The 53,502-nt window shown below is 45.4% G+C and carries 50 protein-coding genes and 1 pseudogene (1 of these 51 running past the window's edge); 41 read left to right on the forward strand and 10 right to left on the reverse strand.

Annotated features, from left to right (window positions below; genetic code table 11):
- The 3 genes from E5329_RS01645 to E5329_RS01655 form a co-directional block, all read left to right on the forward strand.
- A protein-coding gene (locus E5329_RS01645; RefSeq protein WP_135987840.1) for a DUF2225 domain-containing protein crosses the window boundary here: on the forward strand, positions 1 to 883 show its 3' portion. 2 nt of this gene lie to the left of the window's left edge; only the last 883 of its 885 coding nucleotides appear in the window; only part of the start codon is in view: it crosses the left edge, with 1 base visible at position 1; the stop codon is at positions 881 to 883.
- A gap of 101 nt (positions 884 to 984) precedes the next feature.
- The gene (locus E5329_RS01650; RefSeq protein ID WP_135987841.1) at positions 985 to 1,905 is read left to right on the forward strand and encodes a hypothetical protein; all 921 of its coding nucleotides are present in this window, start codon (positions 985 to 987) and stop codon (positions 1,903 to 1,905) included.
- 291 nt (positions 1,906 to 2,196) lie between these two features.
- A complete protein-coding gene (locus E5329_RS01655; RefSeq protein WP_135987842.1) occupies positions 2,197 to 2,745 on the forward strand; it encodes a biotin transporter BioY in 549 nt (182 codons plus the stop codon).
- A gap of 191 nt (positions 2,746 to 2,936) precedes the next feature.
- Here E5329_RS01655 and E5329_RS01660 read toward each other — a convergent pair whose 3' ends face one another.
- Positions 2,937 to 4,160: an argininosuccinate synthase gene (locus tag E5329_RS01660; protein ID WP_135987843.1), complete on the reverse strand. Its 1,224-nt coding sequence runs from the start codon at positions 4,158 to 4,160 to the stop codon at positions 2,937 to 2,939.
- 297 nt (positions 4,161 to 4,457) lie between these two features.
- Here E5329_RS01660 and argC point away from each other — a divergent pair, with 297 nt between their 5' ends.
- The 13 genes from argC to E5329_RS01725 all read left to right on the forward strand — a co-directional run bounded on the left by argC (position 4,458) and on the right by E5329_RS01725 (position 19,081).
- The gene (gene argC / locus E5329_RS01665; RefSeq protein ID WP_135987844.1) at positions 4,458 to 5,525 is read left to right on the forward strand and encodes an N-acetyl-gamma-glutamyl-phosphate reductase; all 1,068 of its coding nucleotides are present in this window, start codon (positions 4,458 to 4,460) and stop codon (positions 5,523 to 5,525) included.
- Positions 5,526 to 5,630: 105 nt separating this feature from the next.
- Positions 5,631 to 6,095: a GNAT family N-acetyltransferase gene (locus E5329_RS01670; protein ID WP_275442915.1), complete on the forward strand. Its 465-nt coding sequence runs from the start codon at positions 5,631 to 5,633 to the stop codon at positions 6,093 to 6,095.
- A gap of 151 nt (positions 6,096 to 6,246) precedes the next feature.
- The gene (argJ, locus tag E5329_RS01675) at positions 6,247 to 7,470 is read left to right on the forward strand and encodes a bifunctional glutamate N-acetyltransferase/amino-acid acetyltransferase ArgJ (protein WP_135987845.1); all 1,224 of its coding nucleotides are present in this window, start codon (positions 6,247 to 6,249) and stop codon (positions 7,468 to 7,470) included.
- Between the two features lie 10 nt (positions 7,471 to 7,480).
- Positions 7,481 to 8,209: a hypothetical protein gene (locus E5329_RS01680; protein WP_135987846.1), complete on the forward strand. Its 729-nt coding sequence runs from the start codon at positions 7,481 to 7,483 to the stop codon at positions 8,207 to 8,209.
- Between the two features lie 76 nt (positions 8,210 to 8,285).
- Complete coding sequence (argB, locus tag E5329_RS01685) at positions 8,286 to 9,194, forward strand: acetylglutamate kinase (RefSeq protein WP_135987847.1); 909 nt, start codon at positions 8,286 to 8,288, stop codon at positions 9,192 to 9,194.
- 101 nt (positions 9,195 to 9,295) lie between these two features.
- Positions 9,296 to 10,501 (forward strand): aspartate aminotransferase family protein, encoded by a 1,206-nt coding sequence (locus E5329_RS01690; RefSeq protein ID WP_135987848.1) that lies wholly within the window; start codon positions 9,296 to 9,298, stop codon positions 10,499 to 10,501.
- 174 nt (positions 10,502 to 10,675) lie between these two features.
- Positions 10,676 to 12,052, forward strand: a complete 1,377-nt coding sequence (locus E5329_RS01695) for a hemerythrin domain-containing protein (protein WP_135987849.1) — start codon at positions 10,676 to 10,678, stop codon at positions 12,050 to 12,052.
- 101 nt (positions 12,053 to 12,153) lie between these two features.
- Positions 12,154 to 12,591 (forward strand): DMT family transporter, encoded by a 438-nt coding sequence (locus tag E5329_RS01700; protein ID WP_135987850.1) that lies wholly within the window; start codon positions 12,154 to 12,156, stop codon positions 12,589 to 12,591.
- A 158-nt stretch (positions 12,592 to 12,749) separates the two neighbouring features.
- Complete coding sequence (locus E5329_RS01705) at positions 12,750 to 13,337, forward strand: helix-hairpin-helix domain-containing protein (protein ID WP_168356478.1); 588 nt, start codon at positions 12,750 to 12,752, stop codon at positions 13,335 to 13,337.
- Between the two features lie 10 nt (positions 13,338 to 13,347).
- A complete protein-coding gene (locus E5329_RS01710) occupies positions 13,348 to 14,037 on the forward strand; it encodes a response regulator transcription factor (RefSeq protein WP_135987852.1) in 690 nt (229 codons plus the stop codon).
- A 15-nt stretch (positions 14,038 to 14,052) separates the two neighbouring features.
- Positions 14,053 to 15,468, forward strand: coding sequence for a sensor histidine kinase (locus E5329_RS01715; RefSeq protein ID WP_135987853.1), 1,416 nt, complete (start codon positions 14,053 to 14,055; stop codon positions 15,466 to 15,468).
- Between the two features lie 9 nt (positions 15,469 to 15,477).
- The gene (locus E5329_RS01720) at positions 15,478 to 16,470 is read left to right on the forward strand and encodes a GerMN domain-containing protein (RefSeq protein WP_135987854.1); all 993 of its coding nucleotides are present in this window, start codon (positions 15,478 to 15,480) and stop codon (positions 16,468 to 16,470) included.
- Positions 16,463 to 19,081, forward strand: a complete 2,619-nt coding sequence (locus E5329_RS01725; protein WP_135987855.1) for a ComEC/Rec2 family competence protein — start codon at positions 16,463 to 16,465, stop codon at positions 19,079 to 19,081. The genes E5329_RS01720 and E5329_RS01725 overlap by 8 nt, the downstream gene beginning before the upstream one ends.
- A gap of 150 nt (positions 19,082 to 19,231) precedes the next feature.
- On the opposite strand, the gene E5329_RS01730 is transcribed toward E5329_RS01725, so the two are convergent.
- Positions 19,232 to 19,435: a hypothetical protein gene (locus tag E5329_RS01730; RefSeq protein WP_135987856.1), complete on the reverse strand. Its 204-nt coding sequence runs from the start codon at positions 19,433 to 19,435 to the stop codon at positions 19,232 to 19,234.
- Positions 19,436 to 19,636: 201 nt separating this feature from the next.
- Here E5329_RS01730 and ahpC point away from each other — a divergent pair, with 201 nt between their 5' ends.
- Genes ahpC through holA form a run of 3 tightly spaced genes read left to right on the forward strand, consistent with a single transcriptional unit; the run spans position 19,637 to position 21,884 of the window.
- Entirely contained in the window at positions 19,637 to 20,203 is a 567-nt protein-coding gene (ahpC, locus tag E5329_RS01735; protein WP_135987857.1) for an alkyl hydroperoxide reductase subunit C, read from the forward strand.
- A gap of 11 nt (positions 20,204 to 20,214) precedes the next feature.
- Positions 20,215 to 20,880, forward strand: coding sequence for a thioredoxin family protein (locus E5329_RS01740; protein ID WP_168356479.1), 666 nt, complete (start codon positions 20,215 to 20,217; stop codon positions 20,878 to 20,880).
- A 20-nt stretch (positions 20,881 to 20,900) separates the two neighbouring features.
- Complete coding sequence (holA, locus tag E5329_RS01745; RefSeq protein WP_135987859.1) at positions 20,901 to 21,884, forward strand: DNA polymerase III subunit delta; 984 nt, start codon at positions 20,901 to 20,903, stop codon at positions 21,882 to 21,884.
- A 69-nt stretch (positions 21,885 to 21,953) separates the two neighbouring features.
- Here holA and rpsT read toward each other — a convergent pair whose 3' ends face one another.
- The gene (gene rpsT / locus E5329_RS01750; RefSeq protein WP_135987860.1) at positions 21,954 to 22,232 is read right to left on the reverse strand and encodes a 30S ribosomal protein S20; all 279 of its coding nucleotides are present in this window, start codon (positions 22,230 to 22,232) and stop codon (positions 21,954 to 21,956) included.
- A 236-nt stretch (positions 22,233 to 22,468) separates the two neighbouring features.
- On the opposite strand from rpsT, the gene gpr reads away from it, so the two are divergent.
- From gpr to asd, 8 genes are all read left to right on the forward strand, one after another.
- Positions 22,469 to 23,419 carry a GPR endopeptidase gene (gpr, locus tag E5329_RS01755; protein WP_135987861.1) on the forward strand — a complete coding sequence of 317 codons (951 nt, stop codon included), beginning with the start codon at positions 22,469 to 22,471 and terminating at the stop codon, positions 23,417 to 23,419.
- A 74-nt stretch (positions 23,420 to 23,493) separates the two neighbouring features.
- On the forward strand, positions 23,494 to 24,804 hold the full coding sequence (locus tag E5329_RS01760; RefSeq protein ID WP_135987862.1) for a stage II sporulation protein P: 1,311 nt from the start codon (positions 23,494 to 23,496) through the stop codon (positions 24,802 to 24,804).
- 31 nt (positions 24,805 to 24,835) lie between these two features.
- Positions 24,836 to 25,744, forward strand: a complete 909-nt coding sequence (locus E5329_RS01765; RefSeq protein WP_168356480.1) for a CorA family divalent cation transporter — start codon at positions 24,836 to 24,838, stop codon at positions 25,742 to 25,744.
- 164 nt (positions 25,745 to 25,908) lie between these two features.
- Positions 25,909 to 27,723, forward strand: a complete 1,815-nt coding sequence (gene lepA, locus E5329_RS01770) for a translation elongation factor 4 (protein ID WP_135987898.1) — start codon at positions 25,909 to 25,911, stop codon at positions 27,721 to 27,723.
- A gap of 148 nt (positions 27,724 to 27,871) precedes the next feature.
- Complete coding sequence (gene hemW / locus E5329_RS01775; RefSeq protein ID WP_135987864.1) at positions 27,872 to 29,146, forward strand: radical SAM family heme chaperone HemW; 1,275 nt, start codon at positions 27,872 to 27,874, stop codon at positions 29,144 to 29,146.
- A 97-nt stretch (positions 29,147 to 29,243) separates the two neighbouring features.
- The gene (locus E5329_RS01780; RefSeq protein ID WP_135987865.1) at positions 29,244 to 29,909 is read left to right on the forward strand and encodes an epoxyqueuosine reductase QueH; all 666 of its coding nucleotides are present in this window, start codon (positions 29,244 to 29,246) and stop codon (positions 29,907 to 29,909) included.
- 64 nt (positions 29,910 to 29,973) lie between these two features.
- A complete protein-coding gene (gene argH / locus E5329_RS01785) occupies positions 29,974 to 31,398 on the forward strand; it encodes an argininosuccinate lyase (RefSeq protein WP_135987866.1) in 1,425 nt (474 codons plus the stop codon).
- Positions 31,399 to 31,602: 204 nt separating this feature from the next.
- Positions 31,603 to 32,688, forward strand: coding sequence for an aspartate-semialdehyde dehydrogenase (gene asd, locus E5329_RS01790; RefSeq protein ID WP_135987867.1), 1,086 nt, complete (start codon positions 31,603 to 31,605; stop codon positions 32,686 to 32,688).
- A gap of 142 nt (positions 32,689 to 32,830) precedes the next feature.
- On the opposite strand, the gene E5329_RS01795 is transcribed toward asd, so the two are convergent.
- Entirely contained in the window at positions 32,831 to 33,142 is a 312-nt protein-coding gene (locus tag E5329_RS01795; protein WP_135987868.1) for a PadR family transcriptional regulator, read from the reverse strand.
- Between the two features lie 39 nt (positions 33,143 to 33,181).
- Positions 33,182 to 34,012: an HAAS signaling domain-containing protein gene (locus E5329_RS01800; RefSeq protein ID WP_135987869.1), complete on the reverse strand. Its 831-nt coding sequence runs from the start codon at positions 34,010 to 34,012 to the stop codon at positions 33,182 to 33,184.
- Between the two features lie 274 nt (positions 34,013 to 34,286).
- Between E5329_RS01800 and E5329_RS01805 the strand changes: the two genes are divergently transcribed.
- The 10 genes from E5329_RS01805 (at position 34,287) to E5329_RS01850 (ending at position 47,624) form a co-directional block, all read left to right on the forward strand.
- A complete protein-coding gene (locus E5329_RS01805; RefSeq protein ID WP_135987870.1) occupies positions 34,287 to 36,119 on the forward strand; it encodes an NAD(P)-binding protein in 1,833 nt (610 codons plus the stop codon).
- A complete protein-coding gene (locus tag E5329_RS01810) occupies positions 36,113 to 37,849 on the forward strand; it encodes a [FeFe] hydrogenase, group A (RefSeq protein WP_135987871.1) in 1,737 nt (578 codons plus the stop codon). Before E5329_RS01805 ends, E5329_RS01810 begins: the two co-directional genes overlap by 7 nt.
- Positions 37,850 to 37,933: 84 nt before the next feature.
- Positions 37,934 to 38,605 (forward strand): hydrogenase nickel incorporation protein HypB, encoded by a 672-nt coding sequence (gene hypB / locus E5329_RS01815; protein WP_135987872.1) that lies wholly within the window; start codon positions 37,934 to 37,936, stop codon positions 38,603 to 38,605.
- A gap of 286 nt (positions 38,606 to 38,891) precedes the next feature.
- Positions 38,892 to 40,253, forward strand: a complete 1,362-nt coding sequence (locus tag E5329_RS01820) for an ATP-binding protein (protein WP_135987873.1) — start codon at positions 38,892 to 38,894, stop codon at positions 40,251 to 40,253.
- A 69-nt stretch (positions 40,254 to 40,322) separates the two neighbouring features.
- Positions 40,323 to 42,491, forward strand: a complete 2,169-nt coding sequence (locus tag E5329_RS01825) for a DNA topoisomerase (protein WP_135987874.1) — start codon at positions 40,323 to 40,325, stop codon at positions 42,489 to 42,491.
- Between the two features lie 97 nt (positions 42,492 to 42,588).
- Entirely contained in the window at positions 42,589 to 43,251 is a 663-nt protein-coding gene (locus E5329_RS01830; RefSeq protein ID WP_135987875.1) for an LbetaH domain-containing protein, read from the forward strand.
- A 27-nt stretch (positions 43,252 to 43,278) separates the two neighbouring features.
- Positions 43,279 to 43,980: an ABC transporter ATP-binding protein gene (locus E5329_RS01835; protein WP_135987876.1), complete on the forward strand. Its 702-nt coding sequence runs from the start codon at positions 43,279 to 43,281 to the stop codon at positions 43,978 to 43,980.
- Complete coding sequence (locus E5329_RS01840) at positions 43,977 to 45,563, forward strand: putative ABC exporter domain-containing protein (RefSeq protein ID WP_135987877.1); 1,587 nt, start codon at positions 43,977 to 43,979, stop codon at positions 45,561 to 45,563. Before E5329_RS01835 ends, E5329_RS01840 begins: the two co-directional genes overlap by 4 nt.
- Before the next feature lie 257 nt (positions 45,564 to 45,820).
- Positions 45,821 to 46,513: an iron-sulfur cluster assembly scaffold protein gene (locus E5329_RS01845; protein ID WP_135987878.1), complete on the forward strand. Its 693-nt coding sequence runs from the start codon at positions 45,821 to 45,823 to the stop codon at positions 46,511 to 46,513.
- A 100-nt stretch (positions 46,514 to 46,613) separates the two neighbouring features.
- Positions 46,614 to 47,624, forward strand: coding sequence for a GGGtGRT protein (locus E5329_RS01850; RefSeq protein WP_135987879.1), 1,011 nt, complete (start codon positions 46,614 to 46,616; stop codon positions 47,622 to 47,624).
- Between the two features lie 188 nt (positions 47,625 to 47,812).
- Here the strand turns inward: E5329_RS01850 and E5329_RS01855 are convergent, their stop codons facing one another.
- The 5 genes from E5329_RS01855 to E5329_RS01875 all read right to left on the reverse strand — a co-directional run bounded on the left by E5329_RS01855 (position 47,813) and on the right by E5329_RS01875 (position 51,529).
- A complete protein-coding gene (locus E5329_RS01855) occupies positions 47,813 to 48,409 on the reverse strand; it encodes a hypothetical protein (RefSeq protein WP_135987880.1) in 597 nt (198 codons plus the stop codon).
- 74 nt (positions 48,410 to 48,483) lie between these two features.
- Positions 48,484 to 48,798 (reverse strand): hypothetical protein, encoded by a 315-nt coding sequence (locus E5329_RS01860; protein WP_135987881.1) that lies wholly within the window; start codon positions 48,796 to 48,798, stop codon positions 48,484 to 48,486.
- Positions 48,795 to 49,310 carry a hypothetical protein gene (locus E5329_RS01865; RefSeq protein ID WP_135987882.1) on the reverse strand — a complete coding sequence of 172 codons (516 nt, stop codon included), beginning with the start codon at positions 49,308 to 49,310 and terminating at the stop codon, positions 48,795 to 48,797. Before E5329_RS01865 ends, E5329_RS01860 begins: the two co-directional genes overlap by 4 nt.
- A 155-nt stretch (positions 49,311 to 49,465) precedes the next feature.
- Entirely contained in the window at positions 49,466 to 50,668 is a 1,203-nt protein-coding gene (locus E5329_RS01870) for a tyrosine-type recombinase/integrase (protein ID WP_135987883.1), read from the reverse strand.
- Positions 50,669 to 50,704: 36 nt separating this feature from the next.
- Entirely contained in the window at positions 50,705 to 51,529 is an 825-nt protein-coding gene (locus E5329_RS01875; protein ID WP_135987884.1) for a hypothetical protein, read from the reverse strand.
- Positions 51,530 to 51,662: 133 nt separating this feature from the next.
- Here E5329_RS01875 and E5329_RS01880 point away from each other — a divergent pair, with 133 nt between their 5' ends.
- The 4 genes and pseudogenes from E5329_RS01880 to E5329_RS01895 form a co-directional block, all read left to right on the forward strand.
- Positions 51,663 to 51,842, forward strand: a complete 180-nt coding sequence (locus E5329_RS01880) for a hypothetical protein (protein ID WP_135987885.1) — start codon at positions 51,663 to 51,665, stop codon at positions 51,840 to 51,842.
- Positions 51,843 to 51,854: 12 nt separating this feature from the next.
- Positions 51,855 to 52,079 carry a hypothetical protein gene (locus E5329_RS01885; protein ID WP_135987886.1) on the forward strand — a complete coding sequence of 75 codons (225 nt, stop codon included), beginning with the start codon at positions 51,855 to 51,857 and terminating at the stop codon, positions 52,077 to 52,079.
- Positions 52,076 to 52,270 (forward strand): hypothetical protein, encoded by a 195-nt coding sequence (locus E5329_RS01890; RefSeq protein ID WP_135987887.1) that lies wholly within the window; start codon positions 52,076 to 52,078, stop codon positions 52,268 to 52,270. Before E5329_RS01885 ends, E5329_RS01890 begins: the two co-directional genes overlap by 4 nt.
- Positions 52,267 to 53,502 (forward strand): annotated as a pseudogene (locus E5329_RS01895) (hypothetical protein); the annotation flags it as partial. The gene E5329_RS01890 and the pseudogene E5329_RS01895, both read left to right, overlap by 4 nt.

Raw genomic sequence — 53,502 nt, forward strand, 5'->3', positions numbered from 1 at the left:
GAGTTTGTTTTCAGGATTGGATAAATCCGGTTTGAAATCCGCAGAAACTATGGAAACCTTGGAAAATACCCAGAAAGAGAAAGAGGATCAGAATATAATGGAAAAACAAAAAGAGTTGGAGAAGCAGCAGGCGGCCCAGACACAGAGGGCGATTCCTCCCGAAAAAGATTTTTTGCTGCCCAAAACCACGCACTGCATGGCATGCGATCAGGATTTTAAGGTCAAAACTGTAAAAAGCGGAAAAGCCAGACGGCTGCAGCCGGATCGTGATTTGCGTCCAAGGTTCCAGTATATTGATACCCTGAAATATGATGTGGCTTCCTGCCCGTTTTGCGGTTATACGGCGATGACGAGGGATTTTGACAAAGTTACCTCGACGCAGATTAAATTGATTAAAGAGCAGATTTCTGCAAAATTTCAGCCTTCTAAAGAGCCGGAGGAAGATAGTTATTCCTACGATAAGGCCATTGAACGCTACAAGCTGGCTCTGCTGAATGCGGCAGTAAAAAGGGGGAAAGAAAGTGAGAAAGCGTATATATGCCTGAAGATTTCATGGCTGATCAGAGGAAAGGCAGATACTTTGCCGGGAAGTACGCAGGAAGAGCTGGCGGTGAAGGAGAAACTTAAGAAAGAAGAAGATACCTTTTATCTGCAGGCGTATGAAGGGTTCAGCAAGGCCATTTCCCAGGAAATGTTTCCGATTTACGGAATGGATGAGAGTACCATGGATTATCTTTTGGCCTATATGTCCTTTTATTTTAAAAAATACGAAATGGCGTCTAAATTTCTGGGAGGCGTGTTGACGTCCGCCACTGCAAGCCCTCGTCTGAAGGATATGGCGCTGGATTTGAAACAGGACATTGTGGCCCAGATGAAACGGTAACGCCGGAGTTTCTGCTTCCGGCAGAGTAAGGGAAGCAGACCGCCGTCTGGTTGCAAATGGAAACAGGAATATTATTGTGCAGTAGTTAAGGAGGCAGAAAAATGAAGAGATCGCAAAGAGTTGCAGAAGCAGGAATTGTAATTATGGCAGTTGCAATGATTTTTCTGACAGGCTGTACGACAGAGAAAGAAAGAGAAGCTGCCCGGCAGTATCGGGAAGAAGCAGAAGCATATATGGAGGAGGAAAAGTATGAACAGGCCCAGGAGGCCATGAAACAGGCTTTGGAACAGACTCCTGAGGATGAAGAGCTTCTGGCAGCGTCTGAGGAAATGAATCAGAAGATAAACCAGAGGATAGATGAAATCAATGCTTACAATGCAACGATGGAAGCGGCAAGGCAGGCCATAGAAGCGGATGACGCCGCTGCGCTGGACGCCTTGCAGGAAAGCGATGCAGGAAAGGCATTGGTAAAGGCGGCGCAGGAAACAGGAAGCTATATTTATATGCCGGAAGGAGGAACCAGCGGAAAGGGAATCGGATTCTATACCTTTAACGACTGTGACTGCGATCAATGGTACTATGGAGATTATCAGGAGGGCAGCAGGGAAGGTAACGGGATTTGGTATTATGTCAGCAGCCATACGGAGGATAAAAGTCTCTATAAGGAGGTCTATCAGGGGTCCTGGAGCGGGGACGCTCCCAATGGAACCGGGCATCAGGTGATTGCTCTGGGAGATACAGTAGATACGGATCAGGATTTCAATGTGGAAAATGGTTTGTTTTACGGAACCTACGACATTAAGGACTCCTTGGAGGACGGGACGGAAGTCACCGGACAATATGAACTGCAGAAGGGGAAATATGTAACGATTTCCGACGAAGAGCTGGAAAAGAACAATTTTGTGGTGCCCGCAGAGCCCCATCTTGCTATTGCATTTCTCTATAATGAGGCCGGGGAAATCAAAAGCTGCACCATGGTGTACGCTGAAGACGCCACCAGAGGCGTGAAGCATTTTTATTGATTAATCACAAAAGGGCCGTTTCATTAAGAGTTTGAATGCAGGAGATGCTGTTTTCTGAAAAAGGAAGACTGATATTCTGCAGGATATGTTCTTAATGGGGCGGTCTTTTCTGCGCTGCATGCAGCAAAAGGGAACATAAAAGTAAGGATTGCCGAGGGATATTGTTAATTTCAAAATAAATGTTAACTAATAATAATTAGTGGTTGACAATTGAGGGTTTTGTTTGTATACTCTTGTTGAACGAAGGATATTATGATGCGTCCAAAAGAAGGACAAGAAGGAGGAGAAGAAATGACAGAAACAAAAAGTTTATCCATTCAGACAATTGCAACCATAGGAGTTATCACTGCGGTGACCTGTGTTTTGGCTCCTTTTTCCATTCCCATTGGCCCTGTGCCTATATCTCTGACAAATCTGGTGATTTATTTCGGGCTTTATATTTTGGGATGGAAAAAGGGAACCATTAGTTATTGTGTTTATCTTCTCATCGGACTGGTGGGAGTTCCGGTGTTTTCTGCGTTTACAGCAGGACCCCAGAAGCTTCTGGGTCCCACTGGCGGATATTTGATTGGATTTATTCCTATGGCAGTGATTGCGGGGCTGTTCATTGAAACATCCGGGCGGAAAGTGGCGTTAAGCCTGACTGGCATGATTCTCGGCACGGTTGTATGTTATGGCTTTGGCACGGCATGGCTTGCGTTTTCCGCTCATATGGATTTTCGTGCTGCCCTGGCGGCAGGGGTAATTCCTTTTCTTCTGGGAGATTTGATTAAGATGGTTCTGGGCGCAGTCATAGGACCGCAGATTTACAATGCCTTGCAGCGGGCAAATTTAGTGTAAAAGATTTGCCGTTGATGGTGCTTGCTTTGTCTGGATTTATGATTCTGTAATACAGGAAAAGATGATACAAGGACTGGGGCTGTTGGAAAATGAAATTCAGGCACAATATATGGTTTTGCTTTTAGAAGCTTCATGTCATATATTGTCAAAAAGTTCATTTTCCAACAGCCCCAGTCCTTCTTGTATGCCGATTAGTTCTGTTCTTGTTCAAGTTCTGCCATCTTCATAGCGCGCACCTTCAGCGGAAGCCCGAATAAAGTGATAAAGCCTTCTGCATCATGGTGGTCATACAAATCGCCGGTGGTAAAGCTTGCCAGAGATTCACTGTACAGAGAATAAGGAGAAGTGGTTCCGGCTTTGATGATATTGCCTTTGTAAAGCTTGAATTTGACTTCTCCGGTTACATATTTCTGGGTGGAGGTTACAAAAGCCTGCACTGCTTCCCGCAGCGGGGTGAACCATTTTCCTTCATAGACAATCTGAGCCATCCGATTGCCCAGGTCCTTTTTCACTTCCATGGTAGCCCGATCCAGAACCAGCTCTTCCAACTGCTGCTGGGCCTCCATCAGAATGGTTCCGCCGGGAGTTTCATAAACCCCGCGGGACTTCATGCCTACCACACGGTTTTCTACAATGTCAATAATGCCGATGCCGTGTTTTCCGCCCAAACGATTTAATTCGCGGATAATATCGGCAACCTTCATGGATTTGCCGTTGAGGGTTTTGGGAATGCCGGCTTCAAAGGTCATGGTAACATATTCCCCTTCATCCGGAGCTTGTTCCGGAGATACCCCGAGAACCAGAAGGTGATCATAATTTGGCTCTAAAGCAGGATCTTCCAGTTCCAGTCCTTCATGGCTGATATGCCACAGGTTCCGGTCGCGGCTGTAGCTGCTGTCCGCAGAGAACGGGAGGTCGATGCCATGTTCTTTGCAGTATGCAATTTCTTCTTCCCTGGACTGCATATTCCACTTATCGCTTCTCCAGGCAGCAATAATTTTTAAATCAGGGGCCAGAGCCTTGATGCCCAGTTCGAAACGGATCTGGTCGTTTCCTTTGCCGGTTGCTCCATGGCAGATAGCGGAAGCCCCTTCCTTTCTTGCAATTTCCACCAGGCGTTTGGCAATGCCGGGGCGGGCCATAGAAGTTCCCAGAAGGTATTTGTTCTCATAGACAGCGCCGGCCTGCACACAGGGAATGATGTATTCTTCTGCAAATTCATCGGTGATGTCTTCAATATATAATTTGGAAGCGCCGGATAATTTGGCACGTTCCTCAAGTCCGTCCAGTTCTTCTTCCTGTCCGCAGTCGATGCAGCAGCAAATAACTTCATAATCATAATTTTCCTTTAACCATGGAATGATGGCGGTGGTGTCCAGACCGCCGGAATAGGCTAAGATGACTTTTTCTTTCATTACATTTCCTCCGTTGTTTTACAGTGTTTTTCAATGCTCACATCATTATAGCCTACTGTGCCGAAAAAGACAAGTGAAAAAATATACATAATAAAGTAATAAAAATGCAAATATACATACAAAAACGCTAAACAGAACATGAGATTCCAGGAAAAACAAAATCCAGGCTTGAATAAAAATTAAAAATAATGTATAATTATTCAATCGAAAATGAATAAAAAAAGACTTTACGAAACAGAAGAGATGTATTAATATGTTTAGGAATGTAATTATCTGAATAAGAAAGCGAGGAAGATTATGATAAAAGCGGGAATTATTGGAGCTACCGGATATGCAGGAGCGGAATTGGTGCGGATTCTGCTGGGGCATAGGGAAGCGGAAATCGTATGGTACGGTTCCAGAAGCTATATTGATGAGAAGTATGCGAAGGTTTACGGCAACATGTTCCGGCTTGTGGAGGATGTCTGCCGGGATGACAGGATAGAGGAACTGGCCAGGGAAGCGGATGTGATTTTTACAGCCACGCCCCAGGGATTTCTGGCGGGAGTGCTGACCGAGGATATTTTAAAGAATACAAAGGTTATAGATTTGAGTGCGGATTACCGTTTGAAAGATGTAAAAGTCTATGAAGATTGGTATAAAATAGAACATAAAAGCCCTCAGTTTCTTGAAGAAGCGGTGTATGGCCTGTGCGAGGTAAACAGAGAGCAAGTCAGGCATGCAAGGCTGGTGGCGAATCCGGGCTGCTACACCACATGCTCGATTCTGACGGCTTTCCCCCTGGTAAAAGAAGGGCTGATTGATCCAGATACTCTGATTGTAGACGCCAAGTCGGGAACCTCAGGCGCCGGGCGGGGGGCGAAACTTCCCAACCTGTTTTGCGAGGTTAATGAAAATATAAAGGCTTATGGGGTGTCCGTCCACCGTCATACGCCGGAAATTGAAGAACAGTTAGGCTATGGGGCCGGGCGGCAGGTGACCATTAATTTTACCCCTCATTTAGTGCCTATGAACCGGGGGATTCTGGCCACAGAATATGCGTCTTTACAGAAAGTAAAGCAGCCGGACGGAACGCTGGCAATCCCCACAGAAGAACAGGTGCAGGCTGTGTATGAGAAATATTATGGAAAGGAATATTTTATTCGCCTGTTAGGGCCGGGCGGCTGCCCTGAGACGAAATGGGTGGAAGGAAGCAATTTTGTGGATATCGGATTTCAGATTGACAAACGCACTGGCAGGATTATTATGATGGGGGCTATTGACAATCTTGTGAAAGGCGCAGCGGGGCAGGCAGTGCAGAATATGAACCTGATGTTTGGATTTAAAGAGCAGGAAGGTCTTGCCCTTGCGCCTGTGTTCCCTTAAGGCGCGTTTGCAAAATGCTGTTCTTGCATTGGGAGGGAACCTTTGCCTTGTTTCAGGCGGAATGAGAGTTGGCATGAGAATCATTACAGAATAGGAAAATCAGAAATGGAAAATTACAGTCAGGAAATAAGTATTCGCCCAATGGAAGAGGCGGATTATGAAAAAGTATTCGAGTTATGGAAAACCATCAAAGGCTTCGGAATCCGCAGCATGGATGATTCCCGGGAAGGCGTGCTCCGGTTTATCCGCCGCAATCCCGGTATCAGCGTGGTGGCGGAAGCAAAAGGCCGGATCGTAGGCGCGATTCTCTGCGGCCATGACGGCAGGCGGGGCTGTTTTTACCATGTGTGCGTCCATGAGGATTTCCGGCAGCGGGGCATTGGGAAAAGTATGGCGGTATTTGCCATGAAAGCCCTGCAGGAGGAACATATCAATAAGGTATGTCTGATTGCCTTTAAGAAAAATGAGGTGGGGAATTCTTTCTGGAAAAGCGTGGGATGGACCTTCCGGGAGGATTTGAATTATTATGATTTTGTGCTGAATGATGAGAATATTACCACATTTCAGTAAAACCCCTGAATCTAAGGTCCGGCAGGCTGCAAAGTGATTCTGCCAAAAGCTGCAATAGCCATTTTTGCATTTTATGGTGAAAGCATCAGGCAGCAATTGCAATCATACCGGAGAAGATACAGGAAGCAAGGACAGGGCAGGAGGAAAAGCGATGGAGATTATTACAGGCGGAATAACCGCAGCAAAAGGATTTCAGGCGGCAGCAACAGCGGCCGGGATTAAATATCAGAACAGGATGGACATGGCTATGATTGTAAGCCAGGTTCCGGCGGCGTCAGCAGGAACCTTTACCACCAATGTGGTGCAGGCGGCTCCGGTGAAATGGGACAGGAAACTGGTAACAGAAGAAAGCCATGCAAGGGCGGTTGTGGTGAATGCCGGAATTGCAAATGCATGTACTGGGGCAGAAGGAATGGAGTACTGCCAAAAGACGGCAGAAGCAGTGGAGCATACCCTTAAGATTCCCGCAAATCAGGTATTGGTAGCTTCCACCGGAGTAATCGGCATGCAGCTTCCCATGGAAAAGCTGACTTTAGGAATTGAGGCTATGGCCCCGCAATTAGAAGATTCTCTGGAAAGCGGGCATCAGGCGGCGTGTGCCATTATGACTACAGATACGAAGGCCAAGGAAGCGGCTGTTACTTTTCAGGTAGAGGGTAAAACAGTGACCGTAGGCGGCATGTGCAAGGGCTCCGGTATGATTCATCCCAATATGTGCACGATGCTGGGATTTCTTACAACGGATCTTGCCATTTCCAAGGAATTGCTGCAGGAAGCGCTGCGGGAGGATATCATAGATACCTATAACATGGTTTCCGTGGACGGGGACACCTCCACCAATGATACCGTGCTGCTCCTTGCCAACGGAATGGCTGGGAATCCTGAGATTATCCAAAAAGACGAGAACTACCGGAAATTTACGGAGGCCTTACATTATGTCAATACCGCTTTGGCAAAAATGATGGCGGGGGATGGAGAAGGCGCTACGGCTCTGTTTGAGACCAGGGTGATTCATGCAGATTCCAAGGAACATGCAAGGACTCTGGCGAAATCCGTGATTTGTTCTTCTTTGACCAAGGCGGCAATCTTCGGACATGACGCCAATTGGGGAAGAATTCTCTGTGCCCTTGGCTACTCCGGCGTGAAATTTGACCCGGAGGCCATTGAGTTGTTTTTCCAGAGTAAATCCGGCAGGATTCAGATTTATAAGGATGGAACAGCCACAGATTACAGCGAAGAAGAAGCTACCAGGATTCTCTCGGAACCGGAAGTGACCGTTTTGGTGGATATGAAGATGGGGGATGCAAAGGCAGTAGCCTGGGGCTGTGATTTAACTTATGATTATGTGAAAATCAATGCGGATTACCGTTCTTGAGGGAGCCGGCATGAAGATACGAAGCGTCATCTTCCGCCTGCTGGGGGCAGTTTTGTGCATTCTAATTATTTTTTTTATCGTACTTCCAATGGTGGAAGAAGGGTATCAGCGGTATTACGGAGTCGGCAGCATTTATTTGATTACTGGAACAGGGATTCCCATTTTATTGTCCCTGGGATTATTTATGGCAGTTCTCTGGCTGTTTAGCAAGGATGGTCTGAAAGGCTATTTTGAGGAAGAAAATGGAGAGGGAATCAGGGCTGGTTTCTCCAGAAAGAAAAAATGCGCGGTTGGGCTAGTGTCTCTTTTTCTTACCGTAGTGGGAATTTTTGGGAGCATGTGCTGGCGTCAGCGGTTTACATTGGACGGAGTGGATTACCGCTGTTTTTTCTATCAAAAAGGATATGCTTGGCAGGATGTGGAATGTTTTACTTTGAGGGCAGATTTTCAGGGCGTTCTGATGTTTGAATTTAAGATGGAGGACGGCGCAAAACGTTCTTTTAATGGAGGATGGCTGTGGTGCACAGAATATTTCAGCGACGGATTTGAGCGTAAGTTCCCTGAGGATGTGTATGATTATGCCCGGTGGCTTGGCCGGGAGCTGGGCAGCCGGAACATTCCCCTTGAGGCAGAAGGCGGCTGGGAGAAACTGGAAGAAAAGCTGGAATATGAATCCTGGAAGAGACTGGCAGAAGATGTTCGCCGATGTTATGAGGACGCTGCAGCGCTGGGCGGGTAAAATACGCCTTGGGATGGAGCTTGCAGAATGTGACACGGATGAGTGACGATACATAAAACAGAAAAGAGGAAGAAAAATGGAAGAGAAAAATATGCAGGAAATCCTGCAGAAAGCAGAAGTATTGATCGAGGCCCTGCCTTATATTCAGCGGTTTAACCGCAAAATTATCGTGGTAAAGTACGGCGGAAGCGCCATGGTGGATGAGGAACTGAAAAAAAGCGTGATTCAGGACGTGACGTTGCTAAAGCTGGTGGGATTTAAGCCCATTATTGTTCATGGCGGCGGCAAGGAAATCAGTAAATGGGTGGAGAAATCTGGTATGAAGCCGGAATTTGTCAACGGACTTCGGAAAACAGATGCGGCAACCATGGAAATTGCGGAGATGGTTCTTGGAAAAGTAAACAAATCCCTGGTACAGATGGTACAGGAGCTTGGGGTGAACGCCATTGGAATCAGCGGCAAGGACGGGGGACTTTTGAAGGTGGATAAGAAATATTCTGACGGTCAGGACATTGGATTTGTAGGGGATGTGAAAGAAGTCAATCCCAAGGTTCTATTTGATTTGCTGGAGAAGGATTTTCTGCCGATTGTGTGTCCCATCGGCCTGGGAGATGAATTTGACGCATACAATATCAATGCCGATGATGCGGCATGCGCCATTGCAAGGGCAGTCAATGCGGAAAAGCTGGCATTTCTCACAGATATTGAGGGCGTGTACAAGGACCCGTCAGACAAATCCACATTGATTTCGGAATTGTCTGTTTCGGAAGCCCATGAGCTTATCGGCGACGGATTTATCGGCGGCGGGATGCTGCCGAAGCTGAACAACTGCATTGACGCCATCGAAAATGGAGTGTCGAGAGTGCATATTTTGGATGGTCGGATTCCTCATTGCCTGCTGCTGGAAATCTTTACCAATCGGGGAATCGGAACTGCTATTTTAGGAGACGGCGAGGAACGGTTTTATTGTAAAAGCCAGAACTGAACTGGCAGGAAGCCTGCGGGAAATTGTAAAAGCCAGAACTGAACTGGCAGGAAGCCTGCGGGAAAAGGCTTCCTGCAATAGGAGATAAAGGAGAATTGTATATGGAAACAAAGAAATGGATGGAACAGGCAGAGGAGAATATTTTACATACATACAACCGTTTTCCGATTGTACTGGATCATGGAGAGGGCGTATACCTCTATGATATGCAAGGAAAAAACTATCTGGACTTTGCAGCGGGAATCGGCGTGCAGGCGCTGGGATATGGGAACAAGGAATATAACGATGCTTTAAAAACTCAGATAGACAAGCTGCTTCACACCTCCAACCTGTATTATAATCAGCCCACCATAGAAGCGGCGGAAAAACTCTGCAGAGCTTCCGGCCTGGATCGGGCATTTTTTACTAACAGTGGTACGGAAGCCATAGAAGGGGCGATAAAAGCTGCGAAAAAATATGCATATGCCAAAGATGGAACCACAGATCATGAAATAATCGCCATGGAGCATTCCTTCCATGGAAGGAGCCTGGGGGCCTTGGCTGTAACAGGAAACCCTCATTACCGGGAACCCTTTGAGCCGCTGCCAGGAATCGTGAAATTTGCAGAATACAATCATCTGGATAGCGTTGCTTCTCTGGTGAATGAAAAAACCTGTGCCATTCTGCTGGAAACCATTCAGGGAGAAGGCGGCATTTATCCTGCAAAAAAAGAATTTCTTATGGGGATAAAAAAGATTTGCCGGGAGCATGATATTCTTCTGATTCTGGATGAAATACAATGCGGCATGGGAAGGACGGGAACCATGTTTGCATGGCAGGAATACGGGATAAAGCCGGATATCATGGCATGCGCCAAAGCCCTTGGCTGCGGCGTTCCAGTGGGGGCTTTTGCGCTGACAGAACATGTGGCGGAATCTTCCTTAAAGCCCGGTGACCATGGAACTACTTACGGGGGAAATCCTTTTGTTGGCGCAGCGGTCAGCAAGGTGCTGGATATTTTTGAGGAGAAGAAGATTCTGGAGCATGTGCAGGAAGTTTCCGTGTATCTGAAGGAGCGGCTGGAAGAATTGAAGACAGAATACTCCTTCCTTACGGCAAGACGGGGCCGGGGGCTCATGCAGGGGCTGGAACTGGAATCCGCCGTGCCTGCAGGAGAGGTAAGCGCAAAGGCATTGGAGCAGGGGCTTATTCTGATTACTGCAGGACATAATGTACTGCGGTTTCTTCCCCCTCTTATCATTGAGCGGGAGCATGTGGATGAAATGACTGCAATCCTGCGGAATGTGCTGCAGGAATGTCAGCCGTAGAAGCTTCTCCTGGATGCGCGGTTTCATCTTTGTGAAATATCCTGATTTTTTGACGCAAAAGAAGCATTATGAGAAAAATTGTAGGAGAAATTGCCAAAAAAATGAGAAAAAGATAATGACAAATCGAAAAAAATCTTATATTATAATATTGTATCATTGCACAAGGAGGATATCATGGGAAATCAATTAGTGTGGCAGGATCGATTTAATATAGGAGTAGATGTAATTGACAAAGAACATAAGAAGCTTTTCAGTATTCTGAATAAGCTCTTTGCAAGCAAACGGCAGGATGAGAAGAGCAGATGGGCCTGTCAGGAAGGAATTAAATATTTCAGAGAGCATGCCATGAAGCATTTCGCAGAGGAAGAGGTCTATATGGCGTCTATCAGTTATTCCGGTTTTGAAACCCACAGACTGGTTCATGACAATTTCCGAAAGAATACCCTTCCCTCTTTGGAGAAGGAGTTGAATCAGTCCAATTATTCAGAGGAAGCCATCGACCATTTTCTGGGCGTCTGTGCCGGTTGGCTGATTGGACACACCCTGACAGAGGATCGTGCGATTACAGGGCGAGTTGAGAGCCGGTGGAGGGAGTTGCTTCCGGAAGAAGAGCAGGCAGAGATGCGGAGAATGATTCTTCAGCTTCTGGAGGATATGTTCCAGCTAAAGGCCCGGTTAGTCAGTGAGTGTTACGGCGGAGAACAGTTTGGAAAAGGGATTTACTATCGTCTTGTTTATGGTGCAAGCAAAGAGGAACAATGGGAGATTATGCTGGTTTTTGAAGAAAAACTGCTGATTCAGACCATAGGGAGCATGTTGGGGGCAGAATCTGAGGAAATGAGCGTTTTGGTGATGAATGCTGCCAGGTATACTGCACGTCAGTTTATAGAACGGATTCGGGAGCAGTTTCTGCCCTCTGATTTGTACGAGATAAAAGAAGAGAATCTCCTCAGTCACGAGCAGTTTGAGAAACGGTTTATGAGGGAGAAGCCTCAGTTCAGTCTGCTGTTTGACACAGGGAAAGGATATTTTGCTTTCTGTGCCATTGCGCCCCATTTAATTCAGGATGGGATGGGAGCGTCTTTGACGAATGTGGCGTCTATCCATGCAGGGAATGCAATGTCTGAGGTGGAAAAGTACCTGGACAGGAACAGTGAAAAGCAGAGGCAGATCAGCAGAAAGAAGAAATTGCTTGTGGTGGATGATTCTGAATTGATGCTGCAGGCAATGCGAGAACTTCTGGGAGAGGATTATGAGATTTCAGAGACCAATTCGGGGTTAGGCGCAATTCGCTGCATTACTTTAAACCGACCGGATTTGGTTCTTCTGGATTATGAAATGCCGGTTTGCGACGGCAGGCAGGTATTGGAGATGATCCGTTCTGAGAAGGAGCTTGCCGATATTCCGGTAATGTTTTTGACAGGCAGAGTAGATAAAGAGAGCGTTTCGAAGGTTATATCCTTAAAGCCGGCAGGATATCTGTTAAAATCGCTGCCTCCTGAGAAAATCAGAAAAGAGATTGACGATTATTTTAAAAAGAAAAGCAGGTAAGCAAACGGCAGAAAAGGGCAGCAGGTTTTCCTGTCTGTCCGGTATAAAAATTCCAATTATGGTATATCCTACATAAAAACAAAGCAGTCAGGAGGATTATCATGATTGGGATTTTTATTGCCCTTTTATCAGGGGCGCTGATGAGTGTTCAGGGAGTGTTTAATACAGAGGTAACTAAAGGAACCAGTATGTGGGTCAGCAATAGCTGGGTGCAGTTTTCCGCACTGGTGATTTGCCTGGTGGGATGGTTTTTTACTGACCGGACAAGTTTTGCAGGCATTCTTCAGATACAGCCCAAATATATGCTGTTGGGAGGCGTGATTGGCGCGTTTATCACTTATACGGTAATCAAAAGTATGGATGCCCTGGGGCCGGCCCAGGCAGTGATGCTGATTGTGATTGCCCAGTTAATTGTGGCGTATCTGATTGAGATGTTCGGTTTGTTCGGTATGGAGAAGCAGCCCTTTGAATGGCGTAAGGTATTGGGAATGGCAATCTGCATTGGAGGGATTATCCTTTTTAAATGGGAGTCCCGATAAAAAATTCTCAATATTTTTGAAATACTCTTGTAATATTTCGGGAAGTTCGTTACAATAGAAAAGATTCGTGAATAAGATTTTTCTCTTCTTGCGGGATTGGTTTTGTGAGATACAGATTGCAAGAGATGCAAAGGCATACAGTGAGAAGGGAGAAAAGTATGACAAAGAAAATCATCTTTTTTATGATGGCGGCGCTGCTGCTTGCAGGAGGCTGCGGAACGAATGAACCAGACAATATTCTGCTGGAGGAACCGGCGCAGGAGTTTTTGGATCGGGCGCCAGATTTGCCAGAGGAAGATCAGGAGCAGTCTGAGGGGCAAGAAAGCCGCACGATCTATGTTCAGGTGAGCGGTTCGGTGGCAGAGCCCGGTGTGTATGAGCTGGCTGAGGGCAGCCGGATCTTTCAGGCAGTGGAGCTTGCAGGCGGCGTTTTGGAAGACGCAGACCCAGGAAGGATCAATCAGGCAGAAGTCGTGCAGGACGGCCAGATGATTTATATTCCGGCTTATGGGGAGGAAGGACCTTCCCCGGGTGGAGTACAGCAGGAGGATGGCAGAATTAATCTGAACACTGCCACAGAAGCAGAGCTTATGACGCTTCCGGGAATTGGAGCGTCCAGGGCAGGAAGCATTCTGGGATTTCGGGAAGCCAACGGCGGTTTTTCCCAGGTAGAAGATTTGATGAAGGTAGAAGGAATCAAAGACGGTGTATTTTCAAAAATAAAGGACAGCGTTAAGGTTGATTGAGGTGCAGATTATGGCAAAGAAAGTTCTTGTAGTGGATGATGAAAAATTAATCGTAAAGGGAATCCGTTTCAGTCTGGAGCAGGACGGCATGGAGGTGGACTGCGCTTATGACGGAGAAGAGGCGTTACAGCTTGCAACGGAGAATACGTATGATATGATACTGTTGGATCTTATGCTTCCCAAAATGGACGGTTTTGAAGTATGTCAGCATATACGGGAATTTTCTTCCGTGCCTATTGTGATGCTTACGGCTAAGGGGGATGATATGGATAAGATTCTGGGACTGGAATATGGGGCGGATGATTACATAACCAAGCCCTTTAATATCCTGGAGGTGAAAGCGAGGATTAAGGCTATTATGCGCAGAACTTCGCCGAAACAGCCGAAAAAAGAGAAGTCCAAAGTGGTGGAAAATGGAGATTTGAAGCTGGATCAGGAAAGCCGTCGCTTGTTTATTCTGGGAAGGGAAATCAATGTAACTGCCAGGGAATTTGATTTGCTGGAGCTTCTGGTATTGAATCCCAATAAGGTATACAGCCGTGAAAACCTGCTGAATCTGGTGTGGGGACATGAATATCCGGGGGATGTGCGTACCGTGGATGTCCATGTGCGGCGTTTGCGGGAGAAAATTGAAGCCAATCCCAGCGAGCCTAAATATGTGCACACAAAATGGGGCGTCGGCTACTATTATCAGGGATAGGCGTAAGGGACGGAAATGAAAAAGTTGAAATTTTTACACAGCCTGAAATTCCGGCTGTTTTTGTTGATGGCGTTAATTGGAATCCTGCCGAATGTTGTGCTGCGGGTGGGAATTCTTGCCAGTTATGAGAGCCGGGCGGTATCTAACCGGAGCATTGACATTGCAGGGCAGGCAAAGATGTTGGGGAATCAGGTGATTACATACAATTACATCCAGGACCCCTCTGAGGAAATGATCAATGTTCAACTGGAGATGCTGTCCAATATTTACGACGGCAGGATTATGATTATCAACAGCAGCTTTCAGATTGTGAAGGATACCTATGGGTTGGATACCGGGAAGACTATTATTTCTGAAGAGGTAGTGAAAAGCTTTCAGGGAGAGGAAATCACCAAATATGATTCCAGGAACCGTTATATTGAACTGGCCATTCCATTGCGGAAAGCAGACTCAGACCAGAACCAGGGAGTTATGCTGGTCAGCGTTTCCACGGACAGCATTATGCTGAATTACGAGTATCTGAAAGACAACGCCCTGATTGTGGAACTGGCTATTCTGGCAGTAGTGTTGGGATTTGCCTTATTCTGGGCCAACCGGCTGGTTCGTCCTTTGGGAAAGCTGACCAAATATTTAGAGGAGGTTCAGGCGGAAGATGAGGAGCAGCTGATGATTTCTGATTATACGGAAACAGAGGCTATTTCGGAAGCTTTTAATGAGATTTGGGGCAAAATGCGTGTGATTGATGATTCCAGGCAGGAATTTGTATCCAATGTGTCCCACGAATTGAAAACGCCCCTTACTTCCATGAAGGTTCTGGCAGACTCCCTGCTGGCTCAGGGGGATGTCCCGGCGGAACTGTACAAAGAATTTATGGGAGATATAGCAGAGGAGATTGAACGGGAAAATAAGATTATCAATGATCTTCTGTCGCTGGTGAAAATGGATAAATCTGCCGGAACCTTGAATGTTTCTGTGGTAAATGTCAATGAGCTTCTGGAAATGATTATGAAGCGGCTAAGACCGATTGCAGAGCGGCAGAATATTGAACTGGTGTTAGAGAGTTTCCGTCCTGTCAGTGCGGAGGTGGATGAAGTGAAGCTTTCCCTCGCCCTTTCCAATCTGGTGGAAAACGCCATCAAATACAATAAGCCGGAGGGATGGGTACATGTATCCTTAAATGCAGACCACAAATATTTCTTTGTGCGGGTGGAAGATTCCGGAATTGGAATACCGGAAGAATCGCTGGAGCATATTTATGAGCGTTTTTACCGGGCCGATAAGTCCCATTCCAGAGAAATCGGAGGAACCGGCCTTGGCCTGGCCATTACAAGAGGCGCCGTTTTGATGCACCGGGGCGCCATCAAAGCCCACAGCAAGGAGGGAGAAGGGACCATATTCACTGTCCGCATCCCTCTGATGTATATTGTATAGGAGGATGGAATGAGAAGAAAAAAACAAAGTCTGTATCTGTTGCTTCTGGTTCTTTCCATTGCAGGGCTTGCAGGGTGTGAAAGGGGTCAGGAGGATTCTTCGGAATACAAGATTTTCTATGTAAATAAAGAGAATACAAAAACAGTTGCAAAAGGCTATGAGCCTATGGCGAAAGATGACAGGGGAATGATTCAGGAGTTTTTGGGCAGGCTTGTGGGAGAGGAACAGCAGGAGGATTACCGGCAGGCGGTGCCCAAGGATGTGAAACTGAAATCCTGGAAGCTGGAAAACGCCCAGCTTTATCTGTATTTTGGCAGCAGTTATATGGAAATGGACAATGTAAGCGAAGTGTTGTGCCGCGCTGCCATTGTAAGGACGCTGACCCAGGTAAAAGGGGTGGATTGCGTGTCGTTTTATGTAGAGGATTCTCCGCTGATGGATTCCAGCGGGAGTCTGATTGGCCTTATGACGGCGGAAACCTTTATTGAGAATCCCGGAGAACAGATCAATACCATCCAGACGGCCAGCATTACCCTTTACTTTTCGAATGAAGCGGGAACAGGGCTGATTCCGGAAGTACAGGAGGTACATTACAGCAGTAATATTTCTATGGAAAAACTGGTAATGGAGCAGCTTTTAAAAGGGCCTGAGGGCAGCCAAATGCGGTCTGCCGTTCCTGAGGGAACCAAGTTGGTAAACGTATCGGTGCTGGACGGGGTAGGATTTGTAAATCTAAATGAAGGGTTTCTCAGTCAGAATTATGAGATTGCGGAGCCTTTGGTGATCTATTCCATTGTAAATTCCCTGGCGGAGCTGCCAAATATTAATAAAGTGCAGATTTCTGTCAACGGAGACACTAATCTGACTTACCGGGAGAAAATGGACTTAAACACCATGTATGAAAGAAATTTGGATTATCTGGATGAAAGCGCCCGCTCCCAGGAAGCCCAGATAGAAGAAGGAGCGGAAAAAGTAGTGATAGAGGAGGAAACAGGTGACTAATCGTATGATTTGCTGCCTGGCAATTTCTCTTCTGATGGGAATTCTCTTTGGAAAGGAAGAAAATCTCCTGTTTGCGGCATGTTTTCTGTTATTTATCCTTGTTCTGGGCATTGCAGCAGGCAGAGACAGGAAGAAAGCATGGGAAAAACGCAGCCTTTCAGCAGAAGATACCGGCAGTCTTAGGAAGGCTGCCTGCTGTACAGCAGAAGATACCGGCAGTCTTAGGAAGGCTGCCTGCTGCACAGTAGAAGATACCGGCAGTCCCGGGGAATCTGCCGGCCGGCAGGAGTTTCGGTCAGCCGTATACTGGAAGCGGGGACTTTACGGGACAATTGTGTTTCGCAGCCTGTTTTGCCTGTTGGCATTCTGTGCCGGTTCTTCTCAGATTCAGGCGCAGCAGCAGGTGCGGGACAGTCTGGAAGCGGTACTGGAAGAAGGAGATCAAATAACCCTTTGGGGAGAGGTTCAAAAGAAAGAAGAGAAGGAAGAGCAGTATTTATATTATCTGACAGATACCCAAGTGGCGGCAGAGGGAAGCCTTTTCCCTTGTTATGGGATTCTTGTCTACAGTTCTAATCGGCATATCCGGCCGGGAAATATTCTGAAGGTTACCGGCAGCTATGCGCCATTTCAAATATCCCGCAATGAAGGGAATTTCGATGAAAAACAATATTACCAGAGTAAAAAAATAGAATTTCGTCTCTACGCAGAAGAGGAAACGCTGATTTCAGACAAGGAATGCAAAACAGCGGCGTTTCTGGAGAATCTTAGGCAAAAATTTTGCAGGGTATATCTCCGGTGTATGTCTGAAAAAAACGCTGGATTACTGGCAGATATGACGCTGGGGGATAAGAGCCTGCTGCAGCAGGAGGTGAAAGATTTATACCGGAGCGCTGGGATTTCGCATATTCTGGCCATTTCCGGCCTGCATGTGTCGTTGTTCGGTATGGGTATGTTTCGTTTGCTTTGCAGATTGGGCTGTCCCGGGAAGGTCAGCAGTCTTGCGGCTGTGGGAATTGCCGTTGCCTTCGGACAGCTTTCCGGTATGGAAATCTCCACCGTGCGGGCATTGCTGATGTTTGCCGTGAATATGGCGGCTTATCTTTTAGGGCGCAGTTACGATACGTTAACAGCGCTGGGATTAAGCGCCTGGATTCAGATGTGGGAGAATCCCTTTGTACTGAATTATGCCGGCTTCCTGTTTTCTTATGGAGCGGTATTGGGAGCAGCAGTGATTGCAGCGGCTCTGAAAGAACCTGGAGGAAAAGAGGAAAAGGATGCAGATAAGGAGGGTTTCCGGAAGGTTTTATTGGGGAGGGTTTTTCAGAAACGAAGCAGCAGGGAGAACAAGGATATAGAAAGAAAATCAAAGGAATGTAACTCTGTATGGAAAAAATGGGCGGGACGTTTTTGGGATTCTCTTTCTATCAGTTTCTGCATTCAGCTTGCAACATTGCCCCTTTCTCTGTATTTTTATTATGAAATTCCCTGTTACGGCATTCTGGTGAATGGGTGCATTCTGCCTTTTCTGGGGCTGCTGTTATCCCTTGGAGTGTTGGGGGCGTCTGCAGGAAGTATATTTCTGCCGGCAGGGAAAATCATTCTGCAGCCGGCAGAATGGATGCTGGCAAAAAGTGAATGGATTTGCAGGAAATCGTTAAAACTGCCCGGTGCGGTATTGACCGTTGGAAGGCCGGGAATAGCTCTGGCGGTGTGCTATTATGTGAGTTTGGCGGCAGCGCTGTACCTGTACCGAAAAAAGGGACGGAAGAAATGGCTGGGGGTTCTTGGAGCGGCAGTTTTCCTGATTTTATTTCTGCGTAAGCCCCTTCAATTTGAAATTGATGTGCTGGATGTGGGTCAGGGGGACGGCATTTTTATTCAGACAGAAGCCGGGGAGCATTTTTTTGTGGATGGCGGAAGCAGTGACGTTTCAAAAGCCGGAACTTACCGGATTCTGCCTTTTCTTAAATCAAGAGGTATCACTTCCATCCAGGGCTGGGCGGTAAGCCATGCAGACCAGGATCATATTAGCGGCTTAAAGGAATTGCTGGAAGAGGGATATCCCGTTGAAACTTTGATAGTGGCAGAGGGAATGGTCAGAGACGAAGCAGGGGAGGAATTGCTGATGCTGGCAGAGGACGCAGGATGCAGGATTCTTTTTGTTTCACCCGGAATGCGATTCGGAAGCGGGGAAGCAGTTTTTACAGTCTGGCATCCTCAGGCGGAAGGGACAGAGGACAAAGAGGATCGGAATGGGAATTCCCTGGTTCTCTCTTTGGAGTACCGGGATTTTACCGGCTTTTTTACCGGGGATATCGGCGTCAGCCAGGAGCGGCAGATGGTGGAGGCAGGGAGGATAAAAGGATGGATGGAACAAAAAGGAATCAGAGGGATTACTTTTTATAAGGCCGCCCATCATGGTTCTGACGGCTCTAACAGCCTGGAATTTCTAGAATTACTGTCTCCTGAGATTATCGTGGTTTCCTGCGGAAAAGGGAATTCTTACGGGCATCCGGGAGCAGAGGCAGTACAGAGGATGAAAGAAGCGGGAAGCCGGGTGGTGAGTACCATGGAGAGAGGGCAGATTTTGATTCGGCCCTTTCTGTAATCTATGTCTTTTACTGAATTGGGATAGGTATTGGAGAGAAATGGATAATTCCGACAGCGGAGGATAAAACCCGTGGAGGAAAATCAAACACGCCCCAGCAGGATGGCAGATGCCAAGCCTGCTGCGGCGTCGCTGATGTTCCACAATATACTATTTGTCGCCTGTGCAGTTCATATCTGTAATGCTGCAGGTTGTATCATCATCTTCGGTATTGCAGTTCATGTTTGTGATGCTGCAGGTGCTGTCTTTCTCTGCGTCGTCCCCCAGACAGTTCATGTCATTTAATCCGCAGGTCTTGTCGTCTTCGTTGGTCATTCCGTTCATGTTAGTAATATCTAAATTTTTGTTCTCCATGTTTTTCCTCCTCCTGTTATCAGGATAAAATATTCCCGAATGCATATGATAGATTTATTATATCCTGATTTCTTTTGGGTTACAAGTGGAAAAGAAAGGTTTTTGACACTTGCGATAATGTGTACAAGGTAAAATTAAAGTTGCTTTTTTGCCAAAAGAACTTTATAATTTATAGCAAAGAATAAAAGGAGGAACAGAGCGATGGAGCATATGATTAACCGAAAAGTAGAGGAGTTTCATGTATCTGCTTATGCAAAGGGAGATTTCATTGAAGTAAGTCAGGAGGATTTGATGGGACACTGGTCGGTGCTGTTTTTTTATCCGGCAGATTTTACCTTTGTATGCCCAACCGAATTAGGCGATCTGGCAGAACATTATGAGGAATTTAAAAAAGAGGGCTGTGAAATTTATTCTGTGTCTGAGGACACCCATTTTGTTCATAAAGCATGGGCAGACGCATCTGAGACGATTAAGAAAATCCAGTATGTGATGCTGGCAGATCCGGCAGGAGAGCTGGCGAGACAGTTTGGCGTGCTGGTGGAAAAAGAAGGACAGGCTTTGCGGGGAACTTTCATCCTGAATCCGGAAGGCGTAGTGAAAGCTTATGAGATTCACGATATGGGAATCGGAAGGAACGCTGCAGAGCTTTTAAGGAAAGTTCAGGCAGCAAAGTTCGTGGAAGAGCACGGAGATCAGGTATGCCCGGCAAAATGGCAGCCTGGCGAGGAGACCTTAAGCCCCAGTTTGGATCTGGTGGGAATGTTATAGGAGGAAGATGCATGGGTATAGATAAAATTGCTTCCAAAAGCAGCCTGATCACTCCAGAGCTGGAAGAACAGATGAAGGGCGTATTCGCAAAGCTGGAAGGTGAAGTTGAGCTTGTTTGCGTCATTGACCCTGAGGCCGCAGCGTCTGTGGAAATGGCGGAACTGGTGCGCCATATTTCGGATCTTACAGACAAGCTGTCCTGTCAGCTTTACGATCGGGAAGAAGCAAAGGAAAAACTGCCGGAAGCGGATGTCTCTCTTTTGCCTGCAACTGTTTTGCGCAGGCAGGGAAAATATACTGGAATTTCTTTTCACGGGGTAACCGGAGGGAAGGAACTGAATTCCCTGATTTTTGCCATTTATAATGCGGCAGGCCCCGGACAGGAAATGGACAAGCGGATGAAGAAGAAATTAGATAAGCTTACCCATAAAAGTGAAATCAAGATATTTGTTTCTCTTTCCTGCCACCACTGCGCCCAGCAGGTGATTACCTGCCAGAAAATGGCTGCGGAATGTGAGGCGCTGGAAGCCAGGATGATTGATGCAAGGCTGTATCCGGAGATGGTGGAGAAATACAAGATTGAGCGGATTCCCATGACAGTGATTAATGAGAAAGAGGTTCTGATGGGAAGCAAAAACATGGATGAGATTTATCAGGTTTTGCGAACCTATAAATAGAACCTTGTCGGCAGGTATTTATGAAAAGCATTGACGAAGACATTAAGAAGGGCAGTTTTCAGCCAGCCTATCTTCTGTATGGTGATGAAAGCTATCTGAAGCGGCAGTATAAGCAGAAGCTGCAGCAGGCATTATCTCCATCGGGAGATACCATGAACGTCGCTTATTATGAAGGAAAAGGCTGTAATCTCGGAGAGATTATTGATCTGGCGGAGACGCTTCCTTTTCTGGCGGATTATCGGTTGATTCTGATAGAAAACAGCGGCTGCTTCAAAGGGGCCTGCGAGGAACTGGCGGAGTATATGAAGCATGTTGCCGAGACCACTGTGTTTGTGTTTGTGGAAGAGGAAGTGGATAAGCGGAGCAAGCTGTATAAGGCAGTAAAGGGCGCAGGCCGGGCGGTGGAATTTGCCAGGCAGAAAGAAGGATTGCTGATACAGTGGATTCTCACACGGTTAAAGCGGGAAAATAAAAAGATCACCCAGCCGGTCATGCATCTCTTTCTGGAGAAAACCGGAAATGATATGGAAAATATTGACAGGGAGTTAGAAAAGCTCTTCTGTTATACGCTGGAAAAGGAAGTTATTTCAGCAGAAGATGTGGAAGCCGTCTGCACGGGGCAGGCCACTGGAAGAATTTTTGAGATGGTAAATTGTATTGCAGAGGGAAAGCGGAGGCAGGCGTTGGAATTGTACTATGATTTGCTTGCCCTGAAGGAGCCGCCCATGCGGATTTTGTTTCTCATTGCAAGGCAGTTTCAGATTTTGCTGCAGGTGAAAGAGCTTGGAGCGCAGGGATATGATCATAAGTTTATTTCATCCAAAGCGGGAATTCCGGAATTTACAGTAAGAAGAAATCTGTCACAGGCAGGCAGGTTTACTCCAGAGCAGTTAAAGCAGGCTGTTTTGCGCTGTGTGCAGGCGGAGGAAGATGTTAAGAGAGGGAACCTGAATGATCGGATGGCAGTGGAGCTGCTGATTGTGGAGAGTACGAAAGGCATATGAAAAAGGAGCCGACTGACGGTATCGGCTCCTTTTTTCCGCCTGAATGGCGGGAATTCATTCTAAAATTAATTAAGCAATATTGTTCACAGCTTTGGTTAAGCGTGAAACCTTTCTGGCTGCGGTGTTTTTATGATATACACCCTTGGAAGCAGCCTTGCTGATCTGAGAAATAGCGGCTGATAACGCCTTCTGTGCAGCTTCTTTGTCATTTGCTGTAACAGCAGCCTCTACTTTCTTCACGGCAGTCTTCACAGCAGATTTGATCGCTTTGTTGCGGGCTGTTCTAATCTCAGTTACTAAAATTCTTTTCTTTGCTGATTTGATGTTAGCCAATCCATTCACCTCCATTTTTTAAATGATTCTGATGACAATCCAATTGACTGTTTATGCGGAAAAAGGATTGCACTGCTTACAGTTGTTTCATTAAATCCGGACACGGACGTTCTAATGTAAACATACTCATATATTTTATCCCCTAATTTTCAGCCTGTCAATACATATTTCTGCATTTTTTTGTAAAAAATAACTATGCAAGTTTCAGAAGATGAGATTGTGACTGAAAACATAGTTTTGGAGGGAATATTATGAGTCAGTTTCAGGTGCGTACAGATTTGGCATTGGAGACCCGCGAGAAATTTGAAGAGGATCATGTGGAAATTAAAGGAGTGCGGGTGGAAGAGGAATGCAGAGAAGAATCGGAAATAAAGATTACCACAATGGTAATTGAGACGGAAAATGGGGCGAAAGCCATGGGAAAACCAAAAGGGACCTATATTACATTGGAAGCGGCTAATTTGGACAGCCAGGATGAGGACTATCACAGAGAGGTTTCTGTGGAGCTGGCAAGGCTGATTCGGAGACTGCTGCCAGAGGAAAAACATATCTTGTCAGTGCTTGTGGCAGGGCTTGGAAACCGTGAAGTGACGCCGGACGCCTTAGGGCCAAGGGTGGTGGATAATATGATGATAACCAGGCATGTGCTGAAGGAATTTGGCAAATACGCTTTTGGGGAGGAGGAAGTAAATGCAGTCAGCGGGATCGTTCCCGGCGTGATGGCCCAGACCGGAATGGAAAGCCAGGAAATTATACGGGGCGTAGTGGAAGAGACCAAGCCGGATGTGATGATTGCCATAGACGCGCTGGCAGCCAGAAGCACCCGCAGGCTCAGCCGCACCATACAGATTACAGACACGGGAATTAATCCTGGCTCTGGCGTGGGAAATCACAGACATGGACTGTCAGAAGAGACGGTAGGCGTTCCGGTCATTGCCATTGGCGTGCCTACGGTGGTGGATGCAGCCACCATTGTAAATGACACTATGCATACGCTGATTCAGGCCATGGAGGAAAACAGCCATTTGCAGACCTTAAGCACCGGGCTGAATGCATTAAATGAAATGGAAAAATATGAGCTGATCCGGGAACTGTTATCGCCCCAGCTCAATACCATGTTCGTAACCCCCAAGGATATAGATGAATCTGTCAAGCGGTTAAGTTTTACCATTTCCGAGGGATTAAACATTGCTTTTGCATAAAATTTTTCGTACAGGCATATACTTAACTATTCGTAAATGATGCAATAGGGAAACAGCTTGACGGGAATAGGAAAATGAGAAAAAAGTGGATGAAACGCAGATACTTTTACCCAGATGTAAAAGTGGCAGGCAGGAGAAGAAAAAAAACAGGAAAAGCCATATGTTTTTTTCTGTGCTGTTTCAGTCTCCTGTTTGTATTTGTGTGCTATCAGAATATGGCAGAAACAGGCCGGGCGCCGGCGTTAGAACAGATAGGGAATTATATCAGGGAAGAAATAGCCGTAGGCGCCTGGAAAAATTGTATGATGGTTATGGTAACGGATGAAAAGGAAGAAGAGCCTTCTTTGGGGAATTATATATTGGAAAAACTGGAGAAATTTTATCCCATATATGGATTCAGTGAAACCTTAACAGAATATGATACAGAGATCGAAAGTGATTTTACCAAGGAACTTCTGGCAGAGAATGGGCAGAAAGCCGGGAACGGAGAGGAGGCAAAGGGAACAAAAGAGAAGGGGGAAGAGACAGAAAAATCCGAAGAAACCAAAAAGGAGACGAAGAAAAAAAGCAAGAAGAAAAAGAAGGAAGAGACACAGACAGCGGCCAGCGACGCTTCCGGAAAAGTGCAGGAAATTTCCAGAGAGAAGCTGAAAGATTTTGATTATCTGGTGCAGAATTTTTATCAGATTGACCGCACGACCACCATAGACAGCAGCCAGCTGAATACAGACGTCCTTCTTGGAAAGAGCATGAAGCTGGAAACCGGAGCTGAGAATGTGCAGATTCTCATTTATCACACCCATTCCCAAGAAGGGTATGCGGATACCCCGCCGGGGGATACCAGCGCCGGAGTGGTAGGAGCGGCAGAATATCTGGCGCAGCTTTTGCGGGAGGAGTATGGATTCAATGTAATGCATCATACCGGCGAGTATGATGTGAAGGACAGGGATAACGCCTATTCTTACGCCGGCCCTGCGTTAGAGCAGATTCTGGCAGAAAATCCTTCCATAGAAGTGGTAATTGATCTGCACAGAGACGGAGTGGCAGAAACCACACATCTGGTAACGGAAGTAAATGGGAAGCAGACGGCCCAGATTATGTTTTTCAATGGTTTGAGCAGGACTACAGCAAACGGGGATATCTCCTATCTGGCAAATCCCTATCTTGAAGATAACCTGGCTTTTTCCTTCCAGATGAAGCTGGCGGCAGAGGAGTATTATCCGGGATTTACAAGGGCCAATTATCTGAAAGGCTACCGTTACAACCTGCATTACCGGCCGAAAAGCCTGCTGATTGAAGTAGGGGCCCAGACTAATACCTTTGAAGAGGCCAGAAATGCCATGGAACCTCTGGCATTTCTTTTACATAAAGTTTTATCAGAGTAAGGCTTATTATATAAGAAAAAGGATGAGGAACATGCAAGAGGATAAATCAGGAAAGGTACAGTTTATAAGCTTGGAACATCTGGCAGAAAAAAAGAGAAACAGCCGGGAGGAACTGCTGTTTCAGTCCATCCGAAAGCTGGAGCCGGTATATTGGTCCGGGGTGAGGATGGCGGAGGACTGTCTCTATGGCGCATTCAGCTTTCATGAAGGGCAGAATCCGGATGGCAGGGCCAGCATTGCTGCATTTTTGCTGGGGAAAGAAGGGTTTATCCTGGCAGTTTTAGAGGATGAAGGAGGAATCTTCCCCAGGAAGGAACTGTCTGGCATGGAGAATCATGATGCAGGAGGCACTGCCATGGAAGACACGCTGGAAAAACTGTTTGAGCGGCTGCTGGAACGGGGACAGCAGAAAACAGAGAAGATGGAACAATATCTGATAGAGATGGAACATGAGATTGTCAGCGGGAGAATCAGCCGTAACCGTAACCAAAATATTTTTGAATGCAAGCGGACACTAACTGTTTGGAAAAATGATTACGGACGGTTTTTAAACGTCGTAGAGGGGATTAATGGACTGGAACAGAAAAAGAATGAAGGGAAGGGGCAGGTTTTGACAGAGGAATCTGCCTGTTTTTTCCGCGTCTATGAGAATAAGCTGAAGCGGCTGACAGAAGAGACTCAGTTTCTTTACGAAGAGCTGGTGCATATCCGGGAGGCGCTGGACGCAGCTCTGTCCTATGAGCAGAACAGGATTATGAAGGTGTTTACCACAGTGACTACGATTTTTATGCCCTTGTCTTTAATTGCCGGCTGGTATGGGATGAATTTTACAGGAATGCCAGAGCTTGGCTGGAAATATGGGTATGCTTTTGCCGGGGGCTTAAGCATATTGGTAATACTGGCGTGCATCTGGTTCTTTAAAAAGAAAAAGCTGTTTTGAAAAGCAGTCCTGCGGACTTGGGATGCGGCTTACGGCTGAAACAGCGCCTGGAGAGCCGGAACAAGGAAAACTGCCGTAAAAAAAGATTGCGTATAGATCCCAGAAAGTATATACTGTTATAGGAAATATGAATTATCGGAAAACAGGAGGATGTGGATAAGATTATGGCAGCGATTGATCAAAGTAAAATCAGAAATTTTTGCATTATTGCACATATAGATCATGGAAAATCAACACTGGCAGATCGGATAATTGAAAAGACAGGGCTTCTGACCAGCCGGGAAATGCAGGCGCAGGTCCTTGACAATATGGAACTGGAGCGGGAGCGGGGAATTACCATCAAAGCCCAGACGGTCCGCATTGTGTATCAGGCCAAAGACGGAGAGGAATATATTTTCAATCTGATTGATACGCCGGGCCATGTGGATTTCAACTATGAAGTATCCAGAAGCCTTGCAGCCTGTGACGGCGCAATTCTTGTGGTGGATGCGGCTCAGGGAATTGAGGCCCAGACGCTGGCCAATGTGTACCTTGCCTTGGATCATGATTTGGACGTGCTTCCGGTGATCAATAAAATAGATTTGCCCAGCGCCCAGCCGGACCGTGTCATTGATGAGATTGAGGATGTCATCGGATTAGAGGCCCAGGACGCCCCTCAGATTTCTGCCAAAACGGGGTTGAATATTGAAGAAGTGTTAGAGCAGATTGTGGAGAAAATTCCTGCGCCTGGAGGAAATGCGGACAATCCCCTGCAGGCACTGATTTTTGATTCTGTATATGATTCTTATAAGGGCGTAATTGTATTCTGCCGTTTGAAGGAAGGAAGAGTAAAGCCGGGGACAACCATTCGGATGATGGCCACAGGGGCAATGGCTGATGTGGTGGAAGTGGGGTATTTCGGCGCAGGGCAGTTTATTCCCTGTGAAGAGTTAAGCGCCGGTATGGTAGGGTATATCACCGCCAGCCTGAAAAATGTCCGGGATACCCAGGTGGGAGATACTGTCACCGATGCAGGCAGGCCCTGTAAAGAGCCGCTGCCAGGCTATAAGAAGGTAAATTCCATGGTTTACTGCGGAATGTACCCGGCAGACGGGGCGAAATATCCGGATCTTCGGGATGCGCTGGAAAAATTGCAGCTAAATGATGCGGCGCTGCAGTTTGAGCCGGAGACCTCCATTGCGCTGGGGTTTGGCTTCCGCTGCGGATTTTTGGGATTGCTGCATCTGGAAATCATCCAGGAGCGGCTGGAGCGGGAATATAATCTGGATCTGGTAACCACAGCCCCGGGAGTTATTTACAAGGTGCATAAGACGAACGGAGAAGTGATTGAATTGACTAATCCCTCCAACCTGCCGGATCCTGCAGAAATTGAATATATGGAAGAGCCGGTAGTCAGTGCGGAGGTTATGGTGACCAGCGAGTACATAGGCGCCATTATGGATTTGTGCCAGGAACGGCGGGGAACTTATATTAGTATGGAGTATATGGAAGAAACCCGGGCGCTGCTGAGATACGAGCTTCCTTTAAATGAAATTATCTATGACTTTTTTGATGCGTTAAAGTCTCGTTCCAGAGGGTATGCTTCCTTTGACTATGAAATGAAAGGTTATGCCCGTTCCGAATTGGTGAAGCTGGATATTTTGATCAATAAAGAAGAAGTGGACGCGCTGTCCTTTATTGTTCACAGCGGGACGGCTTATGAACGGGGCAGGAAAATGTGTGAGAAGCTGAAAGAAGAGATTCCCAGACATCTGTTCGAGATCCCGATTCAGGCAGCCATCGGCAGCAAGGTCATCGCCCGGGAAACCGTGAAGGCTATGCGCAAGGACGTGCTGGCAAAGTGTTACGGCGGCGATATTACCAGAAAACGTAAGCTGTTGGAGAAGCAGAAGGAGGGAAAGAAGCGGATGCGCCAGATTGGAAATGTAGAGATACCTCAGAAAGCATTTATGAGTGTGCTGAAGCTGGATGACAAGTAAATTCTGATACAGGGATTCCTTAATGTTCGAAGCGTTGAGAATTACTGTACTCTTGTAAGGGCAGGGGTTTTGCCAAGGAACGATTTAAAAGTTATTTTTGAACAGTTCCTAACGAACATCAGGAAGATAAGGAGCTGCAACGATTAGAATGGAAAGTAAGCATAAGTTCCGGAAGGAACTGGAATTGTATCTTCATATCCCGTTTTGTGTCCGAAAATGTAATTATTGCGATTTTCTGTCAATGCCTGCGGAGGAAGAAGTCCGCAGGCATTATGTGAATTGCCTGCTGGAAGAAATCAGGCAGAAAGGCGGGCTGTGCAGGGAATATCAGGTATCCACTGTGTTTTTCGGCGGCGGAACTCCCTCCCTTCTGGCAGGGGTTCAGATTGCAGAGTTGATGGAAGCGATTGGGAATTCCTTTTCGGTGGCTTCAGATGCGGAAATTACCATAGAATGCAATCCGGGAACCTTGGACAGGCAGAAGCTGTTGTTTTATAAGAATGCCGGCGTCAACCGCTTAAGTATCGGGCTGCAGTCGGCATTGGACAGGGAGCTTCAGCTTCTGGGACGTATCCATACCTATGGGCAGTTTCTGGAAAACTACGATCTGGCCCGGAAAATGGGATTTGAAAATATAAATGTGGATTTGATATCAGCGCTTCCCGGGCAAAAAACAGAGGATTGGGAATATACTTTAAGAAAGGTACTGGAATTGCGGCCGGAACATATTTCTGCCTACAGCCTGATGGTGGAGGAGGGAACGCCCTTTTATGAACAGTATGGGCGGGATGAACGGTGCAGGGAACAAGGGGGACATCCATGTTATCTGCCGGAAGAGGAAACGGAACAGGAAATGTACCGCCTGGCCGGGCAGATGATGAATGAGAAAGGATACCGCCGTTATGAAATTTCCAACTATGCCAGGCCAGGCAGGGAGTGCCGCCATAATATCGGTTACTGGCGGGGAATTTCTTATCTGGGGCTGGGGATTGGGAGCGCTTCTTTGATGGAGCGTCTGAGATTTTCTAACATTGGCAGTATGGAGGAATATCTGGAACATTGCCGGGGGCTTGGAAAGGGAACATTATGTTTTGGCAGTCAAAGCGCCGGAGAGTTTTTAGGGGAGCAGTCCTTGGCCGGAATTCTTCAGAATGCGCCAGAACTTCTTAATGCAGAACAGGTGATTGCATTGGACAAAAAACAGCGGATGGAGGAATTTATGTTTCTGGGTCTTCGCATGACGGAGGGAGTATCCAGAAAGGAATTCAAAGAGAGATTCGGGGCGGAGTTGGAAGGGGTCTATGGGACTGTGCTGCAGAAGCTTTGCAGCCAGGGGATGTTGGAGCAGAAAGAGGGAAGAATTAGCCTGACAGAAGAAGGGATTTTTGTCAGTAATTATATTCTGAGTGAATTTTTGCTGTGAAAGAAGGAGAAATCTGGAAGTTTAGGATTTGCGGGGATAAAAAGGCATTGTGCTCAGAAGGGCAATGTGCTAATATGGGACAGGAAGAGGAGAGAGGATGAAACGGAATTATCAGAAAGAGCTGGATAAGATGATCGAACATCTGGGAAATCAGGATCAGGCGCCCCGTCTGCTGCTGCACAGCTGCTGCGCTCCCTGCAGCAGCTATGTGCTGGAATATTTGTCTCGGTATTTTCAGATTACCGTGCTTTATTATAATCCGAATATTTATCCGGAGGAGGAATATTTCAAACGGGTGGAAGAACAGAAGCATTTTATCCATCAGTTCTGGCAGAATGTATCTGGAGCAGCGGATCAGAAAAGTTATTTTAAGATTGAATTTCTGGAAGGAAAATATGAGACAGACAGGTTTTACCAGATGGTCCAGGGCATGGAACAGCTGCCGGAAGGAGGAGACAGATGTTTTCGATGTTATGAGCTGCGTTTAAGGGAGGCGGCCAAATATGCAAGGGAACTGGGAATGGATTATTTTACCACAACCTTATCCATCAGTCCTTTAAAGAATGCGGAAAAACTCAATGAAATCGGAGAAATGCTGGCGGAGGAATACGGGGTTTCTTATCTGGTTTCTGATTTCAAGAAGCGGGATGGCTATAAACGTTCTGCAGAGCTTTCCAGAGAGTACAATATGTACCGGCAGGATTATTGCGGCTGCGTCTTTTCCATGGAGGAGCGGCAGAAGAACAAAGAAAATAAAGAATGACGGGAAGCTGCATGTTTCCCTGGAGGAACGGCAGTAGATAGAAAAAAGAAAGAGGTAAGAGAATATGGCACAGTTATGGGGCGGACGCTTTACAAAAGAAACGGATCAGCTGGTTTATAATTTCAATGCGTCCATATCGTTTGACAAAAAGTTCTATAGACAGGACATGGAAGGCAGCATTGCCCATGTGAAAATGCTGGGAAAACAGGGGATTCTCACAGAAACAGAAGCAAAGGAGATTGCAGCGGCAATTCAGGACATTCTGCAGGAGGTGGAGGCGGGAACCCTGGAGATTTCCCACGAATACGAAGATATCCACAGCTTTGTGGAGGCTACGCTTATCGAGCGTCTGGGAGATACTGGCAAGAAATTACATACCGGAAGAAGCAGGAATGATCAGGTGGCGCTTGACATGCGGCTGTTTACCAGGCAGGAAGTGCTGGAAACAGATCAATTGCTGGAAAAATTATTACATGTAATTTTAACAATTATGGAACATAATACAGATACCTATATGCCCGGCTTTACTCATTTGCAGAAAGCTCAGCCGGTAACCCTGGCGCACCATCTGGGGGCCTACTTTGAAATGTTTAAAAGGGATCGGCAGCGCATGGAGGATATTTACCGCAGAATGAATTATTGTCCTTTAGGCTCCGGCGCTCTGGCAGGAACAACTTACGATTTGGACCGGTATGATACGGCAGAGCAGATGGGGTTTGAGGGACCTATGTTAAATAGTATGGACGGAGTGTCCGATCGGGATTATCTGATTGAATTTTTATCTGCTTTATCTACGATTATGATGCATTTGAGCCGTTTTTCAGAGGAAGTGATTATCTGGAACAGCAATGAATATCAGTTTGTGGAGATTGATGACGCCTACAGTACCGGCAGCAGCATTATGCCCCAGAAGAAGAATCCGGATATTGCCGAGCTTGTCCGGGGAAAAACCGGACGTGTGTATGGAGCGTTGCTGTCCCTGCTTACCACAATGAAAGGAATTCCGCTGGCCTATAATAAAGACATGCAGGAGGACAAGGAGCTGACCTTTGACGCTATGGATACCGTAAAAGGGTGCCTTGGGCTTTTTACGGGAATGCTCTCCACCATGAAGTTCCAAAAGGAACGGATGGAGGCCAGTGCAAAGCATGGATTTACCAACGCCACAGACGCAGCGGATTATCTGGTCAATCATGGAGTGCCCTTTCGGGACGCCCATGGAATTGTAGGACAGATTGTGCTGTATTGCATTGAAAAAAAGATTGCCATTGACGATATGTCCCTAGAAGAGTTAAAAGCCATCAGTCCTGTGTTTGAAGAGGATATTTTTGATGCGGTTTCCATGAAAACCTGTGTGGAAAAACGTCTCACCATTGGCGCGCCGGGACAGGAAGCCATGAAGAAAGTGATTGCCATAGAGAAAAAATATCTCAGCAGAGACTGGAAGAAGGAGCTGAAAGACTGGGAACAGGAATTGCTGCAATTATAATGGCTGTTTTGGAGGGGCGTTGTTTCAAAAGATACTGGGCATATGCCGGAAAATTAGGAAGAATACACGAAAGTCCGGAATTTACTTCTGCAATTTTGTGTAATATGCAGGATTGCTTTTTTCTATCAAATGTATTAGGATATTTAGCAGAGCGACAATTGTACGCGCAAAACGGACAATAAGAAAAAGCGAGGAGATTATGAAATGAGTCAGAAATTAAAAGCAGGAATTCTCGGAGGAACTGGAATGGTGGGGCAGCGTTTTATTGCTTTGCTGGAAAATCATCCCTGGTTTGAAGTGACAACCATTGCAGCCAGCCCCCGTTCCGCAGGAAAGCGGTATGAGGATGCAGTGGGAGGACGCTGGAAAATGGACACTCCCATGCCGGAAGCGGTAAAGGATCTTGTGGTAATGAATGTGAATGAAGTAGAGGCAGTGGCGTCCAAAGTAGATTTTGTGTTCAGTGCAGTAGATATGTCCAAGGAGGAAATCAAGGCCATTGAGGAAGCTTATGCCAAAACAGAAACGCCGGTGGTTTCCAACAACAGCGCCCACAGATGGACGCCAGATGTGCCTATGGTGGTGCCGGAAATCAATCCGGAGCATATGAAGGTCATTGATTTCCAGAAGAAACGTCTGGGGACAGAGCGGGGATTTGTTGCAGTAAAACCCAATTGCTCCATCCAGTCCTATGCTCCAGTGCTGACTGCATGGAAAGAATTTGAGCCTTATGAGGTGGTGGCGACCACTTATCAGGCGATTTCCGGCGCCGGAAAGACCTTTCAGGACTGGCCGGAAATGGAGGGAAATATTATTCCGTTTATCGGCGGCGAGGAAGAAAAATCAGAGCGGGAACCGCTCCGTATCTGGGGCGAAATCAAGGACGGCGTGATTGTTCCGGCAGAAAGTCCCCTGATTACCTGTCGGTGTATCCGTGTTCCGGTGTTAAACGGCCATACGGCGGCAGTATTTGTGAAATTTAAAAAGAAGCCCACGAAGGAACAGCTGATTGAGAAACTGAGGAATTACCGGGGAGAGCCTCAGGAACTGAAGCTGCCCAGCGCGCCAGAGCATTTCATCCAATATCTGGAAGAAGACAACCGTCCACAGGTAACAGAAGATGTGGACTATGAGAATGGCATGGGAATCAGCGTTGGACGTCTCAGAGAAGATACGGTATATGATTGGAAGTTTGTGGGGCTTTCTCATAACACAGTCAGAGGCGCAGCAGGAGGAGCCGTACTCTGTGCAGAGCTGCTGAAAGCACAGGGGTATATCAGTGCAAAATAATGTGCTATCTGAAGGGGCTGTCGGGAAACAGATTTTATACATAATAGATGGTTGTGACATGGAAAGACTCACAATAGATCTTGTGGAAAATCTGTTATTTCCCGACAGCCCCTTATCTGTACAACTTAAAAATGTTAATTATTCAGTTTATTCCAAGATTTTTAACTCTTGATTTTATTTCTTTCCAGTCGGAAACAGACTGATTCAGATAAACTTTCCCTTTTTCCGTGATTCGGTAATATTTCCTTTTAGGCCCGCCTGAATCATCTCCATAATACAATTCTGTCAGGCCCTCTTTGTGCAGGCGGCGCAAGATGACATAGAAGGAGCTGTCATTTACTTCCGGGAAATGCTGTTTTAAGATCTGCATCAGGTGGTAGCCGTAATAATCATGTTGGGAAAGCTGATAGAGCAGGCACATTTCCAATACGCCTTTTTTCATCTGGGCATCCATTGGGATGGTTCTCCTTTCTGAAAGCTGCATTGCCGGCAGTCAGTGACGTGGGAGTTTCTTTGATTTGTTTTGGTGAAAATCAGAGAATTTCACAGCCAGATAGTAAAAAATAGAGATCAAAAAGCTCAGTCCCAGAGGAAGAAGCCAGAGATAAGGAGGCATAAGTCTCATATCCAGCCTGTGCAGAAAATCCAGGCAGAGCCAGGAGGAAGCCAGCAGGCCGACGCCCTGCAGAGCTGGTCCAAGGGAAAGAGAGGCTCCGTGAAAAAAAGCGTAACCGCTCCAAAGAAACAGGGCCAACCCTGAAATCATAAACAGCAGGCAGATATTCCGAGCAACGGTTCCAAGAGCGGGCGAAGGCAAGAGTTCAGAGAGCCGATCAATGCTTTTCCAGAGGAAAAAAGTCAGGAATCCGGCCAGAGCGCAGGAAAAAATCTGTTGGATCGGAAAAGTGCCTGACCAGAGAGCGGAAAGGCCCAGGTTTGCCGGAAAGGTTCTGCTTTCGGAAAGTAAAATAGCGGCAGAAGCCAGCACTGCAGCGCAGGCAGGTAAAACTGGCAGTGAGGCGAACCGGTAAGAATTTACCGATACCCAGAAGGCAAAAAGGAAGGTGCAAAAAGCAAGGGAAAGCTGAAAAATCATATGCAGGGAGAATTTCTGCCTGCCTGCTTTGGCGGAGCAAGTCAGTTGTCTGACGATTTCTTTGGGGCGTCCAAAGGAATGGCAGAGTTCTTCTTCTGTTTTCCCTTCGGAAAGTCCTGTTTCAAAAAAGCCGTTGAAATCCTCCAAAGTATCCCGGATTTCCCGGAAGCTGCAGCGGAAAGTCATGTAATAACGCAGCTGTAAAAGAAAATCACGTTTTGTTTTCATAAGAGACGCCTCCTTTCAAGCGCAGGTGAAATTACTTTTGGAATTATTTTGAGTATGCTGTGATTGGGAAGTACAGAGATTCCCTTCTGTCAGGATATCCTCTGAAACTATTATATAATACTATTGTTTATTAATCAATAGTTAATCTGCGTTTGCTGTGAAAGAATTAACGATTCTTGCATTCTTGGAAATTTCCAGTTAGAATGGAACATAGATTGATGGAAAAGGGAGGATTTTCGTCAGTCTGCATAAAAAATAACCAGGGAGAAGGAATATGAGCAGATTATCAGTAATTTCTACGGACAAGGTAAATTCCACCACAGAAACATTGATGAAGGAATTTACACAGCGTATTATCGCAAACCCGCCTGGGGTCTGTCCGGTTGACATGCAGCTTGCGTTTTTAAAAGTATGTCACGCCCAGACCTGCGGGAAATGTGTTCCCTGCCGCGTCGGACTTGGCATTCTGGAAGAACTTTTGGAAAGTGTTCTGGATAATACGGCAACCATGGAGACGCTTAACTTAATTGAACATGCAGCTACCAATATCAAGAATTCCGCAGACTGCGCCATCGGCTTTGAGTCTGCCCGTATGGTGCTGGCGGGGCTGGAAGGGTTTAAAGAAGATTATATTTCACATGTGAAAGAGCACCAATGCACAGGTACCTTTGAACAGCCTATTCCATGTGTGACATTATGTCCGGCAAATGTGGACATTCCAGGGTATATTGCACTGGCAGGAGCCGACCGATGCGAGGACGCCGTGCGGCTGATCCGTAAGGACAATCCTTTCCCCACAGCATGCGCGCTGATTTGTGAGCATCCCTGTGAGAAGCGGTGCCGCAGGAATATGATTGATGATTCCATCAATATCCGCGGAATCAAGCATTATGTGATGGATAAGGCCAATGCAAAAGAAGTTCCGGTTCCCGCCTGCGCAGAGTCTACCGGAAGGAAGGTGGCAATTATCGGCGGAGGCCCCTCCGGCCTTACAGCAGCGTATTTTCTGCAGCTGATGGGGCATCAGACCACCATATATGAAGAAAAGGCACAGCTTGGCGGTATGCTGCGCTATGGAATCCCCAATTACCGTTTCCCAAGAGAAAGGCTGAAGGAGGATATTGACGCCATTCTTTCCACCGGGGTGGAAGTGAAGCTGAATGCGGTCGTTGGAACAGAAGAATTAAAGGCAATTAATGATACATATGATGCGATATATATCGCAATCGGCGCCCATGCGGAAAAGCGTCTGAATCTTGAAGGGGAGGACAGCGGCAACGTGGTTTCAGCTGTGGATATGCTCCGTGAGATTGGAGACGACAGGTATCCGGATTTCACAGGAAAACGGGTCATTGTAGTGGGCGGCGGCAATGTGGCGATGGACTGTGCAAGAACGGCAATCCGCTCCAATGCAAAGACAGTCAGCATTGTATACCGCAGGCGTAAGGAAGATATGACTGCCCTGCCGGCGGAGGTGGAAGGAGCCATTGCAGAAGGAATTGAGCTTCTTACGTTAAAAGCGCCTCTTCGGATTGAAAAAGATGACAATGGCAACGCCAGCGCATTGTGGGTGCAGCCCCAGATTATCGGACAGGTAAGAGGAGGCCGTCCTTCTCCCCGGAAAGCAGATAAGGCGGAGGAACGGCTGGAATGCGACGTAATTCTTATGGCTGTGGGACAGGATATTGTCACAGAACCTTTTGAACAGGCAGGAATTGCCACAAAGAGAGGAAAGCTTCTGGCAGACGTTTCCGGCGCTTTGAACCGTGTGGGCATGTATGCAGGCGGCGATTGCGTATCCGGGCCGGCAACGGTAATTAAGGCCATTGCGGCCGGAAAAGTTGCAGCGGCAAATATTGATGAATTTCTGGGATGCCATCATGAGATTTCGGTGGATGTGGAGATTCCTGAGCCGCTGTTAAACGATAAGGTTCCATGCGGAAGGGTAAATCTGGGAGAGAAAGAATCCTGGGCTCGGAAAGATAATTTTGAAGGTATTGAATATACCATGAGCGACGAAGAGGCGTATCAGGAAGCAAGCCGCTGCCTGCGGTGCGATCGCCATGGATGCGGCGTATTGAGAGGAGGCAGACAGGACAAATGGTAAATTTAACGATTGATCACAAGAACATACAGGTGCCGGAGGGCACTACGATTTTAAAGGCTGCCGCCGCTGCAGGAATTGAGATTCCCACCCTCTGTTTTCTGAAAGATTTAAATGAAATCGGGGCCTGCCGCATCTGCTGCGTGGAAATTGAGGGCAAGGACACTCTTGTGGCAGCCTGCAACACTGCGGCGGAAGAGGGTATGGTGGTGTATACCAGCAGCCTGAAAGCCCATTACGCCCGCAGGATGAATCTTCAGATCATTTTGTCCCAGCATGATTTCCGCTGTGCGGCCTGCCAGCGGAACGGAAGCTGCGCTTTGCAGAAAATCTGCGCGGACATGAACATCAATGATGTGCCCTTTGGACAGTCCTATGAGAAAAAAGAGTGGGATTTAAGTTTTCCGCTGATCCGAGACGACAGCAAATGCATTAAGTGCATGCGCTGCGTACAGATTTGCGATAAGGTACAGTCCCTGGGAATCTGGGACATTGTAAATACAGGAAAGCGTACCGGCGTGGGAGTGTCCAAAATGCGTACCATTACAGAAGCAGATTGCGCGCTGTGCGGGCAATGCATTACCCATTGTCCCACCGGAGCCCTTCGGGAGAGGGATGATGTGCGTAAGGTTATGGACGCTGTGAACGATCCGGACAAAATTGTTGTGGTGCAGATTGCTCCGGCGGTTCGCTCTGCCTGGGGCGAAGGCCTTGGCCTGCCGGAAAAAATGGCCACAGAGAAGCGCATGGCGGCAGCAGTCCGCGCACTTGGTATGGATTATGTCTTTGATACAAACTTCAGCGCTGATTTAACAATTATGGAAGAAGCAAATGAATTTCTGGAGCGAATGACCCACCGAGAAAAATATCAGTGGCCCATGTACACTTCCTGCTGTCCCGGCTGGGTGCGGTTCTTAAAATCCCAGTATCCGGACATGACAGAGCAGCTGTCCACGGCGAAATCTCCCCAGCAGATGTTTGGGGCGGTGGCAAAGACTTATTTTGCAGAAAAAGTACTGGATACAGACCCAAGCAGGATTTTCTGTGTGTCTATTATGCCCTGTACCGCCAAGAAGGCAGAGTGCGCCCTGCCCAATATCAATGACGCCGGTGCAGACAAGGATGTGGATGTGGTGCTTACCACAAGGGAATTTGACAGGATGTTAAGATCCGAACTGATCTGCCCGGCAAATCTGGAAGAGGAAGAATTTGATTCTCCTTTGGGCACTGGCTCCGGCGCAGCCGTAATTTTCGGAGCTACGGGCGGCGTAATGGAAGCGGCTCTTCGAACTGCTTACTACGCATTGAAAAAAGAAAATCCCAAGCCGGATGCATTTAAAATGGTCCGGGGACTGGACGAAATCAAAGAGGTGACGGCGGAAATTGCAGGAATCCCCATCCGGGCGGCTGTTGTGCATGGGCTCGGCAATACCAGAAAGCTGATTGAACGGGTGATTGCCGGGGAAGCAGAATATGATTTTGTAGAAGTTATGGCATGTCCGGGCGGCTGTGCGGGTGGCGGCGGACAGCCTATTACCGAAGGTCGTGAAATGGCAGGAGAGAGGGGAAGCAAGCTCTATACGCTGGATAAGAAAAATCCCCTGCGATTTTCTCATGAGAATCCTTCTGTCCGCGCCCTTTACGCCCAATATCTGGAGAAGCCGTTGTCCCATAGGGCTCATGAGCTTTTGCATACGGATCATTCAGGATGGGATATGCCCTCAAAGGCATAAAGGAAGCAGGGCCTGCATTCCTCTGGAGCGGCAGATACGGTTGGAATATGCTTAGGTAAGGAAACAGAGAAAAGGAGCATAATTATGGATGGATTGAAAGTGATAGAAGTAAAGCAGAGTATCTTCGAAGACAACGACAAAGACGCCGGGAGGCTGCGGGAACAGTTAAAACAGGAAAAAACATTTCTCCTGAATCTGATGTCGTCCCCAGGTTCCGGCAAGACTACAACCCTTCTGGCTCTTGCAGAGGAGTTAAAAGGCAAGGTGAGCATGGGAGTGATGGAAGCGGATATTGATTCCGCAGTAGACGCTCAGGCCATGAAGGAAGCAGGAATTGCATCCATCCAGATCCATACCGGAGGAATGTGCCATCTGGATGCAGATATGACGAGACAGGGGCTTCGGGAATTTGGAAGGAAGGATCTGGATCTGGTGATTCTGGAAAATGTGGGAAACCTGGTCTGTCCGGCGGAATTTGATACAGGGGCAGTTAAAAATATGACAATTCTGTCTGTGCCGGAAGGCGATGATAAGCCCCTGAAATACCCATTGATGTATCAAATCTGTGATCTTCTGGTGATCAATAAAATGGATGTGATAGATTACTTCGATTTTGATAAAGAAAAAGTCATCGAAAATGCCAGGATGAGGAATCCTGAGATTGACATTATCTTTCTCTCAGCCAAAACAGGAGAGGGAATTCCAGAACTGGCAGACTGGATTCTGAAGCATGTAAAAGAATGGATGCAGGAATGAACCGGCCCGCTGCAAGCATACGGTGCATGAAACCCGTGAGGGAATAAAAAGACAGGAGGCTGTCGGAAAATGAAATTTGTACACAATATATGGTGCGAGTTCTTGAAAACCAAAGCCATATAGTGTGCCTGAATTTCATTTTCTGACAGCCCTTTTGGCATGTCTGGAACCGGATAGTGATATGGTTATGAGAATAAAAAGAACCCTATTGTAAAAGAAATTAAATCGTGATATGATACAGAAGGGAAATTACTAAGGCATAATCGAAAAAATACGGGGGTTCGTTATGGCAGGAAGGAAGCAGGAATTACAATATTTAGAGCAGATGTATCAAAAGAGCGGCAACCAGCTTTTGGTACTGTATGGAAGGAAAGAAAACGGCGGCAGTAAGCTGGTGCAGGAGTTTTGCAGAAATAAAAAGCGTTTTTATTATTATGCGCCTGACATTTCTCCCCAGTTTCAGAAGCAGAGGATGCGAAAGGAAATTACAGATCAGTATCAGGTGGCGGTTTCTGAGGATTCCTATGACACTTTTTTTAAGCGGATCAAAAGCGGAGACGGCAGTAAGCTGGTGGTGGTCATTGAGGAGTTCCACCGGATTCAGAAAAAAGAACCGCAGTTTATCGAAAGCATTCTGAAATTAAAGGGAAAGAAATTATATCCTGGGCCAGTAATGATTCTTTTGTGCAGCTCTTCCATTTCCTGGGCAGAGCAGGAGCTGCCCAAGATTATGGGGAATTCTATGAAGAAAATAGACGGGATTACCAAGATTCAGGAATTGGGATTTCTGGATCTGGTGCGGAAGTTTCCAAATTACAGCGTGCGGGAAAGCGTGGAGGCGTACGGCGTCATCGGAGGCGTGCCGGAATATATGAAGGGATGGGAGGATCAGCAGGATATCCGCCGCAATATCTGCACCCATATTCTTTCAGAACGGGGATTTCTGCATGGAAAAGCGGAAGAAATTATCCGCAGCCAGCTGCGGGAGTTGTCTGTGTACCATACCATTCTGGAGGTTCTGGCCTCCGGGAAGCATAAATTGAACGATATTTACCAGGCTACGGGGTTTTCCAGGGCCAAAATCAGTGTTTATCTGAAAAATCTTATGGAATTTGATGTAGTGGAAAAAGTCTATTCCTTTGAAACAGGAGGCTGGCAGAATGCTCAGAAAGGCTTGTATCAGATAAAAGATACTTTTCTTAATTTCTGGTTTAAATTTGTTTATCCCTATTCGTCAGATTTTCACCAGATGGAGCCGGAAGAATTTTACGATAAGCATATTGCAGGAGAACTGGAAGGTTATCTGAAACGCTATTTTGTCAAGGTTTGTATGGAATATCTGAAATTGCAGGACATGGTAGGCAGGCTGCCCTTAAAGATTCATAAAATGGGCACATGGATCGGAAAGAAAGGGCATATTGATATTATAGCCCAGAACAGTGTACGGGAAAATATCATTTGTCTCTGCAGCTGGGCAGAAGGACCTATGACCTTTGATATGTGCCAACAGCTTTTTCAAAGTATGGAGCAGGCGAAAATTACGGCAAATTACTATTATTTATTCAGCGCCGGAGGCTTTGATGAAAATCTGGTGAAGGTGGTAGAAGGGGATGAACGTATTTTGTTGGTGGATATGAACAGAATGTAAAACAGCGCCGCACGGAAACAGGAAATGGATAAAAAGGCAGGACAGAAATAGAAAGCAGGATAAGAACTTATGGCGAAGGCTTTATACATAGCAGAGAAACCAAGCGTGGCGCGGGAATTTGCCAAAGCATTAAAATTGGATTTAAAAAGTTATGATGGATATATGGAATCCGGGGAAGCTGTGATTACCTGGTGTGTGGGGCATTTGGTAACCATGAGCTATCCAGAGGTTTATGATGAGAAATATAAGAAGTGGAGTCTTGCGACGCTGCCCTTTCTTCCGGAGGAATTTAAGTATGAAGTGATACCGGGAGTAAAGAAGCAATATAAGATTGTAGCTGGGCTTTTGAACCGGAAGGATGTGGATACCATTTATGTATGCACTGACTCTGGAAGAGAGGGAGAATACATTTACCGGCTGGTGGAGCGCCAGGCCAGGGTCAGTGGGAAAATGCGGCGCAGGGTATGGATTGATTCTCAGACAGAAGAGGAGATTTTGCGGGGAATCCGGGAGGCAAAGGATTTGTCGGAATATGATAACCTCTGTGAATCCGCCTATCTGCGGGCAAAAGAGGATTATCTTATGGGAATTAATTTTTCCCGCCTGCTTACCCTGAAATACGGAAACGCCATTTCGAATTTCTTAAGAACCAAATATACGGTAGTCAGCGTGGGACGTGTGATGACCTGCGTCCAGGGAATGGTGGTACGCCGGGAACGTGAAATCCGGGAATTTGTAAAAACGCCCTTTTACCGCGTGATGAACACGGTGGAGCTTCAGGGAAGTCCGGTAGAAGGTGAATGGCGCGCGGTAGAGGGGTCCCAATATTTTCAGTCTCCCAAATTGTACAAAGACAATGGGTTTAAGGAACGAAAAGATGCAGAAAAATTAATTCAGAACTTAACCTATCAAAAAGAATCGGAAGAACTAACAGCGTCAGTTTGTTCCATAGAGAAGAAAAAAGAAAATAAGAATCCGCCGCTGTTATATAATCTGGCAGAGCTGCAGAATGACTGTTCCAGGTTATTTAAGATCAGTCCGGATCAGACACTGCAGATTGTACAGGAATTGTATGAGAAGAAGCTGGTAACTTATCCGAGAACAGACGCCAGAGTTCTGTCCTCGGCAGTGGCAAAGGAGATTCATAAGAATATCGGAGGAATGAAGAATATCCCTTCCGTTAAGAGCTTTGCCGAGGAAATTCTGGAAAACGGAAACCACAAAAAGATTGCAAAGACCCGCTATGTGAACGATAAGCAGATTACGGATCACTATGCAATTATCCCTACCGGCCAGGGATTTTCCGCAATTCCTGGTTTGAATGGAACAGCATTGCATGTGTACGAGACCATTGTGAGAAGGTTTCTGGGAATCTTTTTTCCACCCGCGGTTTACCGGAAAATCAATCTGATAACCAGTATGAAATCAGCAAGGTTGGAAGAAAAGGCTGTCAAAGACTTAAAAGAAGGGGCTTTCGAAGACTCTCAAAAAGAGGAGAAATTTTTTGCTTCTTTTAAAGTGTTAGAAAATCCCGGCTACCTGAAAGTAATGAACTATTCCTTTCAGAAGAAAAAAAAAGGAGAACAGCCCGAGGGAAAGGAGCCCGCGTCCAATACTTCTGGTTCCGGAGAGACTTCCTGTGACAGAAATTTAATGGAAGCGCTGTCTGCTCTGAAAAAGGGAATGCAGCTTCCGGTTAAAGAATTAAATATCAAGGAAGGGGAAACTTCTCCGCCAAAACGTTACAATTCCGGCTCCATGATTCTTGCCATGGAAAATGCCGGCCAGCTGATTGAAGATGAAGAACTTCGCGCGCAAATCAAAGGAAGCGGAATCGGCACCAGCGCAACCAGAGCGGAGATTTTGAAAAAGCTGGTGAATAACAAATACCTTGCTCTGAATAAGAAGACACAGGTCATTACCCCTACCTTGCTGGGAGAGATGATATATGACGTGGTAAATGCTTCGATTCGATCTTTGTTAAATCCTGAATTAACTGCAAGCTGGGAAAAAGGGCTTACCTATGTGGCAGAAGGGAGCATTACTCCTCAGGAATACATGGCTAAGCTGGAGCATTTTGTAAGAAGCCGCACCAGCGGCGTACTGGGCCTGAATAACCAGTATGCGCTTCGGGGATATTTCCAACATGCATCTTCATATTATAAAGAAAATAAGGAAAAGGCGAAAGAAAAAGGTTCCAAAGGAAAGAACAAAACTCAGCCCGCTAAAACTCTGTAACTGCAAAGAACCTGATCTGCTCAGAAGACAATGGGACAGGATATCTGGCAGCATGCAAAAGAGTATTATCATAATTTTAAGAAAAGAGGAAAACAAAATGGAAACATGCAGAATCAGTAACTTATATACCTTATCAGAAACGATTGCAGCAGATTTATTTCAGGGTTTGACCTATCCCTGGGAAGCGCTGCCGAAAATCAGCGAATTTATTGTTGCGCTTGGCAAAACGCTGGACCCGGAGAAATATGAAGAAAAGGGAGAGCATATCTGGATTGCCAAATCAGCAAAGGTTGCTCCAACTGCCAGCATCAACGGCCCTGTGATTATTGATGAAGAAGCAGAAGTGCGCCATTGCGCCTTTATCCGGGGAAACGCCATTGTAGGCAAAGGCGCAGTTGTGGGCAATTCTACGGAATTGAAGAATGTAGTGTTATTCAATAAGGTTCAGGTGCCCCATTACAATTACGTGGGAGATTCCATTCTCGGCTTTAAAGCTCATATGGGAGCAGGTTCCATTACGTCGAATGTGAAATCAGACAAAACTCTCGTGGCAGTAAAAGGGGAAGAAGAAATTGCCACAGGCCTGAAAAAATTCGGGGCAATGCTGGGAGATGAAGTGGAAGTGGGCTGCAACAGCGTTTTGAATCCAGGAACGGTAATTGGAACATCCAGCAATATTTACCCCCTTTCCATGGTAAGAGGCGTGGTTCCCGCCAATTCTATTTATAAGAAAAAAAACGATATTGTGGAAAAAGCATGAAATAGCCTTTGGAAAGGAGAGAGGGTTATGTTAGAAATTCAGAATTTGACGAAAAAATACGGGCACTATCTGGCGGTGGACCATGTAAGTTTTACGGTTCCCGGCGGACAGGTTGGGATTCTGCTGGGGCCTAACGGAGCTGGAAAGTCCACCATTATCAAAAGCATTGCCGGACTTTTGCGTTATGAAGGCGGCGTGGGCATTGAACAAATGCCGGCCAGAACATTGGAAGCCAAACGGATCTTCGCCTATGTGCCGGAAATGCCGGCCATGTTTGATGCGTTGACGGTACGGGAGCATATTGAATATGTGCGGCGGGCCTATAATTCCCCTATTACCGACGAAGAGGTGGAACAGCTTTTGATTCGTTTTGAATTGGAAGATAAGCAGAACAAATTAGGAAATGAACTTTCCAAAGGAATGATGCAGAAGGTAAGCATTTGCTGTGCCCTTGCCATTTGCCCTAAGGTAATTCTTCTGGATGAGCCTATGGTGGGGCTGGATCCGGCGGCCATCAAGGAACTGAAGGAAGTGGTGCTGGAATTGAAAGCCCAGGGAGTTACGGTATTAATCAGTACTCATATGCTGGAAATGGTGAAAGAATTGTGGGACGTGATGTTTATTATGGAACAGGGAAAAATTGTAGGGACATTTACCAGGGAGCAGGCAAAGGATACAGATATCGAGGAACTGTTTTTCCGGATTACAGGAGGCGGTGAGTCAGAATGAAAGGTTTGCTCTATTTGTATCAGAGAACTATTATTAATCGAATAAAAAAAGCCCTGAAACGTCCGGTTACATATATCATGGGAATCTTTCTTTTGTTATATATTGTAATGATTTATAACAGTTTTCACATGATGATACAGGAGGAAAATTTTGGATCCACAGAAAATCTGGTGACGATTCTGTCCATGGTTATATTCTGGCTGATTCCGGCCAACCTGATAAGTTATGCAAGACGGCGGGGGCTGCTGTTTCGTCCCAGTGAAGTGCATTTTGTATTTTCTTCTCCGGTCAGCCCTAAAATGGTGCTGATGTTTGCTGGAGTAAAATCTTTTGCAATAAATATTATCATCGGAATTGTCATTGTTGCAGCCGGAGTGATGTGGTTTGGGGCAGGCATTTGGCAGGGATTGGCGTATTTTCTGTTTTTTGTGGTTTTTGAAAGCATTTTGGAAGCGTCAGCCATAATATTCTGCTATGGCAATGAAAGGTTTTCTGAGAAATTTTTCAAGGGCCTTGTTGTGGCAATGTATTTGTTTATGGGCGTGATTGTGGCGATTGCTGCATATCTTATGATTACCAGGGAGCCCTCTTTTGGGCTTTTGCAGGAGTTTTTTGCCTTGCCGGTGATACAGATGGTTCCGGTGGTAGGATGGAACGTTGCGGTAACCCGGTTGATTTTCCTGGGGGCAGATACGGTAAATATCATCGGCATGGGATTGTTTCTGGTTTCTACGGTGCTGATGTTCCTGACAGCCTGGCGGATGGAATGCACAGGGGCGTATTACGAAGACGCCATGAAATTTGCAGATGAATACCAGGCAAGAAGAGAGAAGCAGAAAAAAGGCGTTGCTTCCATTCCCTGGTTAGAAAAACATCGGAAATTCAAGCAGGCGTCAGTGGAATACAAAGGTTCTTACGCCAAAGCGATTTATTTTAGGCAGATGTTGGAATATAAGAAAAATCCGACTTTTATTTTTGGATGGAATACCTTGCTGTGCCTGGGAATTGGAATCCTTATTGGAGCCGTAGGTTATTTCAATGATGCAGTCAATGAATTCGGGCCTGCCAAAATCTTCATTGTTCCCGGAGTGGCCAGCTATGTAATATTCATTTTCAGCGGTTACGCCACCAAATGGTCCAAGGAACTGGAGAACCCTTACACTTATCTGATTCCGGATACGCCCTTGAAAAAATTATGGTATGCCACGAAAATCGAACATTTCCGGGCAATTGCGGATGGAATTTTAATTACCCTGCCGGGGGCGGTGACACTGGGAATTGGCCCGGCCCTTACTGTGCTTACGATTCTTTTGTATGTATGTCTTCAGGCAAACCGTCTTTATTATGGAATGCTGGCAGACGCTTTGGTGGGAAATACCTTGGGAAATACCGGGCGCAACCTTGTAAAGATTCTGTTCCAGGGTCTTGCCATATTTATTGGCATTATTGCGGCAGTCGTGGCAGGAATCCTGATTTCCGTGGAGGCAGGATTCTTCGCCATGATTGTAGTGATGGGGCTTCTTACCTTTGCCGGAGCAGCGGCAGCTTCTGTTTCTTTTACAAAAATGGAGGTTTTGGAGTAAAGCTTTTGTTCTCGCAAAAACAGGCGGGTATGGTTCCGTGTAACAGGCGAGCCATTGGAAGCGTTGCGGCAAACCTGAGATTTGGACAAAAATTCTGTGGAAAACACTGGACTAATTCGTCAAAATATGGTTAAATATGGGTAAGAATGTTAAATGCATAACAATGTTTTAACATGTGAAGCATGCGCTATGTTTCGTCTGCCGTAAGGCGGGCCGCATGGTCATCAAATAATGTATACATTGAAAGGAGTCTTAAAATGATTTACACGAAGGAAGTCGAAAACATGTGTCCGGTAGCCAAGGGCGCAAAACATGAACCAGCTCCCATTCCGGAAGAAGGAAAATGGGTACATTCCAAGAAAATTGAGGACATTTCCGGTTTTACGCATGGTATTGGCTGGTGTGCTCCCCAGCAGGGCGCATGTAAGCTCTCATTGAATGTAAAAGATGGCGTGATTGAAGAAGCTTTGGTAGAGACCATCGGATGCTCCGGCATGACTCATTCTGCAGCTATGGCAGCAGAGATTCTGCAGGGAAAAACAATCCTGGAAGCATTGAATACAGACCTTGTCTGTGATGCAATTAACACAGCTATGAGAGAGCTGTTTTTACAGATTGTATATGGACGTACCCAGAGTGCATTCTCTGATGACGGACTGGCAGTAGGCGCTGGTCTGGAAGATTTAGGAAAAGGACTTCGTTCCCAGGTTGGTACGATGTATGCAACAAAGGAAAAGGGTGTTCGTTATCTTGAAATGGCAGAAGGTTACGTAACCGGCATTGCTTTGGATGCTGACAATGAAGTAATTGGGTATCAGTTTGTAAGCCTTGGCAAAATGACTGACTTTATCAAAAAAGGTGATGATCCTAACACCGCATGGGAGAAAGCAAAAGGCCAGTATGGCCGCGTGGCAGACGCTGCTAAAATTATCGATCCGAGGGCAGAGTAGTCCCAGGAAGCAGCCTTTTAGAAAAGCAGGCAAGTCGGCTTACATGCTAATGACTGTAAGGAAGAAGTACCGTTGTCAAGAAGATAGGAGGACATTTCAAATGGCTTTATTTGAATCATATGAAAGAAGAATTGATCAAATCAATTCTGTTTTAAATAATTACGGAATCAGCTCCGTGGAAGAAGCTGAGAAAATCACAAAGGATGCTGGACTTGATGTTTATGAACAGGTAAAGAAGATCCAGCCAATTTGTTTTGAGAATGCTTGCTGGGCATACACCGTAGGCGCGGCAATCGCAATCAAAAAGGGAGCGAAAAGAGCAGCAGATGCAGCAGCAGCAATTGGAGAGGGGCTTCAGGCATTCTGTATTCCTGGTTCCGTTGCAGATCACAGAAAAGTAGGTCTTGGACATGGAAATCTGGGCAAAATGTTACTGGAAGAAGAGACAGAATGTTTCTGTTTCCTGGCAGGCCATGAATCCTTTGCGGCAGCAGAAGGCGCTATCGGTATCGCTGAGAAAGCAAACAAGGTACGTCAGAAACCTCTGCGCGTTATCTTAAACGGCCTTGGAAAAGACGCAGCACAGATTATTTCCCGTATCAACGGCTTCACATTTGTTGAGACAAAATATGACTATAAAGAAGCAAAATTGAATGTAGTTTATGAAAAACCATATTCTGACGGGCTTCGCGCAACTGTAAAATGCTACGGTGCAGATGATGTGCAGGAAGGCGTTGCAATTATGCATCATGAAAATGTTGGCGTTTCCATTACCGGTAATTCCACCAATCCTACCCGTTTCCAGCATCCGGTAGCAGGTACATATAAGAAAGAATGCAATGAGCAGGGCAAGAAATACTTCTCTGTTGCATCCGGCGGCGGTACAGGACGTACCCTTCATCCGGATAACATGGCGGCAGGACCGGCTTCTTATGGTATGACAGATACTATGGGGCGTATGCATTCTGATGCACAGTTCGCAGGTTCCTCTTCCGTACCGGCCCATGTAGAAATGATGGGATTGATCGGAATGGGAAATAACCCGATGGTTGGAGCTACTGTTGCAGTTGCAGTTTCCATTGAGGAAGCAGCTAAAGCCGGAAAGTTCTAAGAAATAGTGTATTTTCAAGGGTTTCCGTTGATATAGATTGTCAGCGGAAGCCCTTAATTTTGCCACGTAGCACACAAGTAACACACAGGTAGCACACATGAGGTAGCACACAAATTTAAAGCATAAAAAAGACCGTTACCCAAAGTAAGAGGATAGTGGTCTAATTTTATGCCTATATAGGGATGATGTTATATCGTTGATATATCCATGTCATATCCAAATACAGTACCGGGCTTGACTTTCAAAACATCATCAAGTTCCAGGCTTTTGAGCAAAAACAAAATATCATGTTCGCCATTATCAGCTACAGTTTGTTTATATCTGTAAAAATTGGCATGATGCTTTATTATCTGGTCTAAAGTAGGATATATGGGTTTTAGTTTGTTGTATAATTCAAGTAATAGTGCATCTCGAAGAAGTATGCTTTTTTCTTCTAATAAAATTTCATGGGCATGTATCATTTCATGTAAAATTACTTCTTTTTTGTTTGCCGAAAGATTGTCTATAGCTAAAATTCTATTTTGTTTATTAACACATCCAGCGTAACCATAGTCTGTTAAGTCATTGACACAAACTTTGAAGCAGGAAGATGGATTATACAAAAGTAATTCGTCTAAGGGATGTTCAAGAGGGCTTGCAATATAATTTTTAAGAAGCCCATTCTTATTCAAACTCATATCTGTAAAATAAGCCTCATATTCTTTTATCTTTTCACATACTTGTAATACGTTATCTGGACGGAAATTCCACCATTCGTAACATTCATCTAGTTCGATAGTGTTCAATGCTGTACTTCTTTCAAGGGCTACCCGATTAAGAATAGCCCTAAAATCCAATACGGTTTTATGTAACGGTTATTCTATTTAACTAATCCTCCACTTATGCCCTTTTCTTTGATTTCATTAGCCATAAGCAAATAATTTCTTTCTGCCACTACTTTCATAAAGCCGGATTTACTAAGATAATAAATCATAGGTCTTTCGTGGCAATCGCCCCATGCATTACAATCATTGCCATCCTTTAATCTTGTTCTTGCATATTCCTTTATCCAATCCCCAAACATTTCCGCTACTCGGTAACATGGTATCACGTTTCCACGGTCAAGATATACCGATTCAATATTAAAAATTTCCTCGGCGGCTTCCTTGCTCAAAAGTCCTTTGTGTACTATCATGCAGATTCACCGCCTTTCTGCTGTTCATACTGCTTCAAGGCTTCATCAATGACTTTTTGGCGTTCCTCACGTTCTGCCTTTTCCCTTGCTTTCTTTTCTTCGATCTTTGCCCGGATTTCAAGCATTGGCTTTGTTATTCTCTTTGGCATAAGATAAAAACAATCTTCCGGCAATAAATGGGACATCATACAATAGAAATATTCTGCACGATATCCAAAAGGCAAATAATAGACAAGTTCCAAAAGTCGGCGGTGCATATCATTGTACATACGCTTATCAATCTTTGCTTTCTGCTCTGCTTCTGCCTGCTTGTACCCTGCCATAAAGCCATAATTGAAAAGGTCATAAATCAAATCAATAATGCTTTCTCTGTCTGCCAGTCTGAAAAGTTCTTTGTAATTTCCGATCTGTGCGGAATTAAAATCAAAATCATCATGCCGGGGATGCTTTACTTCCCATTTGGTAAAGGCTTCCTTTGCTTCGGCGGCGGTCAAGTTCTTAATCTTCTTCATTGTAAAATCTTCCTTTCTTTTGGTTGGGAAGTATGCTACAATGAACATACTCCCTTTAATTTGCGTGGTAGCTTATTACTGGGTAGCGGCGCTATGGTATTTGCGGTACTGTAGAGCCTTTTTAATTGCTGCAATCAATCTGTATCAACTCCTTCCTATTTTGTGATTTTCTCCATTTCGGATTTTAGTTGCTCCATTGTTCTATGGGTATATACCTTTTCGGTAATATCCTCTATGGCGTGTCCTACAATCAGCTTTAAAATATATTCATCAACATTACACGCTTTTGCCTTTGTAATGAATGTGTGCCGGGTTTCGTGAGGGCGGTGTGTCATTTTTAATCTGTCCATGACTTTCTGGAATCTCTTGCGGTATTTGTCGTATGTCATATATGTACCCTGCTGCCCGTTTACATCATTAAAGAGATATTCAGATTGCAGAGTGTCAGCTTCTTTCATGCGGTTTTCAATTAACGGCTTTATTATTGGATGAATAGGAACTATTCTATTTTTACCGGCATCCGTTTTCAAGCCGCCTTTCATGGTTTCTGCTTTAAGGTCAATATCTGCAATTTGCAGTATAGATAATTCTTGCGGCCGCCATCCGCTATATATTCCTATCAATACCATATCAGCAAAAGGTATCAAGTCTTTGTTATCCCACAACTGCCGTACTTCTTCATCTGTAAACGGTACAGGTTCTTTTGTGCGCTCTCTTTTAATTGGGTTGCCGTTTGCAAACATTACAGAAGCATAATCCTTATCTACAATATCATGCGCTACAGCATACTTATACATCATATTGAACAGGCTTTTGATTCTGCCCTTTGTGCTGTCTCCGACATCTGCATTTAAGATAGTACCCTCTAAATGAGATACCCTTATATCTTTCATCCGCATATCATAAAGACCGTTACAATAAGCGTATGCCGCTGTGATGGTTCTGATACTGGACGAATTGGAGAGAGTAGGGAAATATCCCTCATTCCATTTTTCATAGACTTCTGAAAATGTAATGCTATCCGCTTTAATATCATACGGATTTTCATTATATTCAGCGAGAGCAATCATAGCTTCTTCACGAGTGGCATAATAGCCGATAGTGAAGCGTATTTGCTTGCTTTTACCTGTATCGGCATCCAGCACCCATTTATCAGTTTTGACAGCCCTAAATGGTTTTGAACGCTTTCCAGGCAGTTTGTAGATTGTTCCGTATCCATTGGGTAATTTTGTTGGTTTGCCATTTCTGATACGTGGTTTTGTACTGGTAGGGCTATTCATAGGATAACCGCAATGAGGGCAGGCAGTAGCCTTGTCAGATACATCATGTTTGCACTCCGGACATTTCAATAATGCCATGAGATCACTTCCTTTCTGTAGACAGAGCCAAAGCCATTAGGTAGTTTCACTTGAATCACTCTCCTTTTCTTCCAAATAGTTATCTCGAATTTTTCTTAAATATTTTTCTATTGTTTTCATGGCAACAGCTTCAAAAAAATCATCATCTAGTGCAATTTGTGTATTATCCCAAGTTTTTGTTTTGTCTTGAACAAGTGTTAGTAAGTATAAATCCCTAAATCCGTCATGTCCTTTAATAACATCGTAATCACTATCTGGAACAATATATTTAGGAGTTGAACATTTGCTGTATTTTTCATTGATATTTGCAACCTCCCATTCTCCATTGTGATATGCAGGGATTTTATAATTTGACTTTAATAAATCTTGAATACCACGCAATAACCATTCCGTATTGCTATCAGATAATAAAATATTTAGTATTTCTATAGGAAAATATATTTGTTCCTGATAATCTCTTTTCATATTCTTTTGATATTCATACCATGATGAAAGAGTATTTGTAGCAATATCACTTAAGCCAGTAATTTCATATACACTTTGATTTTTGTTAGTAGGAAAATCAATAAATCCTAATAGATAATCTGCCGAACAATGAAAAAAATTACAATATTCAATTAAATATATTGTAGATAAACTTTCACTGCTATTTAAATTATCTAAAGCATTTAATTTTAAGTGGTTTTTTATCGTTCGTTCTTTCTTCCTGCATTCCTCATATTCTCTTGCATTGCTTTTGGGCTTTTCAGAATATCCGAGTAGTTTTGCTGCTAAATCTAAACTGCTAAGGTTTTCGCGTGTCATTAGTGCATTTAAGCGATCACCGAATTTTTTTGATTTTGTGGGAAATAAATTTCTCATTTTTAATAAAAAACCTCGATTTTGCGAAATATTTGAGAATAGCATTTCTCATTCGTTATTGTTATTATAACCATAAGACGAGCGCACGTCAAGTAGAAACTGTTGATATTGTTATCTTTTTTGGAGGTATGACATGAAGAATGTTGATATAAGAAATTATGCAAAAGAACACAAAGTAAATCTTTGGGAAGTATCGGAGCGTTTAGGATATGCCCATGAAACAGCGTTTTCCAGAGTTTTAAGGCATGAGTTACCAGTAGATAAGAAAACAGAAATTAAAGCAATTATAGACAATTTGGCAGCAGAGCAGTAAGGCGGTGATGATATGAGCGAACTTATTTTTGAATGTGCAAACATTCCTGTAGCTGTTGCCGCTAAAGCCTTAAAGGTAGATGCTCAAACAGTGCGATTACTCCTACAAAGTGAGGCTGTAAATTGGGGATGTGCATATCATAGAACACCAAAGAGCCGACAATATTCTTATCTGATTTATCCTAAGAAGTTTTACGAAGAAACAGGCTTCCTTTATAAAGGAGGTACATCAGAATGAATATTTTGAAAAAATACCGATTGAAGAAGCAACAAAAAGCGTTAATGCAAAAGCGTGCGGTATATGAGTATTTGCAGACGGAACATAGCGAGAACGAGTATTTCTACCACTATATGCAAAAAGAAATGGATGCCCTTGACGAACAAGCGGAACATCTTCGGGAGATTTTAGAAGGGCGGTGGAAGAAATGACAAGTACAGAAATTTTTGAAAATAATCTGCTGTTCTTTAAAATAATGAAACGCTATGGAGATAAGGTACAATGCCGATGCCCGGCGCATGATGACAAACACGCTTCATTGACAATCACAAAAGGAAGAAAATGTACTTTGTTCTACTGCCATGCAGGATGTACTGTTGATGATGTACTAAATGCAGCAGGGCTTGAAAAGAAAGATACCTTTTATGATGTAGAGCCGAGAAGCCCAAACTGGAAAGCCTATGTTGAAGCTAGGGAGAAACGCCGGATTGAAGCAGTTTACAATTACGTTTCCATTAACGGTGCTTATGCCTTTACAAAAATTCGATGTGAGGGCAAGAAAATCTTGTATGGCAGAATGGAGAATGACCGCTTTATATATGGATTGCCAAGAGATACACCAAGAAAGAGTTATAAAGCTATATATGGAAGCCTACAAGCCATAAATAAGGCGATTGCAGAGAACAAGCCTGTATTTGTACCAGAGGGAGAGAAAGACGCTGATACTCTGATAAAACAGGGTTACACAGCTTTTACTTATGGCGGCGTAAATGACTGGCAATCGGATTTTGCTACATTGGTGCAGAGGGCAGATGTCTATATTCTTGCGGACAATGACGAAGCAGGAAAGCGTGTTGCTGAAACTATCCAGAACGACATTAAAACGGTTGCAAAGAGCAGTAAAATCATTGTACCCATGCCAGATATACCTAAAGCGGATATAACGGATTATTTCAATGCCGGACACAGCAAGCAGGAGTTTGAGAAGATGCTACAGCAGGAACAGAGTACCGTTAAAGAAGCCGTAAGGGAGGGAGTAGCGAAACACGACACCCCTATAAAGGCACAGAGGCAGCAGGATAGCCGCTTAGAACAAGTATTAAAGGATTTACATGCTGAACGGTATGAAACAAGTGATAAAGGCTTCGGGCGGCTATTTGCAGATGTTTTTAAGGACAGGCACAGATATAACCCGTCACGAAAAGATTTTATGAGGTATGACGGCAAACGGTGGATTGATGATATTGAGGGGTTGAGTGCGAGAGCATCAGCAAAGGTTTTATCAGATGCACTTGTGCGATATGCAGTAAATGTTGATACAGAGGGCAAGTATCTGAAAGCAGTAGCGACACTGTGCAATATTAGAAATCGAAATAATATGCTACAGGACAGCAAAGATGTGTATTTCTTCAGCAATGAGCAGTTAGATGTGAATGATTATCTT

This window comes from Petralouisia muris, from assembly GCF_004793545.1.
In the GTDB taxonomy this organism is placed as follows: domain Bacteria; phylum Bacillota; class Clostridia; order Lachnospirales; family Lachnospiraceae; genus Petralouisia; species Petralouisia muris.

Excerpts from the sequence above, each read along its gene's own strand:
- E5329_RS01650 (WP_135987841.1), top strand. The coding sequence starts at position 985 with ATGAAGAGATCGCAAAGAGTTGCAGAAGCAGGAATTGTAATTATGGCA.
- E5329_RS01655 (WP_135987842.1), top strand. The coding sequence starts at position 2,197 with ATGACAGAAACAAAAAGTTTATCCATTCAGACAATTGCAACCATAGGA.
- E5329_RS01660 (WP_135987843.1), bottom strand. The coding sequence starts at position 4,160 with ATGAAAGAAAAAGTCATCTTAGCCTATTCCGGCGGTCTGGACACCACC.
- argC (WP_135987844.1), top strand. The coding sequence starts at position 4,458 with ATGATAAAAGCGGGAATTATTGGAGCTACCGGATATGCAGGAGCGGAA.
- E5329_RS01670 (WP_275442915.1), top strand. The coding sequence starts at position 5,631 with ATGGAAAATTACAGTCAGGAAATAAGTATTCGCCCAATGGAAGAGGCG.
- argJ (WP_135987845.1), top strand. The coding sequence starts at position 6,247 with ATGGAGATTATTACAGGCGGAATAACCGCAGCAAAAGGATTTCAGGCG.
- E5329_RS01680 (WP_135987846.1), top strand. The coding sequence starts at position 7,481 with ATGAAGATACGAAGCGTCATCTTCCGCCTGCTGGGGGCAGTTTTGTGC.
- argB (WP_135987847.1), top strand. The coding sequence starts at position 8,286 with ATGGAAGAGAAAAATATGCAGGAAATCCTGCAGAAAGCAGAAGTATTG.
- E5329_RS01690 (WP_135987848.1), top strand. The coding sequence starts at position 9,296 with ATGGAAACAAAGAAATGGATGGAACAGGCAGAGGAGAATATTTTACAT.
- E5329_RS01695 (WP_135987849.1), top strand. The coding sequence starts at position 10,676 with ATGGGAAATCAATTAGTGTGGCAGGATCGATTTAATATAGGAGTAGAT.
- E5329_RS01700 (WP_135987850.1), top strand. The coding sequence starts at position 12,154 with ATGATTGGGATTTTTATTGCCCTTTTATCAGGGGCGCTGATGAGTGTT.
- E5329_RS01705 (WP_168356478.1), top strand. The coding sequence starts at position 12,750 with ATGACAAAGAAAATCATCTTTTTTATGATGGCGGCGCTGCTGCTTGCA.
- E5329_RS01710 (WP_135987852.1), top strand. The coding sequence starts at position 13,348 with ATGGCAAAGAAAGTTCTTGTAGTGGATGATGAAAAATTAATCGTAAAG.
- E5329_RS01715 (WP_135987853.1), top strand. The coding sequence starts at position 14,053 with ATGAAAAAGTTGAAATTTTTACACAGCCTGAAATTCCGGCTGTTTTTG.
- E5329_RS01720 (WP_135987854.1), top strand. The coding sequence starts at position 15,478 with ATGAGAAGAAAAAAACAAAGTCTGTATCTGTTGCTTCTGGTTCTTTCC.
- E5329_RS01730 (WP_135987856.1), bottom strand. The coding sequence starts at position 19,435 with ATGGAGAACAAAAATTTAGATATTACTAACATGAACGGAATGACCAAC.
- ahpC (WP_135987857.1), top strand. The coding sequence starts at position 19,637 with ATGGAGCATATGATTAACCGAAAAGTAGAGGAGTTTCATGTATCTGCT.
- E5329_RS01740 (WP_168356479.1), top strand. The coding sequence starts at position 20,215 with ATGGGTATAGATAAAATTGCTTCCAAAAGCAGCCTGATCACTCCAGAG.
- holA (WP_135987859.1), top strand. The coding sequence starts at position 20,901 with ATGAAAAGCATTGACGAAGACATTAAGAAGGGCAGTTTTCAGCCAGCC.
- rpsT (WP_135987860.1), bottom strand. The coding sequence starts at position 22,232 with ATGGAGGTGAATGGATTGGCTAACATCAAATCAGCAAAGAAAAGAATT.
- gpr (WP_135987861.1), top strand. The coding sequence starts at position 22,469 with ATGAGTCAGTTTCAGGTGCGTACAGATTTGGCATTGGAGACCCGCGAG.
- E5329_RS01760 (WP_135987862.1), top strand. The coding sequence starts at position 23,494 with ATGAGAAAAAAGTGGATGAAACGCAGATACTTTTACCCAGATGTAAAA.
- E5329_RS01765 (WP_168356480.1), top strand. The coding sequence starts at position 24,836 with ATGCAAGAGGATAAATCAGGAAAGGTACAGTTTATAAGCTTGGAACAT.
- lepA (WP_135987898.1), top strand. The coding sequence starts at position 25,909 with ATGGCAGCGATTGATCAAAGTAAAATCAGAAATTTTTGCATTATTGCA.
- hemW (WP_135987864.1), top strand. The coding sequence starts at position 27,872 with ATGGAAAGTAAGCATAAGTTCCGGAAGGAACTGGAATTGTATCTTCAT.
- E5329_RS01780 (WP_135987865.1), top strand. The coding sequence starts at position 29,244 with ATGAAACGGAATTATCAGAAAGAGCTGGATAAGATGATCGAACATCTG.
- argH (WP_135987866.1), top strand. The coding sequence starts at position 29,974 with ATGGCACAGTTATGGGGCGGACGCTTTACAAAAGAAACGGATCAGCTG.
- asd (WP_135987867.1), top strand. The coding sequence starts at position 31,603 with ATGAGTCAGAAATTAAAAGCAGGAATTCTCGGAGGAACTGGAATGGTG.
- E5329_RS01795 (WP_135987868.1), bottom strand. The coding sequence starts at position 33,142 with ATGGATGCCCAGATGAAAAAAGGCGTATTGGAAATGTGCCTGCTCTAT.
- E5329_RS01800 (WP_135987869.1), bottom strand. The coding sequence starts at position 34,012 with ATGAAAACAAAACGTGATTTTCTTTTACAGCTGCGTTATTACATGACT.
- E5329_RS01805 (WP_135987870.1), top strand. The coding sequence starts at position 34,287 with ATGAGCAGATTATCAGTAATTTCTACGGACAAGGTAAATTCCACCACA.
- E5329_RS01810 (WP_135987871.1), top strand. The coding sequence starts at position 36,113 with ATGGTAAATTTAACGATTGATCACAAGAACATACAGGTGCCGGAGGGC.
- hypB (WP_135987872.1), top strand. The coding sequence starts at position 37,934 with ATGGATGGATTGAAAGTGATAGAAGTAAAGCAGAGTATCTTCGAAGAC.
- E5329_RS01820 (WP_135987873.1), top strand. The coding sequence starts at position 38,892 with ATGGCAGGAAGGAAGCAGGAATTACAATATTTAGAGCAGATGTATCAA.
- E5329_RS01825 (WP_135987874.1), top strand. The coding sequence starts at position 40,323 with ATGGCGAAGGCTTTATACATAGCAGAGAAACCAAGCGTGGCGCGGGAA.
- E5329_RS01830 (WP_135987875.1), top strand. The coding sequence starts at position 42,589 with ATGGAAACATGCAGAATCAGTAACTTATATACCTTATCAGAAACGATT.
- E5329_RS01835 (WP_135987876.1), top strand. The coding sequence starts at position 43,279 with ATGTTAGAAATTCAGAATTTGACGAAAAAATACGGGCACTATCTGGCG.
- E5329_RS01840 (WP_135987877.1), top strand. The coding sequence starts at position 43,977 with ATGAAAGGTTTGCTCTATTTGTATCAGAGAACTATTATTAATCGAATA.
- E5329_RS01845 (WP_135987878.1), top strand. The coding sequence starts at position 45,821 with ATGATTTACACGAAGGAAGTCGAAAACATGTGTCCGGTAGCCAAGGGC.
- E5329_RS01850 (WP_135987879.1), top strand. The coding sequence starts at position 46,614 with ATGGCTTTATTTGAATCATATGAAAGAAGAATTGATCAAATCAATTCT.
- E5329_RS01860 (WP_135987881.1), bottom strand. The coding sequence starts at position 48,798 with ATGATAGTACACAAAGGACTTTTGAGCAAGGAAGCCGCCGAGGAAATT.
- E5329_RS01865 (WP_135987882.1), bottom strand. The coding sequence starts at position 49,310 with ATGAAGAAGATTAAGAACTTGACCGCCGCCGAAGCAAAGGAAGCCTTT.
- E5329_RS01870 (WP_135987883.1), bottom strand. The coding sequence starts at position 50,668 with ATGGCATTATTGAAATGTCCGGAGTGCAAACATGATGTATCTGACAAG.
- E5329_RS01875 (WP_135987884.1), bottom strand. The coding sequence starts at position 51,529 with ATGAGAAATTTATTTCCCACAAAATCAAAAAAATTCGGTGATCGCTTA.
- E5329_RS01880 (WP_135987885.1), top strand. The coding sequence starts at position 51,663 with ATGAAGAATGTTGATATAAGAAATTATGCAAAAGAACACAAAGTAAAT.
- E5329_RS01885 (WP_135987886.1), top strand. The coding sequence starts at position 51,855 with ATGAGCGAACTTATTTTTGAATGTGCAAACATTCCTGTAGCTGTTGCC.
- E5329_RS01890 (WP_135987887.1), top strand. The coding sequence starts at position 52,076 with ATGAATATTTTGAAAAAATACCGATTGAAGAAGCAACAAAAAGCGTTA.